The 57,245-nt window shown below is 73.8% G+C and carries 50 protein-coding genes and 1 tRNA gene (1 of these 51 running past the window's edge); 28 read left to right on the forward strand and 23 right to left on the reverse strand.

All coding sequences use genetic code 11. The annotated features are described in order from the left end of the window. Positions 1-46: 46 nt before the first annotated feature. The 3 genes from CTE05_RS00005 to CTE05_RS00015 form a co-directional block, all read right to left on the reverse strand. Positions 47-298, reverse strand: a complete 252-nt coding sequence (locus CTE05_RS00005; protein ID WP_146844097.1) for a PspC domain-containing protein — start codon at positions 296-298, stop codon at positions 47-49. Positions 299-406: 108 nt separating this feature from the next. Continuing rightward, positions 407-868: a hypothetical protein gene (locus CTE05_RS20085; RefSeq protein WP_186814681.1), complete on the reverse strand. Its 462-nt coding sequence runs from the start codon at positions 866-868 to the stop codon at positions 407-409. After that, positions 865-2,079 carry a serine/threonine-protein kinase gene (locus tag CTE05_RS00015; protein ID WP_146844098.1) on the reverse strand — a complete coding sequence of 405 codons (1,215 nt, stop codon included), beginning with the start codon at positions 2,077-2,079 and terminating at the stop codon, positions 865-867. Before CTE05_RS00015 ends, CTE05_RS20085 begins: the two co-directional genes overlap by 4 nt. 75 nt (positions 2,080-2,154) lie before the next feature. On the opposite strand from CTE05_RS00015, the gene CTE05_RS00020 reads away from it, so the two are divergent. The 3 genes from CTE05_RS00020 to CTE05_RS00030 all read left to right on the forward strand — a co-directional run bounded on the left by CTE05_RS00020 (position 2,155) and on the right by CTE05_RS00030 (position 7,224). Next, positions 2,155-2,520, forward strand: a complete 366-nt coding sequence (locus tag CTE05_RS00020) for a nuclear transport factor 2 family protein (protein ID WP_146844099.1) — start codon at positions 2,155-2,157, stop codon at positions 2,518-2,520. Between the two features lie 141 nt (positions 2,521-2,661). Beyond that, entirely contained in the window at positions 2,662-4,893 is a 2,232-nt protein-coding gene (locus CTE05_RS00025; protein WP_146844100.1) for a rhamnogalacturonan lyase family protein, read from the forward strand. A gap of 63 nt (positions 4,894-4,956) precedes the next feature. Beyond that, a complete protein-coding gene (locus CTE05_RS00030) occupies positions 4,957-7,224 on the forward strand; it encodes a glycoside hydrolase family 95 protein (RefSeq protein ID WP_146844101.1) in 2,268 nt (755 codons plus the stop codon). Here CTE05_RS00030 and CTE05_RS00035 read toward each other — a convergent pair. Next, on the reverse strand, positions 7,214-7,879 hold the full coding sequence (locus tag CTE05_RS00035; RefSeq protein WP_146844102.1) for an NAD(P)-dependent oxidoreductase: 666 nt from the start codon (positions 7,877-7,879) through the stop codon (positions 7,214-7,216). The two genes, CTE05_RS00030 and CTE05_RS00035, sit on opposite strands and share 11 nt — an antisense overlap. Before the next feature lie 90 nt (positions 7,880-7,969). Between CTE05_RS00035 and CTE05_RS00040 the strand changes: the two genes are divergently transcribed. Both CTE05_RS00040 and CTE05_RS00045 read left to right on the forward strand, forming a co-directional pair. Beyond that, positions 7,970-8,962 (forward strand): AraC family transcriptional regulator, encoded by a 993-nt coding sequence (locus CTE05_RS00040; RefSeq protein WP_146844449.1) that lies wholly within the window; start codon positions 7,970-7,972, stop codon positions 8,960-8,962. A 67-nt stretch (positions 8,963-9,029) separates the two neighbouring features. Beyond that, a complete protein-coding gene (locus CTE05_RS00045; protein WP_146844103.1) occupies positions 9,030-9,434 on the forward strand; it encodes a four-helix bundle copper-binding protein in 405 nt (134 codons plus the stop codon). Here the strand turns inward: CTE05_RS00045 and CTE05_RS00050 are convergent. Continuing rightward, a complete protein-coding gene (locus CTE05_RS00050) occupies positions 9,431-9,685 on the reverse strand; it encodes a nuclease (RefSeq protein ID WP_146844104.1) in 255 nt (84 codons plus the stop codon). The genes CTE05_RS00045 and CTE05_RS00050 overlap by 4 nt on opposite strands. Positions 9,686-9,945: 260 nt before the next feature. Then, positions 9,946-11,994, reverse strand: coding sequence for a thioredoxin domain-containing protein (locus tag CTE05_RS00055; RefSeq protein ID WP_146844105.1), 2,049 nt, complete (start codon positions 11,992-11,994; stop codon positions 9,946-9,948). Positions 11,995-12,197: 203 nt separating this feature from the next. On the opposite strand from CTE05_RS00055, the gene CTE05_RS00060 reads away from it, so the two are divergent. From CTE05_RS00060 to CTE05_RS00080, 5 genes are all read left to right on the forward strand, one after another. After that, complete coding sequence (locus CTE05_RS00060) at positions 12,198-12,911, forward strand: alpha/beta fold hydrolase (protein WP_186814682.1); 714 nt, start codon at positions 12,198-12,200, stop codon at positions 12,909-12,911. Between the two features lie 34 nt (positions 12,912-12,945). After that, positions 12,946-13,788: a formate dehydrogenase accessory sulfurtransferase FdhD gene (fdhD, locus tag CTE05_RS00065; protein ID WP_146844107.1), complete on the forward strand. Its 843-nt coding sequence runs from the start codon at positions 12,946-12,948 to the stop codon at positions 13,786-13,788. Continuing rightward, positions 13,788-16,067, forward strand: coding sequence for an FdhF/YdeP family oxidoreductase (locus CTE05_RS00070; RefSeq protein ID WP_146844108.1), 2,280 nt, complete (start codon positions 13,788-13,790; stop codon positions 16,065-16,067). The genes fdhD and CTE05_RS00070 overlap by 1 nt, the downstream gene beginning before the upstream one ends. A gap of 142 nt (positions 16,068-16,209) precedes the next feature. Next, positions 16,210-17,373 carry an N-acetyltransferase DgcN family protein gene (locus tag CTE05_RS00075; RefSeq protein WP_246123163.1) on the forward strand — a complete coding sequence of 388 codons (1,164 nt, stop codon included), beginning with the start codon at positions 16,210-16,212 and terminating at the stop codon, positions 17,371-17,373. Beyond that, positions 17,370-18,473 (forward strand): alanine/ornithine racemase family PLP-dependent enzyme, encoded by a 1,104-nt coding sequence (locus CTE05_RS00080; protein WP_146844109.1) that lies wholly within the window; start codon positions 17,370-17,372, stop codon positions 18,471-18,473. Before CTE05_RS00075 ends, CTE05_RS00080 begins: the two co-directional genes overlap by 4 nt. A gap of 22 nt (positions 18,474-18,495) precedes the next feature. Here the strand turns inward: CTE05_RS00080 and CTE05_RS00085 are convergent, their stop codons facing one another. Continuing rightward, positions 18,496-18,948, reverse strand: coding sequence for a DUF4231 domain-containing protein (locus CTE05_RS00085; RefSeq protein ID WP_222595386.1), 453 nt, complete (start codon positions 18,946-18,948; stop codon positions 18,496-18,498). A 99-nt stretch (positions 18,949-19,047) separates the two neighbouring features. On the opposite strand from CTE05_RS00085, the gene CTE05_RS00090 reads away from it, so the two are divergent. The 3 genes from CTE05_RS00090 (at position 19,048) to ligD (ending at position 21,735) form a co-directional block, all read left to right on the forward strand. Next, a complete protein-coding gene (locus CTE05_RS00090; protein WP_186814683.1) occupies positions 19,048-19,902 on the forward strand; it encodes a toll/interleukin-1 receptor domain-containing protein in 855 nt (284 codons plus the stop codon). Further along, entirely contained in the window at positions 19,899-20,702 is an 804-nt protein-coding gene (locus tag CTE05_RS00095) for a toll/interleukin-1 receptor domain-containing protein (protein WP_146844111.1), read from the forward strand. Before CTE05_RS00090 ends, CTE05_RS00095 begins: the two co-directional genes overlap by 4 nt. Positions 20,703-20,769: 67 nt before the next feature. Beyond that, positions 20,770-21,735 carry a non-homologous end-joining DNA ligase gene (gene ligD / locus CTE05_RS00100; protein ID WP_146844112.1) on the forward strand — a complete coding sequence of 322 codons (966 nt, stop codon included), beginning with the start codon at positions 20,770-20,772 and terminating at the stop codon, positions 21,733-21,735. A 59-nt stretch (positions 21,736-21,794) separates the two neighbouring features. On the opposite strand, the gene CTE05_RS00105 is transcribed toward ligD, so the two are convergent. Together CTE05_RS00105 and CTE05_RS00110 are read right to left on the reverse strand one after the other, a co-directional pair. Then, positions 21,795-21,868, reverse strand: a tRNA-Met gene (locus CTE05_RS00105). Between the two features lie 100 nt (positions 21,869-21,968). Then, positions 21,969-24,953, reverse strand: coding sequence for a UPF0182 family membrane protein (locus CTE05_RS00110; protein ID WP_146844113.1), 2,985 nt, complete (start codon positions 24,951-24,953; stop codon positions 21,969-21,971). A 120-nt stretch (positions 24,954-25,073) separates the two neighbouring features. On the opposite strand from CTE05_RS00110, the gene CTE05_RS00115 reads away from it, so the two are divergent. Further along, entirely contained in the window at positions 25,074-25,628 is a 555-nt protein-coding gene (locus CTE05_RS00115; RefSeq protein WP_146844114.1) for a PPA1309 family protein, read from the forward strand. On the opposite strand, the gene CTE05_RS00120 is transcribed toward CTE05_RS00115, so the two are convergent. Together CTE05_RS00120 and CTE05_RS00125 are read right to left on the reverse strand one after the other, a co-directional pair. Further along, on the reverse strand, positions 25,625-26,731 hold the full coding sequence (locus CTE05_RS00120) for a YlbL family protein (RefSeq protein ID WP_307724272.1): 1,107 nt from the start codon (positions 26,729-26,731) through the stop codon (positions 25,625-25,627). The genes CTE05_RS00115 and CTE05_RS00120 overlap by 4 nt on opposite strands. A 35-nt stretch (positions 26,732-26,766) precedes the next feature. Then, entirely contained in the window at positions 26,767-27,834 is a 1,068-nt protein-coding gene (locus tag CTE05_RS00125) for an NAD-dependent epimerase/dehydratase family protein (protein ID WP_146844115.1), read from the reverse strand. Positions 27,835-27,899: 65 nt separating this feature from the next. Here CTE05_RS00125 and CTE05_RS00130 point away from each other — a divergent pair, with 65 nt between their 5' ends. Beyond that, positions 27,900-29,300, forward strand: coding sequence for a zinc-dependent metalloprotease (locus CTE05_RS00130; protein ID WP_146844116.1), 1,401 nt, complete (start codon positions 27,900-27,902; stop codon positions 29,298-29,300). 70 nt (positions 29,301-29,370) lie between these two features. Here CTE05_RS00130 and CTE05_RS00135 read toward each other — a convergent pair whose 3' ends face one another. Next, positions 29,371-30,099 (reverse strand): SprT-like domain-containing protein, encoded by a 729-nt coding sequence (locus tag CTE05_RS00135; RefSeq protein ID WP_146844117.1) that lies wholly within the window; start codon positions 30,097-30,099, stop codon positions 29,371-29,373. Between the two features lie 191 nt (positions 30,100-30,290). Here CTE05_RS00135 and CTE05_RS00140 point away from each other — a divergent pair, with 191 nt between their 5' ends. Both CTE05_RS00140 and CTE05_RS00145 read left to right on the forward strand, forming a co-directional pair. Then, positions 30,291-30,449, forward strand: a complete 159-nt coding sequence (locus CTE05_RS00140) for a DUF5679 domain-containing protein (protein WP_146844118.1) — start codon at positions 30,291-30,293, stop codon at positions 30,447-30,449. 110 nt (positions 30,450-30,559) lie between these two features. After that, complete coding sequence (locus CTE05_RS00145) at positions 30,560-31,579, forward strand: thiamine biosynthesis protein ThiF (protein ID WP_146844119.1); 1,020 nt, start codon at positions 30,560-30,562, stop codon at positions 31,577-31,579. Between the two features lie 9 nt (positions 31,580-31,588). Here the strand turns inward: CTE05_RS00145 and CTE05_RS00150 are convergent, their stop codons facing one another. The 3 genes from CTE05_RS00150 to CTE05_RS00160 all read right to left on the reverse strand — a co-directional run bounded on the left by CTE05_RS00150 (position 31,589) and on the right by CTE05_RS00160 (position 34,414). Further along, positions 31,589-31,939 (reverse strand): WhiB family transcriptional regulator, encoded by a 351-nt coding sequence (locus tag CTE05_RS00150; protein ID WP_146844120.1) that lies wholly within the window; start codon positions 31,937-31,939, stop codon positions 31,589-31,591. 139 nt (positions 31,940-32,078) lie between these two features. Further along, the gene (locus CTE05_RS00155; protein WP_146844121.1) at positions 32,079-32,264 is read right to left on the reverse strand and encodes a hypothetical protein; all 186 of its coding nucleotides are present in this window, start codon (positions 32,262-32,264) and stop codon (positions 32,079-32,081) included. 149 nt (positions 32,265-32,413) lie between these two features. Continuing rightward, positions 32,414-34,414, reverse strand: coding sequence for an ATP-dependent DNA helicase UvrD2 (locus CTE05_RS00160; protein ID WP_146844122.1), 2,001 nt, complete (start codon positions 34,412-34,414; stop codon positions 32,414-32,416). 158 nt (positions 34,415-34,572) lie between these two features. Between CTE05_RS00160 and CTE05_RS00165 the strand changes: the two genes are divergently transcribed. Then, a complete protein-coding gene (locus CTE05_RS00165; protein WP_146844453.1) occupies positions 34,573-34,833 on the forward strand; it encodes a mycoredoxin in 261 nt (86 codons plus the stop codon). Here CTE05_RS00165 and nudC read toward each other — a convergent pair. Further along, positions 34,826-35,800 carry an NAD(+) diphosphatase gene (gene nudC, locus CTE05_RS00170; protein ID WP_307724273.1) on the reverse strand — a complete coding sequence of 325 codons (975 nt, stop codon included), beginning with the start codon at positions 35,798-35,800 and terminating at the stop codon, positions 34,826-34,828. The genes CTE05_RS00165 and nudC overlap by 8 nt on opposite strands. A 120-nt stretch (positions 35,801-35,920) precedes the next feature. Here nudC and CTE05_RS00175 point away from each other — a divergent pair, with 120 nt between their 5' ends. Together CTE05_RS00175 and CTE05_RS00180 are read left to right on the forward strand one after the other, a co-directional pair. Continuing rightward, complete coding sequence (locus CTE05_RS00175; protein ID WP_146844123.1) at positions 35,921-36,868, forward strand: phosphotransferase; 948 nt, start codon at positions 35,921-35,923, stop codon at positions 36,866-36,868. Next, positions 36,865-37,563: a tyrosine-protein phosphatase gene (locus tag CTE05_RS00180; RefSeq protein ID WP_186814684.1), complete on the forward strand. Its 699-nt coding sequence runs from the start codon at positions 36,865-36,867 to the stop codon at positions 37,561-37,563. The genes CTE05_RS00175 and CTE05_RS00180 overlap by 4 nt, the downstream gene beginning before the upstream one ends. A 37-nt stretch (positions 37,564-37,600) precedes the next feature. On the opposite strand, the gene CTE05_RS00185 is transcribed toward CTE05_RS00180, so the two are convergent. The 3 genes from CTE05_RS00185 to CTE05_RS00195 all read right to left on the reverse strand — a co-directional run bounded on the left by CTE05_RS00185 (position 37,601) and on the right by CTE05_RS00195 (position 45,381). Continuing rightward, entirely contained in the window at positions 37,601-41,182 is a 3,582-nt protein-coding gene (locus CTE05_RS00185; RefSeq protein ID WP_146844125.1) for an ATP-dependent DNA helicase, read from the reverse strand. After that, positions 41,179-44,379, reverse strand: coding sequence for an ATP-dependent helicase (locus CTE05_RS00190; protein ID WP_146844126.1), 3,201 nt, complete (start codon positions 44,377-44,379; stop codon positions 41,179-41,181). The genes CTE05_RS00185 and CTE05_RS00190 overlap by 4 nt, the downstream gene beginning before the upstream one ends. A 63-nt stretch (positions 44,380-44,442) precedes the next feature. Further along, on the reverse strand, positions 44,443-45,381 hold the full coding sequence (locus tag CTE05_RS00195) for a DUF3152 domain-containing protein (protein WP_246123165.1): 939 nt from the start codon (positions 45,379-45,381) through the stop codon (positions 44,443-44,445). A gap of 47 nt (positions 45,382-45,428) precedes the next feature. Between CTE05_RS00195 and CTE05_RS00200 the strand changes: the two genes are divergently transcribed. Continuing rightward, positions 45,429-46,097 (forward strand): TetR/AcrR family transcriptional regulator, encoded by a 669-nt coding sequence (locus CTE05_RS00200; RefSeq protein ID WP_146844127.1) that lies wholly within the window; start codon positions 45,429-45,431, stop codon positions 46,095-46,097. Positions 46,098-46,170: 73 nt separating this feature from the next. Continuing rightward, a complete protein-coding gene (locus CTE05_RS00205; RefSeq protein ID WP_210768092.1) occupies positions 46,171-46,401 on the forward strand; it encodes a DUF3107 domain-containing protein in 231 nt (76 codons plus the stop codon). Positions 46,402-46,453: 52 nt separating this feature from the next. Here CTE05_RS00205 and CTE05_RS00210 read toward each other — a convergent pair whose 3' ends face one another. Beyond that, positions 46,454-47,152, reverse strand: coding sequence for a ferritin-like fold-containing protein (locus CTE05_RS00210; protein WP_146844128.1), 699 nt, complete (start codon positions 47,150-47,152; stop codon positions 46,454-46,456). A gap of 333 nt (positions 47,153-47,485) precedes the next feature. On the opposite strand from CTE05_RS00210, the gene CTE05_RS00215 reads away from it, so the two are divergent. Continuing rightward, complete coding sequence (locus CTE05_RS00215) at positions 47,486-49,240, forward strand: DEAD/DEAH box helicase (protein WP_146844456.1); 1,755 nt, start codon at positions 47,486-47,488, stop codon at positions 49,238-49,240. 47 nt (positions 49,241-49,287) lie between these two features. Here CTE05_RS00215 and CTE05_RS00220 read toward each other — a convergent pair whose 3' ends face one another. Both CTE05_RS00220 and CTE05_RS00225 read right to left on the reverse strand, forming a co-directional pair. Continuing rightward, the gene (locus CTE05_RS00220) at positions 49,288-49,911 is read right to left on the reverse strand and encodes a MarC family protein (protein WP_146844129.1); all 624 of its coding nucleotides are present in this window, start codon (positions 49,909-49,911) and stop codon (positions 49,288-49,290) included. Beyond that, positions 49,908-50,750, reverse strand: coding sequence for a PHP domain-containing protein (locus CTE05_RS00225; RefSeq protein ID WP_146844130.1), 843 nt, complete (start codon positions 50,748-50,750; stop codon positions 49,908-49,910). Before CTE05_RS00225 ends, CTE05_RS00220 begins: the two co-directional genes overlap by 4 nt. Positions 50,751-50,785: 35 nt before the next feature. Here CTE05_RS00225 and CTE05_RS00230 point away from each other — a divergent pair, with 35 nt between their 5' ends. Beyond that, the gene (locus CTE05_RS00230; protein WP_146844131.1) at positions 50,786-52,312 is read left to right on the forward strand and encodes an aminopeptidase P family protein; all 1,527 of its coding nucleotides are present in this window, start codon (positions 50,786-50,788) and stop codon (positions 52,310-52,312) included. A 180-nt stretch (positions 52,313-52,492) separates the two neighbouring features. Here the strand turns inward: CTE05_RS00230 and CTE05_RS00235 are convergent, their stop codons facing one another. After that, entirely contained in the window at positions 52,493-53,167 is a 675-nt protein-coding gene (locus CTE05_RS00235) for a YflT domain-containing protein (protein ID WP_246123166.1), read from the reverse strand. A gap of 107 nt (positions 53,168-53,274) precedes the next feature. Here CTE05_RS00235 and CTE05_RS00240 point away from each other — a divergent pair, with 107 nt between their 5' ends. The 4 genes from CTE05_RS00240 to CTE05_RS00255 all read left to right on the forward strand — a co-directional run. Next, on the forward strand, positions 53,275-54,582 hold the full coding sequence (locus CTE05_RS00240; protein ID WP_146844132.1) for a magnesium transporter MgtE N-terminal domain-containing protein: 1,308 nt from the start codon (positions 53,275-53,277) through the stop codon (positions 54,580-54,582). Next, positions 54,575-55,138, forward strand: coding sequence for a DUF1003 domain-containing protein (locus tag CTE05_RS00245; RefSeq protein WP_146844133.1), 564 nt, complete (start codon positions 54,575-54,577; stop codon positions 55,136-55,138). Before CTE05_RS00240 ends, CTE05_RS00245 begins: the two co-directional genes overlap by 8 nt. A gap of 25 nt (positions 55,139-55,163) precedes the next feature. Next, complete coding sequence (locus CTE05_RS00250; RefSeq protein WP_146844134.1) at positions 55,164-56,303, forward strand: Mrp/NBP35 family ATP-binding protein; 1,140 nt, start codon at positions 55,164-55,166, stop codon at positions 56,301-56,303. 178 nt (positions 56,304-56,481) lie between these two features. Further along, positions 56,482-57,245, forward strand: the 5' portion of a protein-coding gene (locus CTE05_RS00255; protein WP_146844135.1) for a DeoR/GlpR family DNA-binding transcription regulator. The gene runs 22 nt beyond the window's last position; the window shows 764 of its 786 coding nt (coding positions 1-764); the start codon lies at positions 56,482-56,484; its stop codon lies beyond the right edge, outside the window.

The following is a 57,245-nucleotide window of genomic DNA, read 5'->3' on the forward strand; positions in this document are numbered from 1 at the left end:
CCCGCGTGAGCCTGCAGTCCCGCCGCGACCACGGTCGCGGCGGAACTCAGAGCTGTCCGTACGTCGTGGTCGTGGGAGCCGGCGCGCGGTGCTCGGTCGGCATGAGGATCCACAGCAGCGGGTAGACCAGCAGCTGGCTCCCGGGCAGGACGAACAGGATCAGGACGAACAACAGGCGTGCGTGGAAGGGCGCGATCCCGAACCGCTGACCCAGCCCGGCGCACACACCGCCCAGGACGCGGCCGTCGACCGGCCGGACCAGGCCCTGCCGGGCCATGCCGTCGTGGATGCTGCCCATGGTGCTGCTCCTCTCGCGCCGGCCGGAGCGGCCGGACGACCCCAGCATGCCCGCGCGGACGACGCGCCCGCATCGGTGATCCCCCGGAACCCGACCCTGAGCGGGGCCCTACTTCCCGGGCTTGCCCTTGTCCTTGGGTGCAGGAGGCTCCTTCTTGGGGGCGGCCGGCGCGTTCTGCTCGGCGGCCGCCTTCTCCGCTGCCGCCTGCTCGGCGGCCGCCTGCTCCGCTGCCGCCTGCTCGGCCGCGGCCTGCTCGGCTGCGGCCTGGTCGGCGGCGGCCTGGGCTGCGGCCAGCTCGGTCGCGACGAGGTCGAGGGCGGCATCGATCTCGCGGTAGCGCGTCGTCGAGACCTCGCCCGCGTCCACACCGTCGTCGAGCGTCGTGCGCGTCGTGAGCAGCAGCGACTGCGCGTCCGCCCAGCGTGCCTCCCCCGCCGCCTGGGTCACCGCGAGCACGGACTCCTGCAGCGTCTGCGCGCGGTCGGCTTCCAGGTCGGGGCGGCCGGCGCACCCGGCGCACACGAGCACGGCGGCGAGCACCACGGCGGTCCACACCGTCACCCGCCTCATGGTTCGACGCTCTTCTGCAGCGTGGTCAGGGCCTCGCCCACCGCACCCTCGACCGCCGGGTACGACGGCGGGTCGGTCGGCGTCGTCCCGCCGCCCCCCGCGAGCTGGCTGATCAGCAGCGTCCCGCCCGCGAGCAGCACGACCGCGCCCCCGACCAGTGCAGTACGCGTCGAGCGGGCCCACCGACCGGGGGTCGGTACGGCCGCGGTCTGGGTGCCGGGCTCGCCTGCAGGTGCCGCGGCGGGTGCCACCCTGGTCTCGGCCGGGGTCGGATCGGCGGTCGCCTGCGTCTCCGCAACCGGCAGCACGAGGGTCTCGCCTGTCGAGCCCGCGAGGATCGCCGCCATGCCGTGCGCCACCTCGCCGGCGTCGGGGCGCTCCTGCGGATCGATGCGGGTCATCCGCGACAACAGGTCCCCGAGCCTCGGGTCGAGGTCGAGCGGCACCTCGGGCGCCGTGACGAGCCGGGCGGTCATCACCTCGGCCATCGTCCCGGTGAAGGCGGGCCGTCCGGTCGCGCACTCGAGCAGCACCAGGCCGAGCCCGTACACGTCGCTGCTCGGCCCGAGCTCGACGCCCGTGGCCTGCTCGGGGCTCAGGTAGCTCATCGTGCCGAGCGTCATGCCGGTCATCGTCAGGCGGGTCGCGTCCGCCAGCCGGGCGATGCCGAAGTCGGCGAGCTTGACCGCGGGCTCACCGCGTCGCCGCGTGGTGTCGAGCGCGTCGGCGCTGGTCAGCAGGATGTTGGCCGGCTTGATGTCGCGGTGGATGATGTCCCGCTCGTGCACGGTCGCCAGGGCCGAGGCGACGTCCCGGCCGACGCGGGCCGTCTGGTCGACGTCGAGGGCGCCGTCGCGGAGCCGCTCGGCGAGCGTCGGCCCCGCCACGAGCTCCATGACGAGGTACACCTGCTCCGACCCGTCGTCGCCGTGCACGGTGCCGGCGTCGTGCAGCGTGACCAGGCCAGGATGGCTGAGCGTGGCCAGCACCCGGATCTCGGCGCGGTTGCGCAGGAGGTCGTCGGCGTCGGCGTGGACCGCGGGGAACACCTTGACGGCGACGTCCCGGCCGAGCAGCACGTCGTGCGCGCGGTGCACGGTCGCCATGCCGCCACGCCCCAGGACCTCGTCGAGCCGGTAGCGGTCGCCCAGGAGCGGGCCCCCGTCCGGTTCGGACGAGTCCGGTGGGGACTCGCTGACATGTTCCAGCATGGGATCCGACGCTAGGCGCACCCGATGACCCCCGCATCCGGGGACCGGGCGAACCCTCGGTGGCACACTGCGGCGATGAGCACCCCCGAACCTCTCGCGTACAGCGCCGCCTGGGCCGAGGCGTGGAACGCCCACGACATCGAGGCCGTCCTGGCGCACTTCCACGACGACGTCGTGTTCACGTCCCCGACCGCGGCGCGCGTGGTGCCCTCCAGCGGCGGGGTGGTCCTCGGCAAGCAGGCGCTGCGCGAGTACTGGACCGAGGGCCTGCGGCTCGTGCCGGACCTGCACTTCACCGTGGAGCGTGTGTTCGCCGGGGTGGGCGTCCTCGTGATCACCTACCGCAACCAGGGGGGCGGCCTCGTGGACGAGGTGCTGGTGTTCGCCGACGGGCTCGTGGTGGAGGGGCACGGCACGTACCTCGTGAGCGAGGGACGGTAGGAGAACGTTATCGGTGGTAAGCGTGTTCCTCTGAAAGGTTTCACTCCGTAGTTGCGCACGCGCGCGAGTCCCTACCTTCCCCTCAGGGCTGAGCCGTGCCCTCCGACGAAGGCGTCGGCCGTGACCGCAGGAGGAAGCACCATGTCGCACCCTCGCAGAACCATCCCGTGGCTGATGGCAGCCACGATGGCCATCGGTGTCGGGATCGCCGTCGCGCAACCTGCGACCGCGGCCGCCGGCTGCCGTGTGGACTACTCGATCACCAACCAGTGGCAGTCCGGCTTCGGGGCCGACGTCAAGATCACCAACCTCGGGGACGCCGTCAACGGCTGGTCCCTGACGTGGTCGTTCGGCTCGGGGCAGACCGTGGTCCAGGCCTGGAACGCGGCGGTGTCGCAGAGCGGCTCCCAGGTGACCGCGGCGAACGTGTCCTACAACGGCGGGATCGCGTCGGGCGCCAGCACGTCGTTCGGGTTCAACGGCGCGTGGTCGGGCAGCAACCCGGTGCCCACGACGTTCGCGCTCAACGGCACCACCTGCACGGGCGGAACCACCACGCCCACGGCGAGCCCGACGGCGACGCCCACCTCCACCCCGACAGCGACACCGACCGCCACACCCACGCCGACCCCGACGACCACCTCCCCGCCCGCGGGCGCCTGGCAGGCCGAGAAGCTGGACCGCGGCCTGATCAGCGTGCGCTCCGGCAGCAACAACCTGGTCCAGTGGCGCCTCCTCGGCACGGAGCCCGCGGGCACCGGGTTCAACGTCTACCGCGGCGGCACCAAGATCGCCGGCCCGATCACCGACTCGACGAACTATCTGGACCAGGGAGCGTCGTCCAGCGCGACCTACACCGTCCGCGCGGTCGTGAACGGCTCCGAGCAGGCGGCGTCGGCGACGTCGCTGACGTTCGGCAACGGCTACCTCGACGTCCCCATCCAGAAGCCCAGCGGAGACTACGTGGCCAACGACGGCTCCGTCGGCGACCTGGACGGTGACGGTCAGCTCGAGATCGTCCTCAAGTGGGACCCGACCAACGCGAAGGACAACTCCCAGTCCGGCGTCACGGGCAACGTGTACGTCGACGCGTACGAGCTGAACGGCACGCGCCTGTGGCGGATCGACCTGGGCCGCAACATCCGCGCCGGTGCGCACTACACGCAGTTCCAGGTCTACGACTACGACGGCGACGGCAGGGCCGAGGTCGCGATGAAGACCGCCGACGGGACGCGGTCCGGCACCGGTCAGGTCATCGGCGACTCCGGCGCGGACCACCGGAACTCGTCGGGCTACGTGCTGTCCGGCCCCGAGTACTTCACGGTGTTCACCGGCCAGACGGGCGCGATCGGCGCGACCACGAGCTACGTCCCGGCGCGCGGCACGGTGTCGAGCTGGGGTGACAGCTACGGCAACCGGGTCGACCGCTTCCTCGCCGGCACCGCGTACCTGGACGGCCGGCGGCCGTCGATCATCATGGCCCGCGGCTACTACACGCGCGCTGTGGTCGTGGCGTGGGACTACCGCGACGGGCAGCTGACGCGGCGGTGGACGTTCGACTCGAACAGCTCCGGCAACAGCACGTACGCGGGGCAGGGCAACCACTCGCTGTCGGTCGCGGACGTCGACGGCGACGGCAGGCAGGAGATCCTGTACGGCGCCGCGGCGATCGACGACGACGGCCGGGGACTGTGGAACAACCGCACCGGGCACGGTGACGCGGGGCACGTCGGCGACCTGATCCCGAGCCGACCCGGTCTTGAGTACTACAAGGTCACCGAGAGCACGAACCAGCCGGACTCCTGGATGGCCGACGCGAGGACCGGCCAGATCCTGTGGAGCACGCCGTCGGGGTCGGACAACGGCCGCGGGGTGTCCGGTGACATCTGGTCCGGCAGCGCCGGGGCCGAGTCGTGGTCGTCGTCGGACTCGCAGCTGCGCAACACCTCCGGCCAGGGGGTCGCCCGCAAGCCCAGCTCGGCCAACTTCCTGGCCTGGTGGGACGGCGACACCTCCCGGGAGCTGCTCGACGGGACGCGCATCGACAAGTACGGGACGGGCGGCGACACCCGCCTGCTGACCGGGTCGGACGTGCGGTCGAACAACGGCACCAAGTCCACGCCGGTGCTGTCCGGTGACCTGCTCGGCGACTGGCGCGAGGAGGTCATCTGGGCCAGGTCCGACGAGTCCGCGCTGCGCATCTACGCGACACCGACCGTCACGAGCACCCGCGTCTGGACCCTGCTGCACGACCAGACCTACCGGGTCGCGATCGCGTGGCAGAACACGGCCTACAACCAGCCGCCGCACCCCGGCTTCTTCCTGGGCACGCCGTTCACGATGCCGGCCCAGCCGGTCATCAGCACCCCGTGACCTACGCTGCCGGTCGGACCGTCGCCCTCCCCTGACGGTCCGACCGGCGGCCTCTGGAGACCCGTGACGAGCGAGACGACCCTGCGCTACGACGCCCCCGCGGACCTCTGGACGGACGCCCTCCCGCTCGGCAACGGGCGGCTGGGCGCGATGGTCTTCGGTGGTGTGGCGGTCGAACGGCTCCAGCTCAACGACGACACCTGCTGGTCGGGAGCGCCCCGCTCCGGCTCCGCACCCGACGGTCCGGCGGCGCTGGCCGCCGCCCGCGACGCCCTGGACCGCGGTGACCTCCGCGAGGCCGAGCGTCAGGCCCAGCGCCTGCAGGGCGGCTTCGTCCAGGCGTACCAGCCGCTGGTGGACCTCTGGCTGGAGCAGGACGAGGCCGCGGCCGACGGGTACGACCGCTGGCTCCGGCTCGACGAGGGGGTCGCCGGACAGTCGTGGGCGACCGGTGCGCAGGAGGCGTTCGTCAGCCGGCCCGCGTCCGTCGTCGTCGTGCACAGGACGTGGAGCGGCGGGCCGCTGCGGGTCCGGGTCACCTCGGAGCACCCCCTCGACCGGCCGACGGGTGACGGCTCGGGCTGGTCGGCGACGCTGCGCCTGCCGTCGGACGCCCCACCCGACTACGTGCCGGGGAGGCGAGTGCTCCGCGATCTCAGTCCCGGGAGCAGCATCACGGCGGCCGTGGCGGTCGAGGTGGCCACGGACGGCGTGGTCGTCGCTGGCCGGGAGGGACTGCTGGTGCGCGACGCGACGTGGGCGACGGTCGTCGTCGCGAGCGCGACCGACTACGCCGGTGCGACGACACCCCTGCACGGCGACGCGGACGCGCTGCGGGCGGAGGCGACCGCCACCGCGGCGACCGCCGCGGGCCGCGGGCCGGCCGCGCTGCGCGACGAGCACGTCGCCGACCACGCCGCCCTGTTCGGCCGGGTGATGCTCGACCTGCCGAGTCCCGCGAGCGACCTGCCCACCGACGAGCGGCTCCGCCGGCACGCCGCAGGGCACCCCGATCCGGGGCTGGCCGCGCTCGCGTTCCACCACGGCCGCTACCTGCTGATCGCCGGCTCACGGCCCGGCACGCTGCCGATGACGCTGCAGGGGATCTGGAACGACGCGGTCCGGCCGCCGTGGTCGAGCAACTACACGATCAACATCAACACCGAGATGAACTACTGGCCCGCGCTGAGCACCGACCTCGCGGAGTGCCACGAGCCGCTGCTGCGCTGGATCGGCGAGGTGGCCCGCTCGGGCACCTGCACCGCGGCCGAGCTGTACGGGCTGCGCGGCTGGACCGCGCACCACAACTCCGACGCCTGGGCGTTCACCGAGCCCGTGGGCGACGGCGCGAGCGACCCGTCCTGGTCGTGCTGGCCGTTCGGCGGCGTCTGGCTCGCCCGGCACCTCGTCGACCACCACGACTTCACGGGTGCCGCTCCTGACGCGTCCGTCCTGCTCGGCGCCACGCGGTTCGTGCTCGACTGGCTGGTCGAGCTCCCCGACGGGGCGCTCGGCACCCAGCCGTCGACGTCCCCGGAGAACACCTTCGTCGGCCCGGACGGCCGGCCCGCCTCGGTGACGACGTCGACGACGGCGGACCTGGCGATGGCCCGCGACCTCCTCGAGAACGTCGTGCGGCTCGGTGGACCGGCGAGTCTCGTCGCCGAGGCGACGGCGGCGCTCGACCGGCTGCCCGTGGAGCGCGTCGCACCGGACGGCAGGCTCGCGGAGTGGCAGGACGACGTGGTCGAGGCCGAGCCCGAGCACCGGCACCAGAGCCACCTGTTCCGGGTCCACCCGGGCACGTCGATCGACCCCGACCAGGCACCGGAGCTGGCGCGGGCCGCCCTCGCCACCCTCGACGCACGCGGGCCCGACTCGACGGGCTGGTCGCTGGCGTGGCGCCTCAACCTGCGTGCCCGGCTGCGCGACCCGGCGGGTGCCGAGGCGATGGTCGACGCGTTCCTGCGGCCCGCGGGCTCGGGCGCCGGCGTCTACCGCAACCTCTTCTGCGCCCATCCGCCGTTCCAGGTCGACGGCAACCTGGGCTTCACGGCGGGCGTCGCCGAGCTCCTGCTCCAGTCGCACCGCACGATGGGTCCGCTGCGCGAGCTGCACCTGCTGCCCACCCTGCCGCCCTCCTGGCCCTCGGGGTCCGTGCGCGGGCTGCGGGCGCGCGGCGGGGTGTCGGTCGACCTCGCGTGGGACGCGCACGCGCTCACCGCCGCGCGCCTCGTGGCGGACCGGGATCTCGCAGTCCTGGTCCGCCACGCCGGCGGTCGCGAACGGCTCGACCTGCGCGCCGGCGAGCCCTGGTCGCTCACACCGTGACCGGGACCGCCGCACCGGCGGACACCGAGACGGTCCGGCCGGTCAACGTCGCGTCCTCGACCGCCTCCGCGAGGAACCAGCCGACCTGCGCGCGCGAGACCTTCACGCCCTCGATCGACCCGTCGGTCGACGTCCTCGGCGCTCCGGCCCACGGCTCGTCGGTGAGGGTGACCGGCTGGACCTCGACCCAGTCGAGGCCGCTCGCGCGCAGCTCGGCGCCCTGCCGCTCGGTGTCCGCGATCTGCGGCCGCAGCAGCACCGCGAAGATCAGCCGGTTGACCAGCGGCAGGCCGACGTTCGTCGGCCCGGTGCCGTAGGACGTCTGCACGACCACGCGACGTACCCCGTGCCGACGCATCGCGGCCAGCACGGTGCGCGTGCCCCGCGAGCGGATGTCCATGGGCGTCCCTGACGGTCCGCGCAGGCGCACCCGAACGGCGCTCTCGCTGATGCCGAGCGTCACGACGACGGCGTCCTGACCCTGGACGAGGCGGTCGACCAGGGCGGCGTCGGTGGCGTCCCCGTCGACCCCACGAACGCCCGGCAGGGACGACGCGTGGCGCGAGAGAGCGGTGACGTCGTGCCCGCGGCTGACCAGCTCGGTCACGGCGGCACGGCCGGAGCCGCCCGTCGCTCCGACGACGAGAACCTTCATGATCTGTCTCCTTCGATGCGGTCGGGATGCCTGTGGTTCCCACCTCACCAGCGCCGCGGTGGACGGTCTATGATGAGCCGTCCCCTATTCATGGCAGATCATCCAGGAGGTCTCGTGACCGTCGTCGATCTTCCGTGGACCCCGATCGACCCCGTCGGCGAGGCCCTGCACCACCTGCGCGTCACGGGCGTCTTCTACAGCCGCACCGAGGCGGACGGCCCGTGGGCGGTCGACATGCCCGCGTTCGGCGACTGCGTCAGCTTTCACGTCGTGACGGACGGCGAGGCGTGGGTCGAGGTCGAGGGCGCCCCGCCCGTGCGACTGGTCCCCGGCGACCTGGCGCTGGTCCCCCACGGCCGCGGGCACCTGCTGCGCAGCGCGCCGGGCGTGCCGTCGATGGGCCGGGTCGACGAGCTGCCGCAGGAGTTCCTCAGCCCGAACTACTCCGTGCTGCGCCACCAGGGCACCGGTTCGCACGTCGAGCTGATCTGCGGCGTGCTCTCCGTCGACGGCGCCGCCTCCCGCCTCCTGCTCGACCTGCTGCCGTCGGTCGTGCACGTCGACGGCCGGCAGGCCGGCGCGTGGATGGCCGCCACGCTCGCGCTGACCACCGAGGAGCTGACCCACGCCCGGCCCGGCGGCGAGGCGGTCACCACCCGGCTGGCCGACATCCTGGTGATCCAGTCGATCCGCGCCTGGCTGGACGCCCAGCAGGTCAGCACCGGCTGGCTCGGCGCCCTGCGCGACCCGCAGCTCGGCGCCGCGATCACGGCCGTGCACCGGGCCCCCGGCCGGCCGTGGACCGTCGCGACGATGGCGCACGAGGCGGCGATGTCCCGGTCGGCGTTCTCCGCCCGGTTCACCGACGTCGTCGGCGAACCCGCCATGCAGTACGTGACCCGCGTCCGCATGCACGTCGCGGCCGACCGCCTCGGCTACGGGCGCGCCACCGTGCGCGAGGTGGCCGCCGAGCTCGGCTACGACTCCGAGGCGTCCTTCAGCCGGGCGTACAAGCGCGAGGTCGGCGTCTCCCCCGGCCGTACCCGACGAGCACAGGGATGGTCGGGCCCGGCCATGGCGTGACCGTCGCGGCGCGGCGTAACGTCGCTGGGACCAGGGTCCGACGGGCAGCGACGGAGGGTGACCAGCGATGAGCATGATGGCCGACATGATGAAGTCCATGCCGACGGCGGAGATGTCCGGCATGCAGATGCCGATGATGCAGGACTGCATCGAGGCGTGCTCGGCGGCCGCGATGGCCGCGACCATGTGCGCCGACGCGGACGGCGGCGAGGGCATGGGGCGGTGCGCCTCGATGTGCATGAGCACCGCAGACGTCGCGACGACGATGATGCGCATGATGATGCGCCCGGCCGGCTACGACAGGGGTGTCATGACCTCGATGATGACGGCGTGCATGACGATGGGCGAGGCGTGCGCCGCGGAGTGCATGATGCACGCCGAGATGTCGGAGCACTGCCGGATCTGCGCGTCGGCGTGCACCGCGATGGTCGAGGCGTGCCGGACGGCGATGTCCTCGATGCAGACGGCCTAGCCGACGACGGGTCGCGCCGCGTACCAGGCGCCGCCCAGGGCGACCACCTCGGCGACCAGGTGCACCGCGACGGGCTCCCCGCTCGCCGGTGCCGCCCTGGTCGCCAGCACGGTCGCGCCCCCGTCCAGCAGGGCGACGGTGATCGTGTCGGGCTCGCGTGCGACCACGATGCCGTCGCGCCAGGCACGCGGTGAGGCGGTCGCGACGGCCTCCTGGATGGGAAGGACGTCGATACGGGTACGGTTCGGCACGGCTGCTCCATGGGTGTCCTGCGATGTCACTGTGTCGTCCGCACCACAGGAGGGTGCGGGGCTGCGCCGAGATACGGCGGGGTCAGGTCCCTACCCGCAGCGTGACGCGCACGGGGAGCTCCTCAGAGCTGCGTGGACCAGGAGGACGACGTCCTCAGAGACACATTCGACACAGACACCGGCGCGTCGACACGACGTCGACGGATCCCGCGGTGCTGGTGATGGACATGCGACGAGTGTGAGCACCCGTCCACATGCTGTCAAGCAGTCTCGGATGATGGACGTCCGCTGTTCATCGCGAGCTGCTGGGCGAGCGCGTCGGCGTCCGTCGTCGGGAGGTCGCACACGAACCCGCGGCACACGTAGGCCGCTGGAGCACCCCCGACCAGCGACCGGTCCCGGAGCAGCGGCGGGACGTCCGCTCCTGGCTCGCCGACGGCGACCACCAGCCCAGGCGCCGTCGACGCCATCGCGACGGTGTGCAGCGCACGCCGTGCCGGGTCGTCGTGCCCCACGACCGCGACCTCGCGCGGGCCGTCGAGAAGGGCCTCCGCCACCGCGAGCGCAGCTCCCGCAGCCCTCGGGAACCGTGTCGCGATCCCGAGCGGACCCCGCAGCGCCCGCTCGGCCGCCTCCCGGTGCCGGAGCGACCCCGCCAGCGCCGCGTACGTCAGCAGGGCGGCCGCCGCCGCGGACTGGCCCGACGGCGTCGGCCCGTCGGCGGGGTCCTGCAGGACGCGGATCCGCCCGACGACCGCGTCGGTCTCGTCGTCGGCGGTGTCCCGCAGCCCGCCGTCCGCGGCGGCGAAGTGCACCAGCACCGTCTCCAGCAGCTGCCCGGCGGCGTCGAACCATGCCGAGTCACCCGTGACCGCGCCGAGCGCCAGGAACCCGTCGGCCACGTGGGCGTAGTCCTCCAGCACACCGGGTGCCGAGCCGGCGACGCCGTCGCGGGAGGCCCGCACCAGCCGCGCCGACCCGTCCTGCGCGCGGCGCACGTGCGTCGCCCGCAAGAAGCTCGCCGCGACCGACGCCGCGTCGAGCAGGTCGGGACGGTCGAGCAGCGCCCCGGCCTCCGCGAGCGCCGCGACCGCCAGCCCGTTCCAGCCGGAGACCACCTTGTCGTCCCGCGCGGGCCGTGGTCGCCGTTCCCGGTCCGCGCGCAGCCGCGCCCGGACCTCGTCGAGCCGCACGGGGTCGGCCGGGTCGGCGCGCCGCTGCAGCACGGACAGCCCGTGCTCGAACGTGCCGTCGTCGGTCACACCGAGGACACCCGCCGCCCAGGTCCCGTCGTCGTCGCCGAGCACGTCCCGCAGCTGCGCGGGGCTCCAGGCGTAGAACGCCCCCTCCCGCCCCTCGCTGTCGGCGTCGAGCGACGACGCGAACCCGCCCTCGGCGGTGCGCAGGTCGTCGAGCAGCCACTGCGCGGTCTCCGTCGCGACGCGGCGCGCTCGCGGCGAGCCCGTCGCGCGCCAGGCGTGCAGGTACACGCGCAGCAGGAGCGCGTTGTCGTAGAGCATCTTCTCGAAGTGCGGGACCACCCAGGCGGCGTCGACCGAGTACCGGGCGAAGCCCCCCGCGAGCTGGTCGTACATCCCGCCGCGGGCCATCGCGTCGAGCGTCCTCTCCGCCATCGCGATGGCCTGCGCGTCCCCGGTGCGGGCGTGGTGCCGCAGCAGCCACTCGAGCACCATCGACGGCGGGAACTTCGGCGCCCCACCGAACCCTCCGCGCGCGGCGTCGAACGTGGTCGCCAGCCCAGCGAGCGCCTGGTCGACGACGCCGGGCCCGACGTGCTCCCCCGCGGCCGGTCGCTCCGCGAGCGCCTCCGCGATGACCGAGGCGCTCTCCTCCACCTCGCCCCGGCGCGTGGTCCAGGCCGCTGCCACGCTCGCCAGCACCTCCGTGAACGACGGCATCCCCTGCACCCTGCGTGGCGGGAAGTAGGTGCCGCAGAAGAACGGCTCCCCGGTAGGAGTCGTGAACACGGTCATCGGCCAGCCGCCCGACCCCGTCATCGCCTGTGTCGCCGCCATGTACACCGCGTCGACGTCGGGCCGCTCCTCCCGGTCGACCTTCACGCACACGAAGTGCTCGTTCAGGAACGCCGCGGTCGCCTCGTCCTCGAACGACTCGTGCGCCATGACGTGGCACCAGTGGCACGCGGCGTACCCGACGGAGACGAGCACCGGCACGTCACGGGACGCCGCCTCCGAGAACGCGGCGTCTCCCCACTCGACCCAGTCGACGGGGTTGTCGGCGTGCTGCAGCAGGTACGGGCTCGTCGCGGACGCGAGGCGGTTCGGCACGCCACCCAGGGTGCGTCGGAACCCGCGCCCGTGCGACCGCAACCCTGCGGCCCGGCGGCGACCGGTGTCCGCCCGCATACTGAGGCGCCCCGTGCGACTGCCACTGGCCCTGACCTGACCGGAGACCCATGCGCGTGCCTCGCCGCTCGATGTCGCCCCACACGGGGCGGCGGACGCTGGACCTCGGCAGGTACCAGCTCAGGGTGCAGACCGCCCCCGGTCCGCCCGACGGCCCCGTCTTCGTCCTGGTGCACGGCATCGGGATGTCGCACCGCTACCTGGCGCGGCTCAGCGGCGAGCTGGCACCGTCCGGCACGGTCCACTCGATCGACCTCCCCGGGTTCGGCGGTACGGCGACGCCCTCGGAGCGGATGTCCATCGCGGACGCCGGCCGGGCGCTCGCCGGCACGCTCGACGCGCTCGGCATCTCCGACGTGGTGCTGGTCGGTCACTCCATGGGCGCCCAGTTCGCCACCGAGCTCGCTGCGCAGCGACCCGACCTCGTCGCGCACCTGGTCCTCGTCGGACCGGCCACCGACCCGCGCCGGGCCCGCTACGTCGTCCAGGCGGTCGACCTCACCCGCGACGCGCTCAAGGAGCCGCTCTCGGGCAACGCGATCACGTTCACCGACTACCTGCGGTGCGGTCCGCGCTGGTACCTCGCCGAGCTGGCGCCGATGCTCGCGTTCCGGACGGACCAGCGGCTGCGGGACGTCGTCGCGCCGACGCTCGTGATCCGCGGCGGGGACGACCCCATCGCGCGGCACGACTGGTGCGCCGAGCTCGCAGACATCGGCGTCGACGGGTCGCTCGTCACGATCCCTGGTCATCGCCACCTCGTGCAGCACACGGCCGCCGCACAGACATCCGACGCCGTGCTCGCGTTCGCCCGCCGGGACGTCGTGCTCGAACCCTGACGCCCACCGGCAGTCGGACGCGCGATAGTGGGGCATGCAGAGAATCGCGGTCCGACGACGGGTGACGCGCATCGACCTGGACGGCGGCGCGCGCCGCGTCGAGGACGTCCTCGCTGCCGAGGAGCCCCTGGAGATCCGTGTCGGCGGGCGGTCCCTCGCCGTGACCATGAGGACCCCAGGCCACGACGTCGAGCTCGCTGCGGGGTTCCTGGTCTCGGAGGGCGTCGTCACCGCCGCCGAGCACGTCGTCACCGCGCGGTACTGCGCGGGCGCGACCGACGAGGGCCTCAACACGTACAACGTCCTCGACGTCACGCTCGCGCGCGGTGTCCCCGCGCCCGACCCGAGCCTCGAGCGGTCGTTCTACACGACGTCGTCGTGCGGGCTGTGCGGCAAGGCCAGCATCGACGCCGTCCGCACGCACTCGCACTGGACGGTCGACGACGACGGTCTCGTCGTGCCCGCCGACCTCCTGGCGACGTTCCCGGACCGGCTGCGCGAGCACCAGGAGGTGTTCGCCAGGACGGGCGGGCTGCACGCCGCAGGGCTGTTCGACGGCTCCACGGGCGAGCTGCTGGTCCTGCGCGAGGACGTCGGGCGCCACAACGCCGTCGACAAGGTGGTCGGCTGGGCGCTCACGGCGGGTCGGCTGCCGCTGCGGGGCACGGTCCTCATGGTGTCCGGACGCGCGTCGTTCGAGCTCACGCAGAAGGCCCTCATGGCGGGCGTCCCCGTCCTGGCGGCCGTCTCCGCGCCGTCGTCGCTCGCCGCCGACCTCGCGCACGAGGCCGGCATCACGCTCGTCGGCTTCCTGCGGGGGCCGTCGATGGTCGTGTACGCGCGGCCGGAGCGCGTCGGGGTGCGGGTGCCCGCCTGATGGCCCACGAGCCCCGGTTCACCGTCCACCCGCCCGAGGCGTGGGCCGTCGGGCTGCCGTCCGTCGTCAGCGCCATGACCTACGCGCTGGACGGCATGGGGCCCGGCCGCGCCCTGAAGCTGCTGACGAAGGTGAACCAGAAGGACGGCTTCGACTGCATGAGCTGCGCGTGGCCGGACCCGGACCACCGCGGGAGGGTCGAGTTCTGCGAGAACGGCGCCCGGGCGGTCGCCTGGGAGGCCACCACGGCGACGGTCCCGACGTCGTTCTGGGCGGAGCACTCGCTCACCGACCTGCTGGACCGGTCGGAGTACTGGCTGGGCCAGCAGGGCAGGCTCGTCGAGCCCGTCCACAAGCCCGCCGGCAGCGACCACTACGTCCCCATCAGCTGGGTCGACGCGTTCCGGCTCGTCGCCGAGAAGCTGCGCGGGCTCGACTCGCCGGACCAGGCCGCGTTCTACACCAGCGGGCGCACGGCCAACGAGACGGCGTTCGTCTACCAGCTGTTCGTGCGCGCCTTCGGCACCAACAACCTGCCCGACTGCTCCAACATGTGCCACGAGTCGACGGGCACGGCGATGCTCGCCACGGTGGGCGTCGGGAAGTCGACCATCGCGTACGACGACTTCGCGCAGGCCGACCTGATCGTCGTGATGGGCCAGAACCCCGGCACCAACCACCCGCGCATGCTCACCGCGCTGGAGAACGCGAAACGGCACGGCGCGACCATCGTCTCGGTCAACCCGCTGCCCGAGGCGGCGCTGCGGCGGTACAAGAACCCGCAGACGGTCCGCGGGATCCTCGGCCGCGGGAGCGACCTGGCCGACCAGTTCCTGCAGATCCGCAGCGGCGGCGACATGGCCCTGCTGCAGTGGGTCTCCCGGCGTGTCCTGGAGGCGGAGGACAGGGCACCGGGGACGGTCCTCGACCACGAGTTCCTCGCGGAGCACACGCTCGGTCTCGACGAGCTCCGCACCCACCTGGCGGACCTCGACGAGCAGGAGGTCCGCACGGCGACCGGGCTGACCGTCGAGGAGATGGACCAGCTCGCCGACCGCTACCTCGCCGCCGACCGCGTGATCATCACGTGGGCGATGGGCCTGACCCAGCACCGCAAGGGCGTCGACACGATCAAGGAGATCATCAACCTCCTGCTGCTGCGCGGGAACATCGGCAAGCCCGGCGCCGGCGCCTCCCCCATCCGCGGGCACAGCAACGTCCAGGGCGACCGCACGATGGGCATCTGGGAGCGGATGCCGGACAGCTTCCTCGACGCGCTCGGTGCCGAGTTCTCCTTCGAGCCGCCCCGCGCGCACGGGCTCGACTCCGTGCAGGCGATCCAGGCGATGCAGCGCGGCGAGCTCAAGGTCTGGTTCGCGCTCGGCGGCAACCTCGTCGCCGCGATCTCCGACACCGCCGCCGCCGAGGCCGCGATGCGCGGGACGGACCTGACCGTGCAGGTGTCCACCAAGCTCAACCGCTCGCACGTCGTGACCGGCGCCGAGGCGCTCATCCTGCCGACGCTCGGGCGCACCGACCTCGATCTGCAGGAGACCGGACCGCAGTTCGTGTCCGTCGAGGACTCGGTGTGCGCCGTGCACGCGACCCACGGCCCCCTCCCACCCGTCTCGGACCTGCTGCTCTCCGAGATCTCGATCGTGACGCGCCTCGCGCGTGCCATCCTCGGCGACGACGGCCCGATCGACTGGGCCGGGTTCGAGCGCGACTACGACACCATCCGCGACGCGATCTCGCGCGTCGTGCCCGGGTTCACCGACTTCAACCGCCAGGTCCGCCGCGCCGGCGGGTTCGTCCTGCCCAACGGCCCCCGCGACTCCCGGACCTTCCCGACGGCCACGGGCAGGGCCATGCTCACCGTCAACCGGCTCGTCCCCGTCGAGTGCTCGCCCGGCCGGCTGATCCTGCAGACCATCCGCTCCCACGACCAGTTCAACACCACGATGTACAGCCTCAACGACCGCTACCGCGGCATCCGCGGAGGCCGCGACGTCGTCTTCGTGAACCCCGACGACCTCGCCGACCTGGGCCTCGCCGACGGCGACCGCGTCGACATCCACAGCGAGTGGCCGGGTGAACCCGACCGGTCGCTGCGCGGCTACCGCGTCGTCGCCTACCCGACGTCCCGCGGGTGCGCCGCGGCGTACTTCCCCGAGGCCAACGTCCTGGTCCCGCTCGCCAGCACCGCGCTCGGCAGCAACACCCCGGTGTCGAAGGCGATCGTGGTCAGGCTGGAGAGCGTGCGGTCTGCAGGGGGCTGATGCAGGGAAGTCGGTGCCGAGCGGCTAAGGTCGGGCCGTCGGCAACCTTGCCGGCACTCAGTGCAGACCACTCGTTGACCGTTGGGCCTACGGCCCGGCCACGATCCCGTCGCCTCCTCTGAGCCTTCTCAGAGGGACCACCTTGTCTGCGCTCACCACTGACCCGTCTCGTCTCGACGAGGCCGCCCCGGCCGCTCCCTTCGCCCTGCCGGCCGGCTCGACCGCGGTCGTCTACTGCGAGGGCCAGTTCGGCGAGCAGGACGGCAAGACCGGCAACGGCCTGGTCCGCCACTCGGAGAAGTACGAGATCCTCAGCGTCATCGACAGCAGGTGCGCCGGTGCCGACGCCGGGACGTTCCTCGACGGGGTCCCGAACGGCATCCCCATCGTCGCCACGCTGGCCGACGCCGTCGCCGACGCCGGGTCGGTCCCGGACTACCTGATCTGCGGTCTCGCACCGGCGGACGGCCTGCTGTCCGAGGCCCAGCGCGTCGTGCTGCTCGACGGCATCGCCCGTGGCATGCACGTCATCAACGGCCTGCACGAGTTCCTCAACGACGACGCCGAGTTCGTCGCCGCCGCGCTGATCGCGGGGGTGACCATCACGGACGTGCGTCGCCCGAAGGCCACGCGCGACCTGCACCTGTTCTCCGGCCGGATCTTCGACGTCACCTGCACCCGGATCGCGGTGCTGGGCACCGACGGCGCCATCGGCAAGCGCACCACGGCGACGCTGCTGGTCCAGGCCCTCAACGCCCACGGGATCCACGCCGTCATGGTCGGGACCGGCCAGACCACGTTGATCCAGGGCGGGAAGTACGGCGTCGCCCTGGACGCGCTGGTCCCGCAGTTCTGCTCGGGCGAGGTCGAGCACCAGGTCGTCGCCGCGTTCGAGGGGGAGAACCCCGACGTCATCGTCGTCGAGGGGCAGGGCGCCCTGAGCCACCCGGCGTACCTCACGTCGGGGCACATCCTGCGGGGAAGCCGCCCGCAGGGCGTAATCGTGCAGCACGCGCCGAAGCGTCAGGTCCTCGGGGACTTCCCGATGGTGCCGATGCCGACCGTCGCGAGCGAGATCGCGATGATCGAGGCCTTCGCCGACACCCGGGTGATCGGCGTGACCATCAACCACGAGGAGATGACCGACCTCGAGCTCGACCAGTCCATCGGCGACCACCACCGCGAGCTCGATCTCCCGGTCACCGACCCGCTGACCCGGCCCGGCCAGGACCTCGTCGACATGGTCCTGCTCGCGTTCCCCGAGCTCGCACCGAAGGCGGCGCCCGAGACGTCGATCCGGGGGTGACCGCCCCGCGGATCGAGATCGACCTCGCCGCGATCGAGCACAACACCCGCGTCCTGGTCGACAGGCTGGCAGCGCGCGACGTCCGAGTCACGGGCGTCACCAAGGCCACCCTCGGCTCCCCCGCAGTCGCCGCCGCGATGGTCCGCGGCGGCGTGGCCGCTCTGGGTGACTCGCGCGTCGAGAACCTCGCTCGCCTGGACCTCTCCGGGCCACGCACCCTGATCCGCTCCCCCATGATCAGCCAGGCGGCACAGGTGGTCCGCACCGCGACCACCAGCCTCAACACCGAGCCGGCGGTCATCGCCGCCCTCGACGACGCCGCGACCCAGGCGAACGTCCGGCACGACGTCATCCTCATGGTCGAGCTCGGCGACCTGCGCGAAGGGATCGCCGTCGACGACGTCGCGACGGCCGCCCGGGTGGTGCTGACGTCCCGGTCGCTGCGTCTGCGCGGGCTCGGCGCCAACCTGGCGTGCCAGAACGGCGTCGTGCCCGACGACACGAACATGGGCGTCCTGCATGCGCTTGTCGACCGCACGGAGCTGCACCACGGCGTCACCCTCGACGTCGTCTCGAGCGGCAACTCCGCCAGCCTGGACTGGGCGCTGACCACCGCCCATGTCGGGCGGACCACCGAGCTGCGCCTCGGCGAGGCGATCCTGCTCGGCACCGAACCCCTCGGACGGACCCCGATCGCCGGTCTGGGCACGGACGCCTTCACCCTGGTCGGCGAGGTCATCGAGGTCACCCACAAGCCCACCCGACCGTGGGGCCGGCAGGCGCAGGCTGCGTTCGGCGCACCCCCGGAAGCCACCGCGCGGGGCACCCGTCGCCAGGCGATCGTGGCGCTCGGCCGCCAGGACGTCGACCTCGACGGCCTCGTCCCGCCCGGAGGGATCCGTGTGCTCGGGATGAGCAGCGACCACCTCGTCCTCGACGTCGGCGACCACCGGGTCGCGGTCGGCGACGAGCTCCGCTTCCGGCTCGGCTACGGCGCACTCGTCCGCGCGATGACCTCCCCGTTCGTCACCCGCGTCGCGACGTCAGGCCCCGGGGTCGCCGGCACCCCGGACGCGTGGCGCGACCGGACCAGCGCCTGACGGGACGCTCGTCCCGGCACGGTCAGCTCCGACCGTCGTCGATCCTGGGGCGCTGCGACGCCACCTTCATCCAGCCCGCCATCTCCTCCTGCTCGATCGCCGTGACCCGCGCGGCGAGCTCCGCGTCCCGGCTGGTCGGGTCGCTGTAGGGCGCGGACTGCGTCCGGTAGAGCCGGCGCTCCGCCTCGACCGCCTCCCGGGCCTTGCTGAACCGCAGGTAGTTCTCCTGCCAGTGGAAGATGCTCCTGGCGCCCGTCAGGACGACGACGAGGGCTCCGAGCACCGCGGGCGGGACCGCGTCGTCCGGCCAGATCGCGGCACTGAGGGGGATGGAGGCCGCGAGCACGAGGAGGAGCGTCTCGCTTCCCTTGTACAGCTGTCGAGCTCGGATGGCGTGGCTGCGGTACCACGCGTAGCTCCCGTTCGCCAAGGACATCGCGTACCCGTCCTCGTCGGTCGGTCCTAGTGCGCTCACCGTCGTCCGTCCCCACGCCCGCTCGTCGACGACGACGATCTTGCCAGTGTCGTCCTGCCGGGTGCCAGACTTGTCCCAGTACCGCCCCCGGAGGCAGCTGTGGCAGAGGTAGACGACTCCTCGCTCCGTCGAGTTCTCGTGGTCCTGTACAGCGACGGCGTGCAGTTCGCGATCGGGGTCGACTGGCCCGCGGCACAGACCCTCACCGCGATGGCTCGGGGCGTGATCGCCGCGATCGCCGCGCAGGAGCCTGAGCCGCTGGACGCGGACGTCGTGGCTGCCACCTGCGCGTTCTTCAGCTGGGACGCGGAGCAGCTGCCCTTCGGCACCACCGTCTCGCAGGTGCCCGAGCCGGGCGTGGTGATCGCCGTGGACACCCGGGGACGAGGCGACGACGGCGGTGGAGGCGGTCTGGTGCCGCTGCTCCGGCGGGCCCTGCTGCAGCACGAGACGTACGGACCGAGAGTCAGACGCTTCCTGCGCAGTCCCGACGCCGTGCGCGAGCCCGCACCCCTGTTCCGTTTCGATGCGTTCGTCAGCTACTCCGCGCTCGACGGACCGCTGGCGGCCGGCCTCGTCCGCGAGCTCGGTGCGTCCGGGGTGGTGTGCTTCCTCGCGGAGATCGCACTGGCCGCCGGTCGTCTCTGGGCAGACCAGCTGCATCGCGCGCTGCTGAGCTCACGGGCGGCCGTCATCCTCCTCACGCCCCGGTCCGTGCACAGCGAGTGGGTGCAGGTCGAGGCCGGAGCCATGTGGGCTCTGGGGCGGCCCGTCCTGCCGACGCTGGCCGGTCTCGCACCGGCCGACGTGCCCGCCTCGGTACGGGCGCTCATGCCCGAGGACCTCGTGCTCGTCGCGCCGTCGTCGTCGTCGACCGACACCCCGGCAGAAGCACTCGCGAGGACGCTCGTCCCGCTCCTCCTCGGCATCCGGGAGACGGGAGACGGGGCATGAAGCGGGACGTGTTCGTGGCCCAGTCCGACGGTCCGGCGCGGAACGCCGGCAGGTTCGCGATGCCGACCGGCATGAGGCTGCGCGAGCTCGTCGGAGCCGTGGCGAACCTCTACAACATCCAGGACTTCGCCGACGGCACCCGGATGTCGACGGACGCCGACGAGTACGACCTCTTCGCGTGGCACCTGCAACGCCTCCCCGGAACGGCACGGCTGGCCCAGGTCCCGCGGCCCGGAGTCATCCTCGCGGCGCACCGGGGCGCCGACCCGCAGGACGCCTGGGCGTCCGCGCTGCAGCTCCGGCGCAGCCTGGAGCAGGACGCCTCGTGGGAGCAGCGCTTCCACGACTTCCTCGACACGCCCGCGGCCCGCTGGCCCGCCGTCCCGCTGTGCGAGCAGGACCTGCTCGTGAGCCACGACGCCGACGACGAGGGCGTCGTGGCACAGATCGTCGACGAGCTCCGTGCCGCGTCGCTCACGTGCGTCGCGCTCGAGCGTCCGGGCGCGCACACGTCTCCCGCGGCCGACGGATGGCGCCGGGAGCTGGCACGGTCCGCGCTGCTCGTCTCCGTCATCGGACCGGCCGGGGTCGACAAGCCGGTCCTGCACCGTGAGGCCGGTGCCGCGTGGGCGCTGCGGCGCGCGATCGTGCCCGCCCTCATCGGCGTGCCCCCCGGCGCGCTCTCGTACCTCCTCTCCAGCTATCAGGTCAGGACCGTCGACACCCCCGAGGCACGGACCGCGCTCGCGTCCGAGCTCGCCGAGTTCATGGTCGGTGCGGCCGGTGGGATGGCCGACTGACCCGAGGCGGCCCGTCTGCGGCGCACCGCCGACGGCCGCGGAGTCGCACGGCGCGCTTCAATGAGGCATGGCCCCGGAACACTCACCCGCCGTCGAGCTCGAGGTCGGGTCCCGCACGGTGCGGATCTCCAACCCGGACCGCGTCTACTTCCCCGCCAGCGGCGCGACCAAGCTCGACCTCGCGCGCTACTACCTCGCCGTGGGCGACGGCATCGTGCGTGCGCTGTACGAGCGGCCGTGCATGCTGCACCGCTACCCGACGGGCGTCGCCGGCGAGAAGGTGCACCAGAAGCGGTTGCCGCGCGGCGCCCCGCCGTGGATGGAGACCGTGGAGCTCTTCTTCCCGCGCTTCGGCCGCACCGCCGACGAGCTGTGCGTGACCGAGCTGGCCCACGTGATCTGGGCGGTGCAGATGTCGACCGTCGAGTTCCACCCGTGGAACAGCCGCCGGGGAGACACCGAACGACCCGACGAGTGGCGCATCGACCTCGACCCGATGCCGGACTGCCCGTTCGACCGTGTGCGGCGCGTCGCACACGTGGCGCACGAGGTCCTGGACGAGCTGGGCGCGGTCGGCTGGCCGAAGACCTCCGGCGGCTCGGGCCTGCACGTCTACGTCCGGATCCCGCCCGAGCACGGCTTCGCGGACGTGCGACGGGCCGCACTCGCCTTCGCGCGGGAGGTCGAGCGCCGTGCACCGGACGACGTCACCACGACGTGGTGGCGGCGCGACCGGGACCCCTCGCTCGTGTTCGTCGACTACAACCAGAACGCCCGCGACCACACGATCGCCTCGGCCTACTCGGTGCGCGGTACCTCGCAGGCCACCGTGTCGACGCCGCTGCGCTGGGACGAGATCGACGACGTCGACCCCCGCGACTGCACCCTGCACACGGTCCCCGCACGCTACGCCGAGCTCGGCGACCTCCACGCCGGCATCGACGACGCGGTGTTCGACCTGGCGCCGCTGCTGGCCTGGGCGGACCGCGACGAACGCGACGGCGCACCGGCACCACCCGACGACGAGGAGTGATCGCCTGGTCGCTCAACGACGAAGGCCCGGACCATCAGGTCCGGGCCTTCGTCTTCTTGTAGCGGGGGCAGGATTTGAACCTGCGACCTCTGGGTTATGAGCCCAGCGAGCTACCGAGCTGCTCCACCCCGCGTCGGTGGTTACAACTTACCCCACCCCCCAGGGGGGACCAAATCGCAGGTGCCCGGCCGGCGGTGGCGTACGTCACCTCCGCCGACCGGGCGCCCGTCGCGTCACTCGTCGAGCCGGGCCTCCGCCTCGAGGGCGGCCTGGACGGCCTGGTCGAGTCGCTGCTGCGCCTCGCCGTAGGCGGCGAAGTCGTTGCGTGCCAGCGCCGACTGGCTGTCCGCGATGGCCTCCTTCGCCTGCTGCAACGCCCGGTCGAGGTCGGCGCGGGCGGTCGTGTCCGTGCCGGTGTCGGTCGGAGGTGCGGTCGGTTCCGGCGTCGCCCCGTCCGTCGGCTCCTCGGTCGGTTCCTCCGTCGGGGGCGTGCCCGCGTCGGGGTCGGTCCCGGCGTCGCCGGCGTCGGCCCCCGAGTCCCCGCCGAACACCTGGTCGAGGGCACCGTCGAGGGTGTCCGCGAACCCGATGTCGTCACCGAACGCGACGAGCACGCGCTGCAGCAGCGGGAACGTGGTGCCGGAGCGCGCCTGGACGTAGACCGGCTGCACGTACAGCAGGCCGCCGCCCATGGGCAGGGTCAGCAGGTTGCCGCGGACCACCTGCGAGTCGCCACGGCCGAGGATGTTCAGCTCGTTCGAGACGTCCGGGTCGGCGACGAAGTTGTTGTTCACCTGACCGGGGCCGGGCACCGTCGAGTCGCGTGGCAGCTCGAGCAGGCGCATCTTGCCGTAGTCCTCGGACGGCTTCCCGTCCTCGTTCCCGGCCTCCGCGTCGACCGCCAGGTACCCCGTCAGCACGTTGCGTGCGTTCGTGCCGGTCGGGATGAACGACGACATCAGCGAGAAGCTGGCCTCGTCCTGGTCGGGCATCCGCAGCGTCAGGTAGTACGGGGGCTGCGGCACGGCGACGCTGCTGGTGGGGTCGTTCGGGTTGGCCCAGAAGTCGTTGCCGGAGAAGAACTGTCCGGCGTTCGTCACGTGGTACCGGGCGAGCAGCGCGCGCTGCACCTTGAACAGGTCCTCGGGGTACCGCAGGTGGCTCATCAGGCTGCCCTTGATCTCGGACAGCGGCTGCAGCGTGGACGGGAAGACCGAGTCCCAGGCCTTGAGGATCGGGTCCTCGGCGTCCCAGGCGTACAGCGTGACCGAGCCGTCGTAGGCGTCGACCGTGGCCTTCACCGAGTTGCGGATGTAGTTCGCGGTCTTGGGCTGGAGCGCCTGGACGGTCTCGGACGTCTCGGTCAGCGAGTCCGTCGTGGCGTCGTCGAGCGACCTCGGCTCCGAGTACGGGTACTGGTCCGACGTCGTGTAGCCGTCGACGATCCACACGACCTTCTTGTCCACGACCGCCGGGTACGCGCGGCCGTCGAGCGTGAGGTACGGCGCGACCTTCTGGACACGGTCGCGCGGGTCGCGCTCGTAGAGGATCTGCGAGTCGCTGGTGACGCGGTCGGAGAAGAGGATCTGCTCCGAGCCGAACTTCAGCGCGTAGAGCAGCTTGTTCAGCGGGTTGCCGATCGACGGGCCGGCGGAGACGTCCTGCGTCGGGAAGGTGCTGTTGACGGCACCCTCCGAGTCGTCGGCCGGGTAGTCGAGCTCCCACGGCTCCGCCCCCTCGGGGGCGCCCACGATCGAGTACAGCGGAGCCTTCGGGCTGAAGTAGATGCGCGGCTCGTACTCGCCCATCTGCCCCTGCGACGGGATGCCCTGCTCCCAGAAGGCGGGCGCTCCACGCCCCGCGGTCGTGTTCCCGTAGGCGGCGACGACGCCGTAGCCGTGGGTGTAGACCGTGGTGTCGTTGGTCCAGTTGCGCTGCTGCGCGTCCAGTCCCTCGAGCGAGAGCTCGCGGACGGCGATCACGGTGTCGCGGCTCTCCCCGTCGATCTCGTACCGGTCGACCGACAGCGAGTCGGGGAAGTCGTAGAACGCACGGATCTGCTCGAGCTGCTTGAACGACGGGCTGACGATCTGCGGGTCGAGGAGCCGGATCGAGGCCGTGGTGTCGGCGTCGGAGCGCAGGGCCCCTGCCTCGGCCGTGACCTCGGCGTCGTACTCCGTCTTCTCGACGTCCTGCAGGTCGTACGCGTCGAGGGTGGCGTCGATGTTGCGACCGATGAACTCGGCCTCGGCGTCCTGCTGGTTCGGCTGCACCTGGAAGCGCTGGACGACGGCGGGGTAGACGCCGCCGACGGCCACGGCCGCCACCACCATCAGCCCGACGCCGATGGCGGGCAGCCGCCAGTTGCCGCGGATCGCCGTGACGATGAACATCACCGCGACGAAGATCGCGATGCCCGCCAGGATCGCCTTCGACGGGATGACGGCGTGCACGTCCGTGAACGACGCGCCCGCGAACTTGCGGCCCGTCTTGGTCAGGATCGAGAACCGGTCCAGCCAGTAGCTCGCGGCGATGAGCAGCATGAGCACGGCGGCGATGACCGACAGCTGGACGCGCGCCGCCTTGGTGGTGCGAGGGGCACCGCCGCGCTGACCGCCGACCCGCAGCCCGCCGTAGAGGTACTGCGTGGCCAGCGCGCCGATGCCGGAGAGCACGACGACCGCCATGAGGAACGAGACGACGAAGCGCAGGCCCGGCAGCGTGAAGAGGTAGAAGCCCAGGTCGATGCCGTACTGGGGGTCGGTCTTGCCGACCTCTCCCCCGTGCAGCCACAGCTGGACGGTCTGCCACTGCTGCGACGCGGCGGCACCGGCGAACAGGCCCAGGACGGCGGGGCCGACGATCATGACCAGGCGGCGCAGCGGCTCGATGGCCTCGCGGTACTGGTCGAGGTTCGCCTGCTCCTGCGTCGAGGGCGCGTACACGGGACGCGACCGGTAGCCGAAGTTCAGGCTCCACCACACCGCGCCGCCCATGACGAGGAAGCCGAGCGCGAACAGGATCGCGCGCGTGCCCCACTCGGTGCGGATCACGTTGCCGAACCCGAGCTGCTGGTACCAGAGGACCTCGGTCCACACCTGGGCCAGGATCAGGACGACGACGACGAGCACCCCGAGGATGACGAGCGTGGGGGCGAGCGCTCCGCGGCGGCGTGGGCGTGCCGGGCTCGGGCGGGGCGGCGGGCTTCCGAAGGTCACGGCGTAGCAGTCCTCGTCGTCGGCAACAGGTGAGCACAGAACAGGCGACGAGCACAGGACGCCGCCACTCGCACGGGAGAACGTGCCGGTCGAGGCACAGGTTCCCACAGGAATGCGACGATGGAGCCCGTGAGCGAACCCTCCCCCGACCTGGCCGCGCTGGCCGACTCCGTCCGCGAGATCGAGCACCACGTCGGCGAGGCCGGGTGGGACGGCCCCGTGCGGGTGTTCGCGCTGGTCCGCACGCAGGAGATGCTGCGCACCGAACCCGGCCTCGCCGCCCGGCTCGACCCTTCCGTCCTGGTCTCCGCCCGCGAGCAGCCGTGGCACCTCACGTCGGTCGAGCAGGAGGAGCTGCCCGTCGCGCCGGACCTGGAGACGCTGCTCGCCGGTCTGTCGTGGCCGTCGACGGTGGACGGCATGGCGGTCTCCGTCGAGCGCGTCGTGCTCCCGCCGGCCGCCGAGGAGGCGATGCCGCAGGACACCGACGCGGCACTGGAGTACCTGCTCGCGCACCCCGAGCGCCAGGACGTGCGGCTGGTCGTGGGCGCGCTGCGCGACGGCCCGTCCTGGTGCGCGGTGCGCAGCCGCGCGAACGACACCGCCGAGCAGGTCGGTCAGGGCCCGGACCTCGTACCCGGGCTGGTCGCGGCGGTCCGGTCGACGCTCGACTAGGTCGTGCAGGTCGGCAGGTCGTCGGCCGTGCCGGCGCCGATCGCCGTGATCGCCTCGCGCGCCTCGTGCAGGGTCTCGACGCGCACCGCGCGCAGACCGTCGGGCACGTGGTCGACGACCTCGTCGCAGTTCGCGGCCGGGGCGAGGAACCACGTCGCACCGTCGCGCACCGCGCCGGCGAGCTTCTGCCGGATGCCGCCGATGGGACCGACCTCGCCGGTGACGTCGATGGTGCCGGTCCCCGCGATGTCCTTGCCGTTCGCCTCGTCCTCGGGGGTCATCTTGTCGATGATGCCGAGCGCGAACATGGTCCCGGCGCTGGGGCCGCCGATGTCGTCGATGCTGATGGTCACGTCGACCGGCATGTCGAACGCCGGGTCGATGAACACGCCGATCTGCGCACCGCCGTCGGGCTTCTCCGTCGTCACGACCGGGATCTCGACCGACTGCCCGTGGCGACGGACGGTCAGGGTCACGGTGTCCCCGGCGTCCACCTCACCCAGCAGCCCGATCAGCCCCTGGTAGTCGGGCACGGCCGTGCCGTCGAGGGCGACGATGACGTCCCCCTCCTCGACCTTGCCCTCCGCGTCGGACCCCTCGACCGTGCCGGCGACGACGAGCGTCGCGGGGACGTCGTAGCCGAGCTCGGTGAGCGCGGCCACGGCCGCGTTCTCCTGCGAGGAGACCATCTCGGCGGTGTTCGACTCGTCGATCTCGTCCTGCGTCCGGTCCGGCGGGTAGAGCAGCTCGACCGGCTGGACGACGGCCCACGGCGAGAGCCAGCCCCGCAGGACGCCCACGACGCTCGACGGGAACCCAGGCCCACCGGTGCCCGACACGGTGGTCAGGCGCAGCTCGCCGGTCGACTCGAACGTCTCCGCCCCGGAGATCTGGATGAGCGGCGTGCCGTCGTGCTCGCCCAGCACGTCGCGCGTGGGTCCGGGGCTGCTGATCGCGTACGGCACGGGAAGCACCACGAGGACGGCGAGGAGCAGCGCGGTGACCATCATGCCGATCGAGAGGGTGAGCGACCGAGGGCTGATGCGGTCGGGCTGCGCCTGGTCGTCGTCGACGGCGAAGGGCGAGGTGGGCTGGTCGAGCACCCCCACATCATCCCCCGGCTCGGCACCCGTCCCGTTCACGGGCGCCGCCGGGCGCGGGCCTGGCGCCACACGGCCGCGGTGCCGATGAGGGCCACCGCCGCCCCCGCGGCCCCGAGCGCCGCGGCGTCCTTGGTGCCGACGCGCCGCCCGGCCACGGCGACCCGGCCCTGGACGCCCTCGAGCAGCACGTCCAGGCAGGCGGCGCTCGACCACCGCGCGGTCCAGCCCGCCTCGTGCAGCCGGTCGGCCGCGACGGTCCACGGGTAGACGACGAACGCGAGCTCCGAGGCCGGCGCGGGCAGCACCCCGACACGGTGCAGGCGTTCAGCGGTGCCGAACGCGGTGGTCGCCGCCAGCTCGATCCGGCGCATCCCGGCGGCCGCCTCGACGGCGGCCGGCTCGAGCACGTCGTCCGCGCCGACCGTGAGGGCGCCCGTGAGCCGGTGCGCCACCGCGAACCGGGCGGCGGCGGCAAGGTCCTCGACGTGCAGGAACTGCCACTGCCGGACGGCGCCACGCACCGTCAGCAGACGCGGCGCCTCGAAGTGCCGGGTCACGAACGTGTCGATCCCGACCCCGACGACGGCCGCGGGACGCAGCACCGTGACGAGCGGGGCCTTGCGACGTCGAGCACGCTCCAGCACGGCCTCGGCGGCCAGGAGGTCGCCGACCAGACCCTCGCGGGCCGCCTCGTCGGCGCGTGGCAGGGCGTCGGCGTCGTGGATCACAGGACGATCCGCCCACGCACCGTGCACGACGGCCGACCCGATCGCGACGACGTGCCGGGCACCGACCGCCCGCGCGGCGCCGAGGACGCGCTGCGTGTGAGCGACCACGGCCGCCTCCCGCTCGCGACCGCCCTTCACCGGGGAGCCCACGAGGTCGCCCGGGTGCGCGACGAGCACCACCACGTCGGCACCGGCCAGCGCGTCGTGCGGGTCGTCGGCCGGGACCTCGTCGAGGGTGCGCACCTGCTCGCCCCAGGCGGACGCGACCGCGGACGCGATCGGTCCCCGGCCGACGACGACGACGTCGTCCGCCGAGCCCGTCGACACACCGTCGCGTCGCGTGCTGCGCCCTGAGCGAATCTGCTCGCCCACCATCCCTCGTTCCTGTGCTGCGCGGTTACCGTGGTTCGCAGCCGGCCCTATCGTCGCAGGAGGTCCACGTGAGCCCCGACAACTCCGCCGTCCCGGGAGCCGATGGTGGCGTGCCCGCCTGGGAGCAGGTGATGCGCGCGATGCTGGGTGACGGCGCCGACGAGGCGATCCGCGAGCTGCAGGAACGCGGCTTCGACCCCGGCGCGATGGCCGCCGCCTCCGGTCTCCCCGACGACCCGGCGGCCCTCCAGCAGGTGTTCGCGCAGGTCCAGGCCCTGCTGGCTGCGTCGGGCGACGACCCGGTCAACTGGCAGATGGCGCACGACCTCGCCCGCCAGCAGGCCGCGGCGGGCGGCGACCCGTCCCTGACCGCCGCCCAGACCCGCCAGGTCCTCGACGCGCTCGCCGTCGCCGAGCTGTGGCTCGACGCAGCCACGGACCTGCCGCCGTCGACGGGCACCCCGCGGGCGTGGAGCCGCGCGGAGTGGGTCGAGGCGACCCTGCCGACGTGGCGCACCCTGACCGAGCCGGTCGCGTCCTCGCTGTCCGTCGCGCTCGTCGGTGCGCTCGGTGGCGCGCTGCCCGAGGGAGCACCGGAGGACCTCGCGCTCCCCGGCGGGATCGAGCCCGGCCAGCTCCTGCGCCAGCTCGGGTCGGCCGTGTTCGGCATGCAGGTCGGCCAGGCGGCGGGCACTCTCGCGCACGAGGTGTTCGGCACGACCGACATCGGCCTCCCGCTGCTCGACCGGCCGACGCCCGCGCTCGTGGCCGCCAACGTCGACGCGTTCGCCGAGGGGCTGGACGCGCCGGCCGAGGAGGTCCGGCTCTTCCTCGCCCTCCGCGAGGCCGCCGCCACCCGCCTGTTCACGCACGTGCCCTGGCTGCGGGCCCACCTGCTCGCCACCGTCGAGGCGTACGCGCGCGGCATCACCATCGACGCCGACCAGCTCGAGGAGGCCGTGCGCTCGATCGACGTGACCGACACCGCGGCGCTCCAGCAGGCGCTGTCGGGCGGCGTCTTCGCGCCGCACACCACCCCCGCGCAGAAGGCAGCGCTCGAACGGCTCGAGACGGCGCTCGCCCTCGTCGAGGGCTGGGTCGACGAGGTCACCGCGACGGCCGCACTTCCCCACCTGCCCCACACGATGGCCTTGCGCGAGATGATCCGCCGTCGTCGTGCCGCCGGCGGGCCGGCGGAGCAGACGTTCGCCAACCTCGTCGGTCTCGAGCTGCGACCTCGCCGGCTCCGGGACGCCGCGGCGCTCTGGGCGCAGATCACCCGCGACAACGGAGCGACGGCCCGAGACGCCGTCTGGGACCACCCCGACCTGCTGCCCGGCACCGAGGACCTGGACGACCCCGCCGGCTACGCGGCCCGCCGGGCGACCGCCGTCGACGACGCCGCCGAGGTGGACCGTGCTCTCGCGGAGATCCTCGGCGAGGACCCGAACGCCGACCCCGCCCCCTGACCCGCACGCCGCGCGCCCTGGTGCGTGGCGAGCGTGCCGGCCTCGGCTCTGCCCTCTGACCGGGCGAGCCTCAGCTCCGGCGCTCGGACTCCAGGTCGTCGAGCTCGAGCTCCAGCTGACCGACCGGCCCGTCGTCGATCTCGTCGTCGGCCGGGAAGTCCTCGACGTCCACCTCGTCGGCGACGACGCCGTCCGGCTCCTCGATCCCGCCGTCGTCGACCTCGTCCACGACGTCGTCCTCACCCACGACGTCGTCGGCCTCGGCCGCGTCGGGCGGGACGTGCGCTCCCCGCTCCGCCGCGTAGGCGTACCCCTCCAGGAACCCGCGTGCCCGCAGCGTACGGGGGTAGGCGTCGAGCACCGCCCAGAAGTCCGGTCCGTGCCCGGCGTGCAGCAGGTGCGCCAGCTCGTGGAGCAGCACGTAGTCGAGCACCCACCGCGGCATGCCGCGCACACGGTCGGAGATCCGGATGGTGCCGTCCGACGGGGTGCAGGACCCCCATCGCCGCCCCTGGTTGGTCGACCACCGGACCGTGGTCGGCCGCGCCCGCCCGTCCAGGTACTTCACCGACAGCTCCGTCGCCCGCGCCATCAGCTCGTCGTCCGACGGCCGCCGCCGCCGTTCCTGTGCCGCGAGCCGGGCCAGCATGCGGCGCACCCACTCGTTCTCCTGTGCCCGCGTGAACCGTGCCGGGATGGCCACGATCGTGCGCTCGCCCTCGCGCCAGGCCGTCACCGTGCGCACGCGCTTGCGTGAGCGGCGGATCTCCACCTGCGACAGGTCCTGCGTGGGCTGCACGGAAGAACGCTAGCGCGGGACGCCCACGCGGCCCTGTTCACCCATCGCCGCACGGCGCGTCCTGCACGATTCCGCGGGCTGTGGGCGCCCCGACTACTACTGTGAAGGTCGCGCGGGCGTGGCTGCACCACCACGCCCGGCCGCCGGCCGGCGGTTCCCCGGTCCGGTGCAGGACACCGAGGGAGGGCCCCATGGCAGAGACATATGCAGGAGAGTTCTACTGCGTGAAGTGCAAGGAGAAGCGCCAGGCGGAGGGAGACGTCGTCGTCTCCGAGTCCGGTCGGAGGATGGCCAAGGCCGTCTGTCCGGTCTGCGGCACCAAGCTCAACCGCATCCTCGGCAAGGCCTGAGCTCCACCGCGTCGCCCGAGGGCATCGTCCGTCCGGACGGTGCCCTTCGGCATGTCCGGAGGCTGTGGATGACGGGCGCGGGCACCGGCTGACGCTGCCAGAGTGACGCCATGCGACTGCGTACCGGGCTACGGGTGCTGCGACGCGGCGCCACGGAGCTCCAGGTGGGGACCGACCCCCGGTGGGCGGTCCGTCTGCCTGACCTCACCCCGGCCGAGGCGGACCTGCTCCAGACCGTCGACGCGCGGACGGACCTGACCAGGCTCGCGCACCTCGTCGCCGGGCACGACGTCGACCCGGGCAGGGTGCGGGCACTCGTCGACGCCCTGACCGAGGCACGACTGACGACCGACGGCCCCCCGCGTGCCGTCCTGCGCGGACCGGCGGCCGTGGACGCCGCGGTGTGGTCCCTGCTGCGCGCCGACGGGGACGGCGACGGGGTCGTCCGGGCGCGGGCGGACCGGGTCGTCGCGGTCCTCGGGCTGGGCCCGACCGGGCTCGGCATCGCCGTCGGCCTCGCCGCGGCGGGGGTGGGCACGCTGCTCGTCGACGACGACCGGCCGGTGCGGTCGACGGACGTCGGTCCGAGCGGGTACCGGTGGGCCGACGCCGGCGCCGTGCGCGAGCACGTGGCTGCGCGGCTGCTGCGGGACGTCGCCCCGCACGTGTCCACCAGCTCGGACACGAGCCCCGACGTCGTCGTGCTCGTCGAGGACGGGGCGGCGGATCCCGGGCGCGGGCCTGTCCTCGTCGCCCGGGGCGTCGCCCACCTCGGCATCGTCGTCCGCGAGGCCGACACGGTCGTCGGTCCGTTCGTCGCGCCCGGCACCGGTCCGTGCCTGCGCTGCCTCGACCTGCACCGCGCCGACACCGACCCGTCCTGGCCCACGATCGCCGCGCAGCTCCAGGTCGGTGGGATGGCCGACGAGGCCGGACCCGTCGTCGCCGTCTGCGCCGGGCTCGGCGCTGCGGCCGTGCTGGCGCACCTCGACCGTGCCCCGGGCCTCGCGCCGGGTGCCACGTTCGAGGTGGCGCTGCCGGACGCGGTGCCGCGCAGACGCACGTGGGCGGTGCACCCCGAGTGCGGGTGCACCGCCCTGCCGGCGTCGCTGGTGGGCGCGCCGGGCTGATCGCGACCGTCAGGCCGCGGGTGCTGCGTTCTTCCGGGGGCGACCACGACCACGCTTGGTCGCGACCACCACACCGCCGACGAACACCTCGCCGCCCCACACGCCCCACGGCTCGGCACGCTCGATGGCACCGGCCAGGCACCCCTCCATCAGCGGGCACTCGCGGCACAGAGCCTTGGCGCGCTCGACCTCGGCGGTGCGCTCGGCGAACCAGAGCTCGGGGTCGCCCGCCCGGCACGGGATGAAGTCGGCGACGAGCTGGTCGAACGTCTGGCGGTCGTCGGTCGTCGAAGTGTCGGTGACGGGCCACTGGCCGGATCCGCCCTGGTTCACCGTGTCGAGCAGCGTCGTGAGCCGCACGATGTCCTCCTGATGTCCTTGCTGGTGAGCGTGTTGCGTCGGTGCCGGACCGACTGCCAACCCGTCCACCCGAGTCATCGGGAGAACAGAAAGGCCGCGGGTCCGAGTTCGGACTCCGCGGCCTGTGCCTCGTTCGAGGTCAGATCATGGGAGTCCTGGTCAGGTGCGTGCGGGGATCCGTCGCCGTGCGACGCTTCGACCCGCCGAAGAGCTCGAGGGCGCCGCCGCCGATGGGCAGAGCGATCCCCTGGAACCAGACCGTGGTGGGCGCGACAGATCGCGGCAGGAACGCGTACGCGTTCGGCATGTCGATCTTTGTGTTCATCGGTGCACCCACCCCCTCTCCGGCTCGGACCCTCGCCCTTCGGCGCGGTCCCTCAACAAGGACGTCGCCCAGACTAGGACCGGCCTCACACGGGGGACAACCGAATAAACGAACTTTCGCCGACGAGTTTCTGCCATCGCCCGATCGGCTCAACGAGCGGGTTCGCGCACGGTGGCTCGGACGGCAGCCAGCACGTCCTCGCCGATGTCCGCGAGCGTCATCGGACCGACGCCACGCACCGAGCCCAGCTCCTCGAGCGTGCTGGGGCACCGCTCGGCGATCGCGCGGATGGTCGCGCTGGTCAGGACGGACGCCGGCTGACGGCGCAGCTCGGCGGCGTGCGCGTCACGCCAGGCGGTCAGGCCGTCGACCACCGCCTGCTGACGCACGTCGAGGTCACGCCGCGGGACACCCGGCCTGCGCCGCTCGTCGGGCCACAGGTCCGTGAGGAACCGCGACACGCCTCGGCTCGCCCGCGCCCGCGGGTGGCGGGCACGGGAGTACGACAGCTGCAGGTGCTCGCGAGCACGGGTGATCCCGACGTAGAGCAGGCGCCGCTCCTCCGCAACGGTCGCGTCCGTCTGCGCCTGGACCGTCGGCAGCAGACCGTCCGACAGCCCGACGAGGAACACCGCGTCCCACTCGAGGCCCTTGGCGGCGTGCAGCGACGCGAGGGTCACGCCCTCGACGGTCGGTGCGTGCTGGGCCGCGGCGCGCTCGTCGAGCTCGGCGACGAGGTCGGAGACGGTGGGCGGTCCGTCGCCCGTCGGGGGCGCGGCGGCGAGCGCGTCCGCGAGGGTGACGAGGGCCTGCAGCGCATCCCACCGCTCACGGCTCGCTCCCCTGCCCTCCGGGGGGACGTCGGTCCAGCCCGCGCTGCGCAGGATGTCCCGGACGGACTCCGGCATCGGCGTCGCCGGGTCCGCCGCGCGAGCGCCGCCCCGCAGCAGGACCATCGCCTTGCGCACGTCCGCGCGGGCGAAGAAGCGAGCGTTCCCGCGCACCTGGTACGCGATCCCGCGGTCCGCCAGCGCCGCCTCGAACGCCTCCGACTGCGCGTTGGTCCGGTACAGCACCGCGATGTCGGCGGCGGCCACGCCGCTGCGCACCAAGGCCGCGATCGCGTCCGTGACCCCGGCGGCCTCGGCCTCGTCGTCCGGGTAGGTCACGTACGAGACGTCCGGGCCGTCCGGTCGCTGCGCCCGCAGCTCCAGCGGCGCCGGACCGCCCGCCTTCCGGGCCGCGTGCATCACGTGGTTGGCCAGGGACACCACCTGCGGGGTGGAGCGGTAGTCCCGGACCAGCTCCACCGTGGTCGCGCGCGGGTAGGTCCGGGTGAACGTCGTGAGGTGGTGGGCGGACGCCCCGGCGAACGAGTAGATGGTCTGGCTCGGGTCGCCGACGACGCACAGCTCCTGCCGGCCGCCCAGCCACTGGTCGAGCAGGTACTGCTGCAACGGGCTGACGTCCTGGTACTCGTCGACCACGAAGTGCTGGTACTGCTCCCGGACCGAGTCGGCGACGTCCCGCCGCTCGGCCAGCATCGCCGCGAGCAGGAGCAGCACGTCCTCGAAGTCGATGACGCCCTGCTGGTCCTTGGCGGACTCGTACGCCGCCATCAGGCGTGCCACCGACTGCGGGTCGGTACCACCCGGGCCCGGTCGGTCCGTCGCGGCGGCGGCCTTGGCGTAGTCGTCGGCGGTGACCAGGCTGACCTTGGCCCACTCGATCTCGGACGCGAGGTCCCGCACGCTCTCGCGGTCCGTCTCCAGGCCGACCAGCTGGGCCGCGTGCGCGACGAGCTTGACCTTCTGCTCGACGATGCGCGGCGGCGGACCGCCGACGACCTTGGGCCAGAAGAACCCGAGCTGCCGCAGGGCGGCCGCGTGGAACGTGCGGGCCTGGACCCCGGGGGCGCCGAGCAGCCGCAGGCGGGTGCGCATCTCCCCGGCGGCGCGGGCGGTGAACGTCACCGCGAGCACGTTGGCGGGGCGGTAGGCGCCGACCTGGATGCCGTATGCGATGCGGTGCGTGATCGCGCGCGTCTTGCCCGTTCCCGCACCGGCGAGCACGCGCACGGGTCCCCGGAGCGTGGTGGCGACGGCACGCTGCTCGGGGTCGAGCGCGTCCAGGAGGGCTTCGGCGGACATCGGGCACAGTCTCTCAGCACCTGCCGACACCCTGGTCGCCGGCCTGTGCACGTCGGGTACCGTCACCCGTCCGTGCGACGCGGGAAGAACCGGTGGCGCGCGAACGTTGGATGCCCTGGGCGACGACCGCGCCCGACCGCTTCGACCCCGAGGGACCGATGACCACGCAGACCCTGCCCGACGCCGGCACCATCACGATGTACTCCACGACGTGGTGCGGCTACTGCCGCCGGCTGAAGACGCAGCTCGACTCGGCGGGGATCGGCTACACCGAGGTGAACATCGAGGAGCACGCCGACGCGGCGTCGCTGGTCGAGTCCCTCAACGACGGCAACCAGACGGTCCCGACGGTGGTGTTCCCCGACGGCACGGCAGCCACGAACCCGTCGCTCGCGCAGGTCCGCGCCCGCCTCAGCTGAGCGGTCCCCCGAACCACTCCTCCACCAGAGCCCGCGCGATCGACGCGCGCCCCGGCGGGATGACGTCGCCCGTGCGTACCGCAGCGGCGAGCTCGTCGCGGGAGAACCAGCGGGCCTCCGTGAGCTCGACACCGTCCACCGTCACGTCGGTGGACTCCGCCGAGGCGCGGAAGCCGATCATGAGCGACGCCGGGAACGGCCAGGGCTGGCTCCCGCGGTAGGCGACGTCGCCGACGAGCACCCCGGTCTCCTCGGCCACCTCGCGCCGGACGGCGTGCTCCAAGGACTCCCCCGCCTCCACGAAGCCCGCGAGCGTCGACCACCGGCCTGCCGGCCAGTGCGCCGCGTGCCCCAGCAGGATCCGGTCGTCGGCGTCCACCACCGCCATGATCACCGCCGGGTCGGTGCGCGGGTAGTGCTCCGAGCCGTCCTCGACGCACACCCGCGTCCACCCCGACTGCGCGACCCGGGTGGCGGCTCCGCAGCGCGGGCAGCGCGGGTGCCGGGCGTGCCAGGCGTCGAGCGCGACGGCCGTGGTGGCCAGCCCTGCCTCGTGCGCGGTCAGGTCCGCGCCGATGTCGCGCAGCGGGGTCCAGCCGAGCCCGTCGGGGAGCGCCGACGCGGGCTCGACGCCGACCGGCGCGGCGTGGACCAGGACGTCCGCCGCCTCCCCGACCCGGGGCGCCGGTCGGCGGTCCGGCACCCGTCGGGCCAGGTACGTCTCACCCGCCGCGCCGCGCCCCAGCAGGAGCCAGCCGTCGTCGCCGGTCGAGACCACCGGGACCTGCGCGGGGGGCAGCAGCGCGAGCCGTGACCCCGCGGAGGTCACGACGGCGCCGTCGCACACCAGCAGCACCCGGGTGGCGTCGTCCGCGAGCGCCGCGGCGACGAACCCCTCGTCGGTGCGTGACAGCGCGGCACGGTCGACGCCGGCACGGGACAACGGCAGGTCCTCCGGAACGATCACGCCGGTCACCGTACGCGGCGGAGCCCGACCGTGCGCGCGCCCCGCAATCAGGCGCAACCGGGCGAAGACACGCCGAGCGGCTCCGCCGGGACGACCGACACGCCCGCCTATCCTGGACAGGTGGTTCGATCCCCTCTCGCCCTCGCCGCCCTGGCGACCGTCGCCGTACCGGGGCTCGACGCCTTCGACGTCCGGCGGCCCGCCCAGCCCGGGTCCGACTTCGACACGGCGGTCGTGATCGACGCCCACCGCAACCGGTGGGTCGTCCGCGCACCGCAGCACGCCGCGGCCGGGGCCGCGCTCGAGGCCGAGATCGTCCTGCTCGGCATGCTCGCGTCCGAGGCCGAGCGCGGGACGCTCCCGTTCGCCGTCCCCGCGCCCGTCGGGTTCGCGCACCTGCCCGAGGGTGGGCGTGCAGCGGTGCACACCGAGATCCCCGGCGAGCCGCTGCGGCTCGACCGTCTCGGCCCCGGTCCCGGCCTCGCGGCCGACCTGGGCCGCGCGATCGCCGCGGTGCACGAGCTGCCGACCAGCCTGGTGGAGAACGCCGGCCTGCCCGCGTACGACGCCGGCGAGTACCGCAGCCGTCGCCAGGCGGAGGTCGACGAGGCAGCACGCACCGGCAAGGTGCCGCCCGCGCTGCTGCGGCGCTGGGAGGACCGGCTCGAGGACGTCGCCCTCTGGCGCTTCCGCCCGACCGTCGTCCACGGCGACCTCACGAGCGAGCGCGTCCTGGTCCACGGCGACAAGGTCACCGGCATCCTGCACTGGGGCGACGCCTGCGTCGCGGACCCCGCCGACGACCTCGCCTGGCTCCTGGTCGCCGCCCACCCGGACACGACCGACTCGATCATGGAGGCGTACCAGCTGCGCCGGACCGAGCTCACCGACCCGCACCTGGCCGACCGCGCACTCCTCGCCGGGGAGCTCGCGCTCGCCCGGTGGCTGCTCTACGGCGTGCGCACGCAGGACCCCGAGATCATCGACGACGCCGTCGCCATGCTCGAGGAGCTCGAGGCGCACACGCGCGAGGAGCAGAACGCCCAGGCCGAGTCGCTGCTGGCGTGACCGCCCGCTCCGTCCGCTGGGGCGGCCTGCACAACGCACGCGACCTCGGTGGGCTGCCCGCCGAGGCAGCGGTCACGCGCACGGGGCGCGTCTTTCGCGCCCCGCGGCTGGACGGCCTCGACGCGGACGGCTGGGCAGAGCTCGTCGACGCGGGTGTGCGGACGATCGTCGACCTGCGCAACCCGCACGAGATCGAGCCTCTCGCCCTGCCGGCGGGTGTCACGCGGGTGCACCGCCCGGTCGAGGTCTGGGAGGACCGAGACTTCATGGCGCGCTGGGGCGACGTGCTCGACTCGCCCGAGTACTACCGGGCGAACCTCGAGCTCTGGCCTCACCTTGTCGTCGACGCCGTTCGCGCCGTGGCGCACGCACCCGACGGAGGCGTCGTCGTGCACTGCTCGGCCGGTCGAGACCGCACCGGCCTCGTCACCGTGCTCCTGCTGTCGCTCGCCGGGGTGTCGCAGGAGGCGATCGTCGAGGACTACGCGGCGGCCGTCGTCGCGATGAACGACTACGCGCTGGCCGGCCTCGGCGACGAGACCGGTCGATCCCCCGACGAGCTCCGTGCGCGGTTGGTCGAGGTGACGGGCCATCTCCGCGCGTTCCTGTGCGATCTCGACGTCGCCGCCTACCTCACCGAGCACGGCATGTCCTGCGACGAGCTCGACCGGGTGAGGGCGCGGCTCCTCGACTGAACCGCACGTCCCGTGCTCGGGCACCGGACCGGTGATGTCAGTCGGCGTCGAACAGGGTGGGCGTCGCCGGCCGGGTCGGCCGGCGCGGTGACGCCGCGTTCGAGCCTTCCCAGCCCGGACGGCGGCCCGTCGGGGTGTTCGTCCTCGGCCCGCGCCGGTTCGGCCGCGGTTCGACGACGCCGGCGCCCTGCGCACCCTGGGCGCGCGTCGCCGCACGCAGCAGGGCGGTGATCTCCGCCTCGTCGAGCAGCCGGTCCGGGTAGACGGTCATCCCCGCGCCGACATAGCAGAACGCGGCACGCACCTGGTCCAGCGGGGTGCCCGTCCAGCGCGACCACGCGAGCCGGTAGACGGCGAGCTGGAGCTCACGGGAGGCCCGGGCGGCCTCGTCCTTCGGCGGCGCACCCGTCTTCCAGTCCACCACGACCACGGCCCGCGGAGCGGTCCCGGCGGTCCGCGCGGGATCGGGGAACACGGCGTCGATGCGCGAGCGCAGCACGTACCCGTCGACGGAGATCTCGATGTCCACCTCGACGGCGAGCGGCGACCGGTTGGCCCACTCGCCCGCCAGGAACGCCTCCCGCAGCGCCTTCTCGTCGAGGTCGAGGTTCGCCGAGTCGTCGTCGGCACCGGGCAGCGCGTCGACGTCCACCAGGGACGCGCTGCCGTACCAGCCCTCGACCCAGGCGTGGAAGCGGGTCCCCCGACGGGCCTGCGGCGAGGGCTCGGCGGGCACCGGCCGCCGCAGGTGCTGCGCGAACTCTCCCGGGTCGCTCTCGAGCCTGACCAGCGCGGATGCGGACAGGTGCGCGGGGAGCTCGACCTCGCCGGACGGCGTCCGCACGCGCTCGCGCTCGGCCAGCAGCCGGTCGGCGAGCACGTCCCACGGGTGCACGGGCTGCAGGCCCGACTGCGGGTCCCCGACGGCGCCCGCTGCTCCAGGGTCGTCGCGCGCTGCCATCGCGGCGCGGACACGCGCGGCCGCGTCCTCGACGTGCGCGCGGCGCGTCGAGGACGCCTCCGTGCCGAAGGGGTCCGCCGGCCAGGTCGCCGACAGCACGAGCGACGCCCGGGGGTTGGTGCCACCCGCGTCGGGCACCTCCTCCCAGCCCCCCGTCTCGACGAGCCCAGCCTCGGCGAGCTCGGTGAGGAACACGGAGACCTTGCGCACGCGGGAGCCGTCGCCCCACCACGCCGCGGTGAGGAGCAGGTCGGAGCGGGCGCGGGTGAGCGCCACGTAGGCGAGCCGGCGTTCCTCGGCGACCTGATGGTCACCGGCGTCGAGCACGAACTGCTTGCGCCGCTCCTCCAGCTCCTTGGGGTCCTCCGCGCCGGAGTGCGCGAAGACCGGGAGGTCGTGGCGGTCGCCGCGCAACGGGTACGGCAGCGAGCCCAGCCCGGTGAGCCACGCGGAGTCCTTCGGCCCGTCCTTGCCCTGGGTCGCGGTGGCGGGCAGGCCGCCGTCGACGAGCCCGGCGACCGCGACGACGTCCCACTCGAGGCCCTTGGCGGCGTGCACGGTGATGAGCTGCACCGCGTCGGGATCGGGCTCGGTGACCGGCATGTCGAGACCGTTCTCCCGGGTGTCCGCCGCCTCGAGCCAGGCGAGGAACCCGCCGAGGCTCGGGTGGTCGGCGGAGCGGGCGAACTCGACGGCCACGTCACGGAACGCGTCCAGCTGCGCGCGCGCCCGGCCCGGCGAGGTCCGTGCGCGCGCGGCCACCTCGATGTCGAGCCCGAGCAGCCGCTCCGCCTCACCGACGAGCTCCGGGACGGACAGGTAGCTGTGCGCCCGGAGCGCCCGCAGGGTGATCGCGAGGTCGGCCAGCCGAGCTCGACCGACCGCGCTGAGGGTCCGCCCGCCGCGGCTGGTCCAGCCCTCGGCGGGGAGCTCGCTGATCGCGTCGAGCGCGTCGACGATGCTCCGCTCGTCGACCGCGTCGGCCTCGACGACGACGTCCGCCGCGTCGGGGACCGGGGGGTGCTCCGGGAGGACGTCGGATGCGGAGCTCTCGGGTGACGGCCCCGATCCGTGACCGCGGGCTCGCGGTCCGCCACCGTGCCGCGCCGCGAGCTCCCCGGACCAGGCCGCGAGCGCGTGCAGGTCGGACGCACCGAGCCGGGTGCGGGCGCCGGTGAGCAGGCGCATGAGCGCGTCGCCGCGCGCCGGGTCGTGCGCGGTCTGCAGGAGCGCCACGAGGTCGACGACCTCGGGCGCGGACAGGAGACCGCCGAGGCCGACGACCTCGACGGGCAGCCCCGCGTCCCGCAGCGCGCGGCGCAGGGTCTCGAACTGCGAGCGCTTCCGGCAGAGCACCGCTGCCGTGACCCGGTCCCGCCCCGGGCCCGCGGGCCGCCACCGGTCCCGGACGAACTGTGCGACGGCCCGCGCCTCGTCCTCCACGGTCTCGGCGACGTGCGCGTGCACCCGACCCTCGCCGGCGCCGGGCCGGGCGGCGAGCACGGGCACGGGCACGCGGGTCGCGGACGCGCGCAGCGGTGCGGCGACGTGGTTGGCCGCCGCGAGGATCAGGCGGTCGTTGCGCCACGACGTGGACAGCTGGTGCACCTCGGCGGGCGTGCGGGTGCCGTCGGCGTGGACCTGCGGGAACGACGTGGGGAAGCCCTCCAGACCGCCCGCACTCGCCCCGCGCCACCCGTAGATCGACTGGTTCGGGTCCCCCACGGCGGTCACGGGGTGCCCACCGCCGAACAGCGCACCGAGCAGCGTCAGCTGCGCGTAGGAGGTGTCCTGGTACTCGTCGAGCAGCACCACCCGGAACCGCTGCCGCTCGCCGGCGCCGACCTCCGGCACGTCGAGCGCGAGCCGGGCCGCCAGGGCGACCTGGTCGCCGAAGTCGATCGCGTCGGCGGCCCGCTTGCGGGCGCGGTACTCGGCGACCAGCTCGAGGACGCGGACCCGCTCCCCGAGCGACCGCACCAGCTTCTTGATCTCCGCGTACGGCTCGCGGGGCGGTGTGCCGGCGGGCGTCGCGGCGAGCCCGTCGAGGATCTCCTCGATGCCGGACCGGGCCTGGGCCGCGTCGAGCAGGTGCTCGTCCAGGGCGCCCGAGAGCGTCAGGACCGCCTCGATCACCGTGGAGGTCGCGGCATCGGTGTCGAGGTCGTCGCTCCACGCCTCGACCACCTCGGAGGCCAGCTGCCACTGCGCGGCCTCGCCGAGCAGCCGCGCCGACGGGTCGAGCCCGAGCCGCAGCGCGTGGTCGGACACCAGGGAGGCCGCGTAGGAGTTGTACGTGTAGATCGTCGGGCGTGCGAGGCCGGCCAGGCCGTCCGTGCGTGCGGCGTCCACGGTCCCGCCGAGGACGAGGCCCTCCGCGGCCGCGGCCCGCGCGAGGGTCCGCAGTCGCTTGCGCACCCGCTCCGCGAGCTCCCCGGCCGCCTTGCGCGTGAACGTCAGACCGAGCACCTGGTCCGGTTCGACGATGCCGTTCGCCAGCAGCCAGACCACGCGGGCCGCCATCGTCTCCGTCTTGCCCGAGCCCGCACCGGCCACGACGAGCGACGGGCCGAGCGGCGCCTCGATCACGACGCGCTGCTCGTCGGTCGGCGGCGGCTGGCCCACCAGGGTGGCGATCTGTGCCGCGGAGAGAGTCATGCGACCACCTGCCCGCCCTCGCCGCGGACCGGGCACGAGCGCCGGACCGGGCAGCGGTCGCACAGGTCGTTGGCGGTCGCCTCGAACGTGGACGCGGCCATCTTGTCGGCCACCTGGTCGACCAGGGTGCGCGCCCAGCTGGGACCGTCGACCTCGGGCCCGAGCGGCTCCTGGGACCGGGTCACCGCGGTCACGCCCGCGCCGAGGAACACGAGCTGCGCGCCGCCGCTCGTCGTGCCGGCAGGGAGCCCGTCGAAGGCGCCGGCGTCGACCGCGAGCTGGTAGGCCCCGAGCTGCGGGTTCTCGGCGGCCTTGCTCACGCTCGGTGGGCTGGCACCGGTCTTGAGGTCGACGACGCGCACGACCGGCCCGTCGGCACGGTCCTCGACCAGCTCGATGCGGTCGACCGACCCCCGCAGCGACGCCCTGTCGGTGTCGACGGCGAAGGCACCCTCGACCAGCAGCGGGTCGCCCGCGTTCCGCAGGTACACGGCGAGCCGGTGCACCATCGCGTCCGCCTTGCGCCGGGTGGCCAGGGCCGGCCAGCCGGCGCCGAGCCCGAGCTCCGCCCAGCGCCGGTCGAGCGCCGCGGACAGCTCGGCCTCCGTGCCCCGCGGGTGCTCCTGCGCGATCGCGTGCAGCAGGGTGCCGAGGTTCTGCCCGCCGCTGGCCGTCGAGGTCCCCCCGGCGGCCTCCAGGGCCCACCGCAACGCGCAGCGCTGGGCGGTCTCGACCTTGGACGGCGAGACCGGCACGCGCGTGTCCGCGTCCCACAGGGGTGCCGCGCTCGACGGCTCGGCGAGGCCGTGCCACTGCGCGGGGTCGGCGCCGGGCACGTCGGCCGCCGCCAGCCGCGCGAGCGTGCGCGCCGCCGCCGGGTCCGGCTCGACCCCGTCGACCGCCGCCTGCTCGAGGTGCGCCCGCAGCTGTGCGACGAGGCCGCGCAGGTCCAGCGGGGCGGGCACGCTCGTCCGGCGCGTCTCGCCCTCGTCGTCGGACGGGTCCACGAGCTCGAGGAACGGGGACGGCTGCTGGTCGGTGTCGTCGACCGCCGTGACCAGCAGCGACCTGCGGGCGCGCGAGCACGCCACGACGAACGACCGGAGCTCGTCAGCGAGCACCGCGTCCCGCGCCGCGGCCGCCGACCCGGCGTCGTCGGCGCCACCGGGCACCGCGCGGCCGGCCACCACGTCGACCAGCGCCTGGGCACCGAGGAGCGAGTCGCGCAGCCGCAGGTCGGGCCACGTGCCCTCCTGCACGCCCGCGACGACGACGAGGTCCCACTCCCGGCCGGCCGCCCCCGCCGGGGTCAGCACCTGCACGGACGCCCGGCGGGCGCGTGCCGCGAGGGAGTCGGACGGGAGGTCCTGGGCCTGCAGCCAGTCGACGAACGCGCCCGGCGTCGAGCGCGGCATGCGGTCCACGAAGGTCTCCGCCGCCCGGAACAGCGCCAGCACCGCGTCGAGGTCGCGGTCGGCCCGCTCACCTGCCGCACCTCCGGCGAGCGCGGACCGGCGCCACGGCTCGGCCTGCTCGGCCGCGTCCCACAGCGCCCACAGGACGGTCTGCGCGTCGGCACCCGGCACCTCCGCGGCGCGACGGCCCGCGTCGAGGACCCGGGCGAGGCGTGCGACCGCACGGGCGCCGGGGACGTCGGTGCCATCGGCCGACCCGAGCGCCTCGACGAGCAGGACGTCGCTGGCCCGGCCACCGCCCTGCGCCAGCTCGTGGCTGCGCAGCGCCCGTCGCACGCGCCGCAGGCCCACCGTGTCGAGGCCACCGAGCGGCGAGCACGCCAACCGGGCGGCGGTGGCGGCATCGAGCGTCGCGGCGCCGACGCACACGCGCATGGCGTCCAGCAGCGGCCGTGCCGCCGGCTCCTCGCGCAGCGGCACGTCGCTGCCGAGCACGCTGACCGGGACCGACGCCCCCGCGAGCGCACGCCGCAGCGCGGTCACCTGGGCGCCGGACCGCGCGACGACGGCCATCTCCGACCACGCCACCCCGCGTTCCACGTGGGCGCTGCGCAACGCGTGCGCGACGAACGCGGCCTCCTGTGCGGTGCTCGGCAGCACCGCGACCCGCACGTCCCCACCGCCGGGGCGTGCGGCGACGGCCCGCCGGTGCTGCACCGCGCCGACCGCCCCGACGCGCTCCGCGACGCGCCCGACGACCGCTCGGAGGCCGGCGTCGTGCCGCCACGCGGTCCGCAGCACGATCGTGCGGGCTCCGAGCTCGCCCGGTCCCGACCCGCGCACCCCTGCCCGCCCGACGAGGGACGGTGTCGCCCCCCGGAACGTCTGCACGGCCGCGTCCGGGTCAGCGAGCAGGAGCACCCGCGCGCCGTCGTCGGCGAGCACCCGCAGCAGCCGGGCGGTGGCCGAGGTGCTCTCCTGGTGGTCGTCGACGACCACGAGCCGCCAGCGCGGCCGCACCGCACCGGGCACCTCGTCGTCCCACGTCAGCAGCGCCTGCGCGGCCTCGTCCACGACGACCGCCGGGTCGAGCCTCGCGCCGAGGTCCGGCGTGCCGGCGCGCAGCTGGACGACGTCGAGGTACTCCTCGTAGAGCCGCGCCGCGCTCGCCCAGGCGGGACGGCGGTGCGCGTCGGCGAGAGCCGCGAGGTCCACCGGCGTGAGGCCGCGTTCCGCCGCGCGCATCAGCAGGTCCCGCAGCTCGTCGCGGAAGGGGCGCAGGCCGAGCACGTCGGGCCGGACCTCGGGCGGCCAGGCGAGCGGCACCCCCTCGCCGGCGGCGTGCCCGGCGAGCAGGTCGCCGAGCAGGAGGTCCTGCTCAGCGCCGGAGACCAGTGTCGGGACCGGGTCACCCAGCAGGGACGCCCGCGCCCGGAGCACGGAGAACGCTGCCGCGGCGGCGGTCTGCACGAGCGGCCGCCCCGACGTCCGCCGCAGCCGCGCGGCCACCCGGTCCCGCAGGTCGGCGGCCGCACGGCGTCCCGACGACAGCACCAGGACGTCCTCCGGGGACAGCCCGCCCTCGACCGCGGCGACCACCGCCTCGAGCGCGACGGTCGTCTTGCCGGTCCCGGGGGCGCCGAGCACGAGCACCGCGGGATCGGTGGCGGCGACCGCCTCGGCCTGCTCGGGATCCAGGTCCACGAGGGCGCCGGCGCCGCGCCCGGGGACGTCCGCGAACGCCGGGCGCACGAGGCGCAGGGCGTGCGAGGGGCCGGTCACGCGACGATCCCATCACGAGCCGCCGACACCCGGACGCACGACCCGCGCGGCCGGCCGGAGAAGCTAGGGGAACGGCCAGGGGTTCGGGGTGCAGGGCGCGGCCTTGTAGCTCTGCTGCTGCATCAGCGGCGCCCGCTGACCCGCCCCGGGGCACCTCTCGTGCCGGTGCCCGAGCAGGTGCCCGACCTCGTGGTTGACCAGGTACTGCCGGTAGGCCGCCTTGTCCGCGGCGTACTCCTGCGTCGCCAGCACCCACCGGCGCAGGTTGAGCACGGCTCGACCGTTCGTGCCGCACGACACCTCGCCGCCCGTGTCCAGGGGTGCGCAGAGGTCGTCGACCGTCGCCGGGGAGGCGAGGATCACGCGCATCTCGGCGTCGCCGTCGGTCCGCGCGAACGACAGCGACCCGTCGGCGCCCCACCCGCGGGGGTCGTTGAGAGTCGCCATGACGGTCGCGGCGAACGCGGGCCCGTCGACGAGCAGCCCGTCCTCCACCTCGACCCGCACGGTGCGGACGGCACCCGTCCCGGGCCCCGGGTCGACGCCCGGGACCACGCTGAACGTGCCTGCGGCGGCCTCGACGACGTCGGCCGAGAGCAGCCCCGCGGCCACGTCCGGTGCGGTCAGACCCGGAGGCAGGGCGACGATGCCGGGCGCCGGCTCGGTCGGCAGCATCCCCGGCGGCACCTCCACCGGCTCGAGCACGCGCAGCTCACGGCCGGCGGACGCCCGGCTCTGCGACCCGGCCCGCTCGACGGCGTCGGCGGCGGCCGGGGACGCGGTGCCGAGCGCCGCGTCGACCAGGGCCGCGGTCTGCGGGGCGCCCGCGGCCCAGAGCGCGCTGGCTGCGCCGAGGGTGAGCCCGACGACCGCCGCGACGGTGGGCAGGACACGCCCGGCGGACCGACCGTGTGCCGTGCGGCGTCGACGACGAGGGACCGACGGGCGCAGGGACGCGCGCGTCGGTCCCTGGTCCGTCCGGAGCGGTTCCGGGGTCGTCACCCGGTCATCGTCGCATCTCGGACACGTCCCGTGGCTACCATCGCGGGATGACGGACGGCACAGACGACCCGACCCCGCGGGCGCGCAGCCCGCGGATGGCTCGCGACGAACGCCGCGCCCAGGTGCTGCGCATCGCCCAGGAGCTCTTCTCCTCCGAGGGTTTCCACCACGTCTCGATGGACGACATCGCGGAGCGGGCCGAGGTCAGCAAGCCCGTCCTGTACCGCCACTTCCCCTCGAAGCTCGACCTGTACCTCGCGGTCGTCGACCAGAACGGCGCCGACCTGCTGGTCGCCGTCGACGCCGCTGTGCAGGGCATCGAGCAGGGGCCGGTGCGCCGGGGTGACGGGCGCGACGTCATCGCCGCGATCGTCGAGGCGTACATCATGTTCGTCGAGGGCGCAGGAGAGTCGTCCGCCCTGCTCTTCGAGTCCGACGTCACGCACGACGCCGACGTGCGCGCTCGGGTCGAGCACGCCTCCTCGGAGGCCGCCCGCCGCATCTCCGTGGTGTTGTCGCAGGTCACGGCCCTGCCGCTGGACGACGCGAGCATGCTCGCGGTCTCGTTGATCTCCATGGCGCAGGGCGCAGCGACGTACCGGCTCCGCCAGCCGTCCGACGCCGGGCCGGAACGCACCGTCGAGCTCGTCACCCAGCTGGCCTGGGGCGGGGTGTCCGCGTTGATCCGGCCCGACTTCGAGTACGAGGACGCCTAGGATCGGACGACGTGCCCGGCCCACCGGCCGCAGGCGCCCGAGAACCACAGCGTGGAGTGAGGACGTGAAGGAGATGACGGTGGAGATCACCATCGGCGTGCAGAACCTGCCTCGGGAGATCAGCCTCGAGTCCGACCAGACGCCGGACGAGGTCGCTGCCGCCGTGGCCGCCGCCCTGAGCGGACGGCCGGCCCTGGAGCTGGTGGACGTGCGTGGCCGTCGGGTCATCGTGCCGACCGCGAGCCTCGGCTACGTCGAGATCGGCTCCGAGTCGAAGGGCCGCGTCGGCTTCGGCAACATCTGAGTGAGTGCACGACGACGCCCCGCACGGATCCGTGCGGGGCGTCGTCGTGCGGTCAGGCGGTCAGGCCGAGGCGGCTCATCCGGCGCGTGTGCTGGGCGGTCAGCTCCCCGAAGAGCTTGGCGGGGGCGTTCGGCGGTGCGGAGTCCTGGCTGGCCGAACCGACGGAGACCAGCCGCACGAGTGCGGGACGCTGCACCAGGAGCCGCTGCACGACGCCGAGGGCCTCCCCCACGAGCCGCCGGCCCCACAGCGCGAGGCGCGCGGTGAGGACACCGTCCGCGGACCCGGCGGCGTCGAGCTCCGCGACCGCCAGCTCCGCGTGGGAGGCGTCGTCGAGGACCTCGAGGACCACCGCGCGCGAGCCCGCGTCGAGGCCCTCGGCGGCGAGCCGGCAGAAGTCGTCGGCCACGCCGTACCCGACGTAGGCCTTGAGCAGCCGCTCCCACCAGGAGCCGGGCTGCGTGCGGGCGTCGAAGTCGTCGAGCACGTCGTCGTACTGGCGCACGGCCGCGACGGGGTCACCGCCGATCTCGGTGATGCGGGCCAGGACCCGGTCGCGGCGCTCGACGGCGGCCGAGGCGAAACGGCTGAGCTCGAGGCGCTGCTCGATCGTGGGGGCCAGCGCGGAGTCGGCGGCGAGCCGGGCGAAGGCCACGTGCTCGAGCTGCGCGACGAGGCCGAGGAGCTCCACGGCGTCCGAGTGCTCGAGAGATCCCACCGCAGGAACGGCCTCAGCTCGCGTCGTCGTCATCCGAGGATCGTAGCCCCGGCGGGGCGGCGACCGGCCTGCCGGGGTCGTCGGATAGACTGTGCAGGTAATTCGGTTGCCCGGTCGTCTCGGAATCCCCGTTCGCTCGACGATCAGACCCATTCTCGCGCAGCCCCGGACCCGTCCGGACGACGCGCGCGAGTCGACTTGCACGATCGGCTGCCGGCCAACCCGCGTGGTGAACTCCGCTGTCGCCCGGGACGCTCCGACACCCGTCGGCCCCGGCCGCGCGCGGCGCACCACCCTTCGCAGTGAAGAGTCCTCGTGACCACCACCGACGAGACGCCGGAGCAGGTCTCTGCTCTGGCCGAGCCCATGACCCGACCCCTGAAGAACACCTGGTCCTCCGTGCAGGCCGTCGAGGCCTCCTTCGCGGACTTCGACGTCCGCCCGGAGATCGTCCAGGCGCTGGCCGACGCCGGCATCACGCACCCGTTCCCCATCCAGGCGATGACCCTGCCGGTCGCGCTGTCCGGCCACGACATCATCGGCCAGGCCAAGACGGGGACCGGCAAGACCCTCGGCTTCGGCGTCCCGCTGCTGCACCGCGTGGTCGCCCCCGGCGAGGAGGGCTACGAGCAGCTCCCCCACGCCGGCAAGCCGCAGGCGCTCGTCGTCGTCCCGACGCGTGAGCTCGCCGTCCAGGTGGCCGGCGACCTGGCCACGGCCAGCTCGCGCCGCAAGGTCCGCGTCCTGCAGGTCTACGGCGGCCGCGCGTACGAGCCACAGATCGACGCCCTCACCAAGGGCGTCGACGTGGTCGTCGGCACCCCCGGCCGCATGATCGACCTGCTCAAGCAGAAGCACCTCGACCTCTCGCACGTGAAGGCCGTCGTGCTCGACGAGGCCGACGAGATGCTCGACCTCGGCTTCCTGCCCGACGTCGAGACGCTGCTGGCCGCCACCCCGGCGAGCCGCCACACCATGCTCTTCTCGGCCACCATGCCCGGCGCCGTCGTCGCGATGGCCCGCCGCTACATGACGCAGCCGACGCACATCCGCGCCGCGGACCCGGACGACGACGGCCAGACGGTCAAGAACATCAAGCAGGTCGTCTACCGCGCGCACGCCCTCGACAAGGTCGAGATGCTGGCCCGCATCCTGCAGGCCCGCGGCCGCGGCCTGACCATCGTCTTCGCCCGCACCAAGCGCACGGCCGCCAAGGTGGCCGACGACCTGGTCGAGCGCGGCTTCGCGGCCGGTGCGCTGCACGGCGACCTGGGCCAGGGCGCCCGCGAGCAGGCGCTGCGCGCGTTCCGCCACGGCAAGGTCGACGTGCTCGTCGCCACCGACGTGGCAGCCCGCGGTATCGACGTCGAGGCCGTCACGCACGTCATCAACTACCAGTGCCCCGAGGACGAGAAGACCTACCTGCACCGCACCGGCCGCACCGGCCGCGCGGGCGCCAAGGGCACCGCCGTCACGTTCGTCGACTGGGACGACATCCCCCGCTGGGGCCTGATCGACAAGGCGCTCGGCCTGGGCATCCCGGAGCCGATCGAGTCGTACTCGTCGTCGGCCCACGTCTACGAGGACCTCGACATCCCCGAGGGCACCAAGGGGCGTCTGCCGAAGGCGCAGCAGACCCGTGAGGGTCTCGGCGCGGAGGTCCTCGAGGACCTGGGCGAGACGGGCAAGCGCGGCGGCGGACGTCCCGCCGGCGGCTCGCACTCGGACCAGATCCGGGGCAACCGGGGTGGCGGCGACTCGCGTCGCGGCAGCGACTCGCGCTCCGGCGACTCGCGCCGCGGGAGCGACTCCCGCTCGGGCGACTCCCGTCCTGCCTCGGCGCCGCGCAGCTCGGGCCCGCAGGCCGAGCGCCCCGCCGACGAGGCCGGCGAGCCCCGCGAGGGTGGCACCCGCCGCCGCCGTGGCGGGCGCGGCCGGGGTCGCGGCGAGGGCGGTGCCGAGAACACGACGCCGTCCTCCGAGGCGCCGACGACCGGCCCGTCCGCCGACCAGGGCACCGACGGAGCGTCGACCGGCGGCACCCGTCGGAGCCGCAGCCGTCGTCGCACGCGCAGCGGCCAGCCGGCCGAGGGTGGCGCCCCGCAGGCCACCGAGGGCTGACCTCACGACGAGAGGGTGCGTGCTCCCGCGGAGCGCGCACCCTCTCGCTAGGCCGCCTTGATGAACGCCTCGACGGCGTCGGCCACGAGCTGCACGGCGATGGCGGCGAGCAGGAGGCCGGCGATCCGGGTCACCAGGATGGTGCCCGAGTCGCCCAGGACGCGGTGGATGACGTTGGCGAACCGCATCGCCAGGTAGAGGCTGACGTGCACGGCGACGACGCCGAGCGCGATGGCCACCCAGTCGGCGACGGTCTTGTCGGACTGCTGGACGAACACCATCGTCGCGACGATCGCGCCGGGGCCGGCCAGCAGGGGTGTGCCGAGCGGCACGAGGGCGACGTTGACCTTCCCGTTCCCCGACGGTTGCGGCTCCTCCATCTTGCCGGTCAGCAGCTCCATGGCGATGAGCAGCAGGAGCAGCCCGCCGGACGCCTGCAGCGCGGGCAGCGTGATGTGCATGTAGTTGAGCAGCGACTGCCCGAACAGCGCGAAGGCGACGATGACGCCGAGCGCGACGAGCACGGCCTGGCGCGCGGCCCGGTTGCGCTGCTGCCGGGTCATGGCGCCGGTGAGGCCGAGGAAGATCGGGACGACCCCGGGCGGGTCCATGATCACGAACAGCGTGATGAAGACGGACGCGAAGAGGTAGGCGTCGAACACGTTGCTCACGGCCGCACCACGCCCGTCGTGCCCTGCTCCTCGATCTGCGCGAGCACCTCGGGCGCGGTCAGGTTCTCCCCCAGCCGGTTGGCCTTCCCGGTCCCGTGGTAGTCGCTGGACCCGGTCACGAACAGACCCAGCCGGTCGGCGATCGCGGTCAGCCGCTCGCGCTGCGCCGGCGAGTGGTCGCGGTGGTCGACCTCGAGACCGCCCAGGCCGGCCGCGGCCAGGCGGTCGAACACCCGGTCCGGCACGATCCGGCCGCGGGCGTCGGCCCCGGGGTGCGCGAAGACGGGGACGCCGCCCGCCGCCCGGATCGCGCGCACGGCGTCGGGCCCGTCGGGGGCGTAGTGGGGCACGTGGTACGGCCCGGCGGCGGACAGCAGGTGGAGGAACGCGGTGTCCCGGTCGGGCACGATGCCGAGGGCCACCAGGGCGTCCGCGATGTGCGGGCGGCCGACGACGACGGCGTCGCGGGAGTGCTCCAGCACGTCGTCCCAGGTGATCGGCACGTCCGCGGCGAGGAGCTCGACGATCGCCCGCGCCCGGTTGAGGCGGGCGTCGCGCGTCTTGTCCAGCTCGGCGGTGAGCGCCGGGTGCGTCGGGTCCTGCAGGTACGACAGCAGGTGGATGCTGATGCCGTGCGCGCGCGCGGAGACCTCGGTCCCCCGCACGAGCGCGATCCCGTGCGCACGGGCCGCCTCGGTCGCCTCCGCCCAGCCCGCCGTCGTGTCGTGGTCGGTCAGGGCGACCACGTCGAGCCCCGCGGCAGCGGCGTCCGCCACGACCTGTGCGGGTGCACCTGTCCCGTCCGACGCCGTGGAGTGGGTGTGGAGGTCGATGCGCACGGCCTTACCGTAACCGGGGGTGCGAGGATGACCGCATGAGCGAGGACCTGACTCCCGAGACGCCCACCGAGCAGCCGCTGGCCGACCGCGGGAGCAACCGTTCCCAGCGCCCCAGCTCGCCGGAGTTCGTGCGGTTCATCACGTCCGGGTGGGGCGGGCGCGGGCCGTCGACGGTCGAGCGCGGCCCGGCCGCCGAGCACACCGCCGTCCGCCGCTCCGCGCTCTCGGCGCAGTTCCCCGGCGAGCGGCTCGTGATCCCCGCCGGCACGTTCAAGCAGCGCTCCAACGACACGGACTACCGCTTCCGGCCGCACTCCGCGTTCGCGCACCTCACGGGACTGGGGTCGGAGCAGGAGCCGGACGCCGTGCTCGTCCTGCACCCCGTCGAGGACGGCGCGGGCGACGAGGGCAGCGGACACCACGCCGTCCTGTACATCCGGCCCCTGGCCGGCCGGGACACCGAGGAGTTCTTCTCCGACGCCCGCTACGGCGAGTTCTGGGTCGGTGCGCGCCCGACCCTCGAGGACCTCGAGACGCTCACGGGGGTCAGCACCGCGCACCTCGACGACCTGCGCGACGCGCTGGCCAAGGACGTCGGCGCCGACGGCGTGCAGGTGCGCGTCGTGCCGGAGGCGGACGCGGCGATCGAGGAGCTCGTCGAGGAGATCCGCGCGACCGAGGCCGCCGGCGAGCGCGACGAGAAGCTGGCCGAGGCCCTGTCCGAGCTCCGGCTGGTCAAGGACGCGCACGAGATCGAGCAGATGCGCCTGGCCGTGGACACCACGATCGAGGGCTTCGAGAAGATCGTCCGCGCCCTGCCCCGGGCCGTCGCGCACCGGCGCGGCGAGCGGATCATCGAGGGCACGTTCATCGGGCACGCCCGCGAGGAGGGGAACGCGGTCGGCTACGAGACGATCGCCGCGGCGGGTGAGCACGCCACGACGCTGCACTGGATCGACAACGACGGCCAGGTGCGCGCGGGCGAGCTGGTGCTCGTCGACGCCGGGGTCGAGATCGACTCCCTCTACACCGCCGACGTCACCCGCACCCTGCCCGTCGACGGCACGTTCACCGAGGTCCAGCGCCGCATCTACCAGGCGGTCCTCGACGCGGCCGACGCCGCGTTCGTCGCCGCCGTGCCGGGCGCCAGGTTCCGCGACGTCCACGCGGCCGCGATGCAGGTCATCGCCGAGCGCCTCGAGCAGTGGGGGCTGCTGCCGGTCACCGCCGAGGAGGCGCTGCTGCCGGAGAACCAGCACCACCGCCGGTGGATGGTGCACGGCACGAGCCACCACCTCGGTCTCGACGTGCACGACTGCGCGCAGGCCCGCGCGGAGCTCTACCTCGACGGGATCCTCGAGCCCGGCATGGTGTTCACCATCGAGCCCGGCCTGTACTTCAAGTCCGACGACCTGCTCGTCCCCGAGGAGTTCCGCGGGATCGGCGTGCGGATCGAGGACGACGTGCTGGTCACCGCCGACGGCAACGAGAACCTGTCCGCCGCGCTGCCCCGCGACCCTGACGCCGTCGAGGCCTGGATGGCGGGTCTGCTCGACCGCTGAGTGTCGATCGGGCCGGCCGGCCCGCGTCACCTCCTGTGCAGGGACACACACCCCCACAGGAGGCAGACATGGACCCCAACCTCGCACTGCTGTTCTCGAGGACCGCGACGATCCGCCTGGTGCACGGCGGCATGGCCGACGGCCCGCAGGTCGAGCCGGCGCCGACGGTGCGCGAGCGACTCAGGGCGCGGTCGGCGGCCCGGGCTGGTCGGTCGGCGGTCCGCTCGGCGGAGCGGGTGGTCCGGGCGGCGCGACCGGCGGCACGGTCGGCGACCCCCACGGCTGCGAGCCCGCAGCCGGCGGGTACGCGGTCGACGGGTCCGACGGGCTGGTCGTGATCGGCGCGGCCGGCCGGGCGGGCCAGCCGGACTGCACGCCACCGATCTCCCGCAGGAGCTCGCGCGCCTTGTGCGCCTGCTCCTGACGGCACAGCACCGCGTACGACGAGGCGACGATCTGGCTGGTGGACGTGAAGTCGCGCTTCCCGCGGGAGAACGAGTACGTGAGGACCGCGAACAGCAGGCCGAACGCACCGCCGATGAAGATCGCCGGGACCAGCGGGCTCTGCGACCCGGGTGCGGAGAAGAGGCTCAGCAGGAGCCCGACGAAGAGGCCGAACCAGGCCCCGGACAGGAAGCCGCCGAGTGCGACCCTCGGGTACGAGAGGCGGCCGGTGACCCGCTCGACCATCTTCAGGTCCGTGCCGACGATCGTGACCAGCTGCACCGCGAACGCGTTGTCCGCGAGGTGGTCCACGGCCTTCTGCGCCTCGAGATAGGTCGAGTACGCGGCGACCGTCTCCCCCTGCGGCGGCGTGGGGGTGCGCGGGGTGCGGGCGTTACCGGAGAACGACATGCCGCGATCTTCTCCCAGCACCGCACAGATCGCCAGGCCCGGGCGACGCGCGGCCGAACGACCGGCGTGCGGCGGCTCACGGCCGTGCCCGGTCTAGGCTGACCGACGTGAGCAGCGTCGGGACCAGGGTGTTCGTCGCGCGCCTAGCCGGGACCAACGTGTTCGACCCCCTCGGAGACCAGGTGGGACGAGTGCGTGACGTCGTCGTGCTGGTGCGCCCCAAGGGGCTGCCCCGCGCCGTCGGGCTCGTCGTCGAGGTGGCTGCGCGGCGCCGCGTGTTCCTCCCGCTCACGCGCGTCACCGCGATCGACTCCGGGCAGGTCATCTCGACCGGCCTGGTGAACATGCGCCGGTTCGAGCAGCGGGCGTTCGAGACCCTCGCGGTCGGCGAGCTGCTCGACCGCACGGTCGAGTTCGTCGACGGCTCCGGCCAGGCGACCATCGAGGACGTCGCCATCGAGCTGCAGCGCAACGGCGACTGGGTGATCTCCAAGGTGTTCGTGCGTCGCATCCCCGCCGGGCGCTCGGGCATCCTGCGCCGGCGCGGCGAGACGCTGCTGGTGTCCGTCGACGAGGTCACGGGACTCGGTCAGGCGAGCGCCGCGCAGGGCGCCGAGCTGCTGCTCGCGCAGTACGAGGACCTCAAGCCGGCCGACCTCGCCGACGTCCTGCACGACCTCGGCCTGACCCGCCGGCTGGAGGTGGCCAGCGCGCTGGACAACGAGCGGCTCGCCGACGTCCTGGAGGAGCTGCCCGAGGACGACCAGGTGGGCATCCTCCAGGGCCTCGCCCTGACCCGTGCTGCCGACGTGCTCGAGGCCATGCAGCCCGACGACGCCGCCGACCTGCTCGGTGAGCTGCCCGACGACCAGGCCGCCGAGCTGCTCGAGCTCATGGAGCCCGACGAGGCCAAGGACGTCCGCCGGCTGCTCGCGTACGAGGACAACACCGCGGGCGGCCTCATGACGACCGAGCCGGTGATCCTCGGGCCGGAGACGCCCATCGCGGCCGCGCTGGCCCACGTGCGCCGCCAGGACCTCACACCCGCGCTCGCGTCGATGGTGTTCGTCGCGCGCCCCCCGCTGGAGACGCCGACCGGTCGGTTCATCGGCGTCGTGCACCTGCAGCGGCTGCTGCGCGAGCCCCCGCACGAGGCGATCGGCTCGATCGTCGACACGGACATCGAGTCGATCACCGTCGACGCCCCGCTGCTGTCGGTCACCCGCAACCTGGCCACCTACAACCTGCTGGCCCTGCCGGTGGTCGACGCCGAGAAGCGGCTGCTCGGGGTGGTCTCCGTCGACGACGTCCTCGACCACCTGCTGCCCGAGGACTGGCGGGAGACCGACGACGAGGGCAACTTCCCGGACACGAGCGTCCTCGGCATCACGCGTCCGGGGGCGAGCCGTGGCTGACCGTCTCGACACCCCGCTGGAGACGCGCCGCCGGTTCATCCGTCGGCCGCAGCTCGACGAGGACGCCTCGGGCAAGATCTCCGAGAGCATCGCCCGCTTCCTCGGCACGCCGCGCTTCATCATCTACTTGAGCGTCTTCTGCCTGCTCTGGATCGCCTGGAACGCGAACTGGGGGCCGGACCGGCCGCGGTTCGACGACCCGGCCCAGGGGTTCACTGCACTGACGCTCATGCTCTCGCTGCAGGCCTCGTACGCCGCCCCGCTGATCCTGCTCGCGCAGAACCGGCAGACCGACCGCGACCGCGTGCAGGCCGAGCAGGACCGCCAGCGCTCCGAGCGCAACCTCGCGGACACCGAGTTCCTCGCCCGCGAGATGGCGGCGCTGCGCATCGCGCTGTCCGAGGTGGCCACCCGCGACTTCGTCCGCTCCGAGCTGCGCAACATGCTGGAGGACCTCGCCGCCGATCGGGACGGGGACAAGGAGCACGAGGGCGAGCGGCCCGAGAAGAGGGGCGACCGGTCTCGCGGTGGCGCCGACCGGCCCGCACGGGGCTGACCTCCGCCCGACCTACGATGGCCCCATGCCGGACCCCACCGACCCCCTGCTCGATGCCATCCGCGAGGCGCTGACGCACGTCCTCGACCCGGAGATCAAGCGGCCGATAACGGACCTGGGCATGGTCCGCTCCGTGGAGGTCGTCGGATCCCGCGCGACGGTCGGGATCGACCTGACGACCCCGGGCTGCCCGTTGAAGGACACGCTGACGCGGGACGTCAGCGCCGCGGCGGCGACCGTCGACGGGATCGACGACGTCGCCGTCGTGTTCGGCGTCATGTCGGCCGAGCAGCGGTCGGCGCTGCGGACGCTGCTGCGCGGCACGGACTCCGAGCCCGTCATCCCGTTCGCGCAGCCCGGCTCGCTGACGAAGGTGTTCGCGATCGCGTCGGGCAAGGGTGGCGTCGGCAAGTCTTCTGTCACGGCCAACCTGGCGGTCGCGATGGCCGCCGACGGGCTGAAGGTCGGCATCGTCGACGCGGACATCTACGGGTTCTCGATCCCGCGGATGCTCGGGGTCACGCGCCAGCCGACGCGCGTCGACGACATGCTGCTCCCGCCCGAGGCGTTCGGGGTGCTGGTGGTCTCGATCGGCATGTTCGTCCCGCCGGGGCAACCGGTCGTGTGGCGCGGGCCGATGCTGCACCGCGCGCTGCAGCAGTTCCTCGCGGACGTGTTCTGGGGCGACCTCGACGTCCTCCTGCTCGATCTGCCCCCCGGCACCGGGGACATCGCCATCTCGGTGGCGCAGCTGCTCCCGAGCTCGGAGATCGTCGTGGTGACGACGCCGCAGGTCGCAGCCGCCGAGGTGGCCGAGCGGGCCGGGTCGGTGGCCGTGCAGACGCGGCAGCACGTCGTCGGCGTGGTGGAGAACATGTCGTGGCTGGAGCAGCCGGACGGGTCGCGGCTCGACGTGTTCGGCACCGGCGGCGGGCAGACCGTCGCCGACAACCTCACGCGGATCACCGGCGGCGACGTCCCCCTGCTCGGGCAGGTCCCGCTCGACGTGCGCCTGCGCGAGGCCGGTGACGCCGGCACGCCCGTGGTCCTGAGCGCCCCGGACTCCCCCGCCGCCCAGGCCCTCGTGGGCGTCGCCCGCTCGCTCGCCTCCCGCCGCCGCGGCCTGGCGGGCCGCTCTCTGGGCCTCACCCCCGCAGGCCGCTGACCCACCGCCCTAGGTTCGACCGTCCCACTCCGCACTCCGCGACGTTGGAGCGCGCACGCTGACGTCCCCTCCCAAGTACCCACGACGTCCGCGCTCCGGCGGGGCAGAGCCCGCGCGAGTGCGGACGTCGCGTTCCGCGCCTGTTGAAACTTGTTGGTTTGTGTGTGAGAGTGTTCGGGTGCTTGCGTCCCAGCGTCAGGAGCGGATCCTGGCTGCCGTGCGCGCCGACGGGGCTGCTCGCGTCGCCGACCTGGTCGAGAGCCTCGACGTCTCGGACATGACCGTCCGCCGCGACATCGCCGAGCTCGCCCGCGCGGGCCTGGTCCGTCGCGTGCACGGCGGGGCGGTGGCTCCGGACGCCCTGGGACGGCCCACCGACGAGCCGGGCTTCGACGCGAAGCGGTCCTGGGCGGGCCCCGAGAAGGCGGCGATCGCCCGGGCGGCGCTGGCCACCGTCGAGCCCGGCCAGGCCATCGCGCTGTCCGCCGGCACGACCACGTTCCTGCTGGCCGAGCTGCTGGCCGGTGCCGGCATCCCGGCCCTCACGGTCGTCACCAACGGCCTGCGCATCGCCGACGCCCTGCATGGCGCGGCCGGGGTCGAGGTCATCCTCACCGGCGGGGCCCGCACGCCGTCCGACGCGCTCGTCGGCCCCGTCGCGGACGCGACGCTCGCGAGCCTGCGCGTCGACCGCACGTTCCTCGGCGTGCACGGCCTGGACGCCAGCGGTCTGACGACCCCCAACCTGGCGGAGGCGGCCACGGACCGCGCCCTCATGGCCTGCGCCGCCGCGACCACCGTGCTCGCCGACCACACGAAGTGGGGGGTCGTCGGGCTGGCCCGGATCGCCCCCCTGGACGACATCGACACCCTGCTGACCGACGACGCCCTGCCCGCCGACGCACGACGACACCTGACCGGTGCCGCCCTGCGCCTGGTCAC

Source organism: Cellulomonas terrae, assembly GCF_007990265.1.
In the GTDB taxonomy this organism is placed as follows: Bacteria; Actinomycetota; Actinomycetes; order Actinomycetales; family Cellulomonadaceae; genus Cellulomonas; species Cellulomonas terrae.

What these genes read in the sequence shown, in the direction of transcription:
- CTE05_RS00005 (WP_146844097.1), bottom strand. Translation starts at nt 298, where the DNA reads ATGGGCAGCATCCACGACGGCATGGCCCGGCAGGGCCTGGTCCGGCCG.
- CTE05_RS20085 (WP_186814681.1), bottom strand. Translation starts at nt 868, where the DNA reads ATGAGGCGGGTGACGGTGTGGACCGCCGTGGTGCTCGCCGCCGTGCTC.
- CTE05_RS00015 (WP_146844098.1), bottom strand. Translation starts at nt 2,079, where the DNA reads ATGCTGGAACATGTCAGCGAGTCCCCACCGGACTCGTCCGAACCGGAC.
- CTE05_RS00020 (WP_146844099.1), top strand. Translation starts at nt 2,155, where the DNA reads ATGAGCACCCCCGAACCTCTCGCGTACAGCGCCGCCTGGGCCGAGGCG.
- CTE05_RS00025 (WP_146844100.1), top strand. Translation starts at nt 2,662, where the DNA reads ATGTCGCACCCTCGCAGAACCATCCCGTGGCTGATGGCAGCCACGATG.
- CTE05_RS00035 (WP_146844102.1), bottom strand. Translation starts at nt 7,879, where the DNA reads ATGAAGGTTCTCGTCGTCGGAGCGACGGGCGGCTCCGGCCGTGCCGCC.
- CTE05_RS00040 (WP_146844449.1), top strand. Translation starts at nt 7,970, where the DNA reads ATGGCAGATCATCCAGGAGGTCTCGTGACCGTCGTCGATCTTCCGTGG.
- CTE05_RS00045 (WP_146844103.1), top strand. Translation starts at nt 9,030, where the DNA reads ATGAGCATGATGGCCGACATGATGAAGTCCATGCCGACGGCGGAGATG.
- fdhD (WP_146844107.1), top strand. Translation starts at nt 12,946, where the DNA reads ATGCAGAGAATCGCGGTCCGACGACGGGTGACGCGCATCGACCTGGAC.
- CTE05_RS00070 (WP_146844108.1), top strand. Translation starts at nt 13,788, where the DNA reads ATGGCCCACGAGCCCCGGTTCACCGTCCACCCGCCCGAGGCGTGGGCC.
- CTE05_RS00095 (WP_146844111.1), top strand. Translation starts at nt 19,899, where the DNA reads ATGAAGCGGGACGTGTTCGTGGCCCAGTCCGACGGTCCGGCGCGGAAC.
- ligD (WP_146844112.1), top strand. Translation starts at nt 20,770, where the DNA reads ATGGCCCCGGAACACTCACCCGCCGTCGAGCTCGAGGTCGGGTCCCGC.
- CTE05_RS00115 (WP_146844114.1), top strand. Translation starts at nt 25,074, where the DNA reads ATGGAGCCCGTGAGCGAACCCTCCCCCGACCTGGCCGCGCTGGCCGAC.
- CTE05_RS00125 (WP_146844115.1), bottom strand. Translation starts at nt 27,834, where the DNA reads ATGGTGGGCGAGCAGATTCGCTCAGGGCGCAGCACGCGACGCGACGGT.
- CTE05_RS00140 (WP_146844118.1), top strand. Translation starts at nt 30,291, where the DNA reads ATGGCAGAGACATATGCAGGAGAGTTCTACTGCGTGAAGTGCAAGGAG.
- CTE05_RS00145 (WP_146844119.1), top strand. Translation starts at nt 30,560, where the DNA reads ATGCGACTGCGTACCGGGCTACGGGTGCTGCGACGCGGCGCCACGGAG.
- CTE05_RS00155 (WP_146844121.1), bottom strand. Translation starts at nt 32,264, where the DNA reads ATGAACACAAAGATCGACATGCCGAACGCGTACGCGTTCCTGCCGCGA.
- CTE05_RS00160 (WP_146844122.1), bottom strand. Translation starts at nt 34,414, where the DNA reads ATGTCCGCCGAAGCCCTCCTGGACGCGCTCGACCCCGAGCAGCGTGCC.
- CTE05_RS00165 (WP_146844453.1), top strand. Translation starts at nt 34,573, where the DNA reads ATGACCACGCAGACCCTGCCCGACGCCGGCACCATCACGATGTACTCC.
- CTE05_RS00185 (WP_146844125.1), bottom strand. Translation starts at nt 41,182, where the DNA reads ATGACTCTCTCCGCGGCACAGATCGCCACCCTGGTGGGCCAGCCGCCG.
- CTE05_RS00200 (WP_146844127.1), top strand. Translation starts at nt 45,429, where the DNA reads ATGACGGACGGCACAGACGACCCGACCCCGCGGGCGCGCAGCCCGCGG.
- CTE05_RS00205 (WP_210768092.1), top strand. Translation starts at nt 46,171, where the DNA reads ATGACGGTGGAGATCACCATCGGCGTGCAGAACCTGCCTCGGGAGATC.
- CTE05_RS00210 (WP_146844128.1), bottom strand. Translation starts at nt 47,152, where the DNA reads ATGACGACGACGCGAGCTGAGGCCGTTCCTGCGGTGGGATCTCTCGAG.
- CTE05_RS00215 (WP_146844456.1), top strand. Translation starts at nt 47,486, where the DNA reads ATGACCCGACCCCTGAAGAACACCTGGTCCTCCGTGCAGGCCGTCGAG.
- CTE05_RS00230 (WP_146844131.1), top strand. Translation starts at nt 50,786, where the DNA reads ATGAGCGAGGACCTGACTCCCGAGACGCCCACCGAGCAGCCGCTGGCC.
- CTE05_RS00235 (WP_246123166.1), bottom strand. Translation starts at nt 53,167, where the DNA reads ATGTCGTTCTCCGGTAACGCCCGCACCCCGCGCACCCCCACGCCGCCG.
- CTE05_RS00250 (WP_146844134.1), top strand. Translation starts at nt 55,164, where the DNA reads ATGCCGGACCCCACCGACCCCCTGCTCGATGCCATCCGCGAGGCGCTG.